The organism is Micromonospora sp. DT62 (genome assembly GCF_049847285.1).
Classification (GTDB): Bacteria; Actinomycetota; Actinomycetes; order Mycobacteriales; family Micromonosporaceae; genus Micromonospora; species Micromonospora reichwaldensis.
In genome coordinates this window covers 278,169-334,608 of the sequence record NZ_JBNCOB010000001.1, presented here as the reverse complement: position 1 = coordinate 334,608, position 56,440 = coordinate 278,169, and the positions used below count along the sequence as shown (strand labels likewise).

General features: G+C 74.7%; 46 protein-coding genes and 5 tRNA genes (1 of these 51 running past the window's edge). 26 read left to right on the top strand and 25 right to left on the bottom strand.

Translation table 11 applies throughout. The features are described from left to right. From ACPXCB_RS01480 to ACPXCB_RS01470, 3 genes are all read right to left on the bottom strand, one after another. Nucleotides 1–790, bottom strand: the 5' portion of a protein-coding gene (locus ACPXCB_RS01480; protein WP_425871441.1) for an exonuclease SbcCD subunit D. 359 nt of this gene lie to the left of the window's left edge; the window shows 790 of its 1,149 coding nt (coding positions 1–790); it begins with the start codon at nt 788–790; its stop codon lies off the left edge, out of view. A 12-nt stretch (nt 791–802) separates the two neighbouring features. Continuing rightward, on the bottom strand, nt 803–2,557 hold the full coding sequence (locus ACPXCB_RS01475) for an ATP-binding protein (protein ID WP_425871439.1): 1,755 nt from the start codon (nt 2,555–2,557) through the stop codon (nt 803–805). 154 nt (nt 2,558–2,711) lie between these two features. After that, the gene (locus ACPXCB_RS01470; RefSeq protein WP_425871437.1) at nt 2,712–3,458 is read right to left on the bottom strand and encodes a pyrimidine reductase family protein; all 747 of its coding nucleotides are present in this window, start codon (nt 3,456–3,458) and stop codon (nt 2,712–2,714) included. Nucleotides 3,459–3,608: 150 nt separating this feature from the next. Between ACPXCB_RS01470 and ACPXCB_RS01465 the strand changes: the two genes are divergently transcribed. The 6 genes from ACPXCB_RS01465 (at nt 3,609) to ACPXCB_RS01440 (ending at nt 10,401) form a co-directional block, all read left to right on the top strand. Next, nucleotides 3,609–4,154: a plasmid pRiA4b ORF-3 family protein gene (locus ACPXCB_RS01465; RefSeq protein ID WP_425871435.1), complete on the top strand. Its 546-nt coding sequence runs from the start codon at nt 3,609–3,611 to the stop codon at nt 4,152–4,154. A 410-nt stretch (nt 4,155–4,564) separates the two neighbouring features. After that, complete coding sequence (locus ACPXCB_RS01460) at nt 4,565–5,857, top strand: ABC transporter substrate-binding protein (protein WP_425871434.1); 1,293 nt, start codon at nt 4,565–4,567, stop codon at nt 5,855–5,857. A 156-nt stretch (nt 5,858–6,013) separates the two neighbouring features. Then, entirely contained in the window at nt 6,014–6,985 is a 972-nt protein-coding gene (locus ACPXCB_RS01455) for a carbohydrate ABC transporter permease (RefSeq protein WP_425871432.1), read from the top strand. A gap of 11 nt (nt 6,986–6,996) precedes the next feature. Beyond that, on the top strand, nt 6,997–7,839 hold the full coding sequence (locus ACPXCB_RS01450) for a carbohydrate ABC transporter permease (protein ID WP_425871430.1): 843 nt from the start codon (nt 6,997–6,999) through the stop codon (nt 7,837–7,839). Continuing rightward, nucleotides 7,836–9,269 carry a GH1 family beta-glucosidase gene (locus tag ACPXCB_RS01445; RefSeq protein ID WP_425871428.1) on the top strand — a complete coding sequence of 478 codons (1,434 nt, stop codon included), beginning with the start codon at nt 7,836–7,838 and terminating at the stop codon, nt 9,267–9,269. Before ACPXCB_RS01450 ends, ACPXCB_RS01445 begins: the two co-directional genes overlap by 4 nt. Before the next feature lie 85 nt (nt 9,270–9,354). Beyond that, complete coding sequence (locus ACPXCB_RS01440) at nt 9,355–10,401, top strand: LacI family DNA-binding transcriptional regulator (RefSeq protein WP_425871426.1); 1,047 nt, start codon at nt 9,355–9,357, stop codon at nt 10,399–10,401. Nucleotides 10,402–10,589: 188 nt separating this feature from the next. Here the strand turns inward: ACPXCB_RS01440 and ACPXCB_RS01435 are convergent, their stop codons facing one another. Both ACPXCB_RS01435 and ACPXCB_RS01430 read right to left on the bottom strand, forming a co-directional pair. Then, nucleotides 10,590–11,804 (bottom strand): acyl-CoA dehydrogenase family protein, encoded by a 1,215-nt coding sequence (locus ACPXCB_RS01435; RefSeq protein ID WP_425871424.1) that lies wholly within the window; start codon nt 11,802–11,804, stop codon nt 10,590–10,592. After that, nucleotides 11,804–12,886, bottom strand: a complete 1,083-nt coding sequence (locus ACPXCB_RS01430; protein WP_425871422.1) for a phosphotransferase family protein — start codon at nt 12,884–12,886, stop codon at nt 11,804–11,806. Before ACPXCB_RS01430 ends, ACPXCB_RS01435 begins: the two co-directional genes overlap by 1 nt. A 151-nt stretch (nt 12,887–13,037) precedes the next feature. Between ACPXCB_RS01430 and ACPXCB_RS01425 the strand changes: the two genes are divergently transcribed. Both ACPXCB_RS01425 and ACPXCB_RS01420 read left to right on the top strand, forming a co-directional pair. Then, on the top strand, nt 13,038–13,742 hold the full coding sequence (locus ACPXCB_RS01425; RefSeq protein ID WP_425871420.1) for an amino acid-binding protein: 705 nt from the start codon (nt 13,038–13,040) through the stop codon (nt 13,740–13,742). A gap of 123 nt (nt 13,743–13,865) precedes the next feature. After that, complete coding sequence (locus tag ACPXCB_RS01420; protein WP_425871418.1) at nt 13,866–14,939, top strand: GNAT family N-acetyltransferase; 1,074 nt, start codon at nt 13,866–13,868, stop codon at nt 14,937–14,939. A 68-nt stretch (nt 14,940–15,007) separates the two neighbouring features. Here ACPXCB_RS01420 and ACPXCB_RS01415 read toward each other — a convergent pair whose 3' ends face one another. Further along, complete coding sequence (locus ACPXCB_RS01415; protein WP_425872112.1) at nt 15,008–15,328, bottom strand: VOC family protein; 321 nt, start codon at nt 15,326–15,328, stop codon at nt 15,008–15,010. A 34-nt stretch (nt 15,329–15,362) separates the two neighbouring features. Next, nucleotides 15,363–16,928 carry an aldehyde dehydrogenase family protein gene (locus ACPXCB_RS01410; protein WP_425871416.1) on the bottom strand — a complete coding sequence of 522 codons (1,566 nt, stop codon included), beginning with the start codon at nt 16,926–16,928 and terminating at the stop codon, nt 15,363–15,365. A gap of 440 nt (nt 16,929–17,368) precedes the next feature. Here ACPXCB_RS01410 and ACPXCB_RS01405 point away from each other — a divergent pair, with 440 nt between their 5' ends. Beyond that, nucleotides 17,369–20,299 carry a glycoside hydrolase family 9 protein gene (locus tag ACPXCB_RS01405; protein WP_425871414.1) on the top strand — a complete coding sequence of 977 codons (2,931 nt, stop codon included), beginning with the start codon at nt 17,369–17,371 and terminating at the stop codon, nt 20,297–20,299. A 114-nt stretch (nt 20,300–20,413) separates the two neighbouring features. Here the strand turns inward: ACPXCB_RS01405 and ACPXCB_RS01400 are convergent, their stop codons facing one another. Beyond that, nucleotides 20,414–21,373, bottom strand: a complete 960-nt coding sequence (locus tag ACPXCB_RS01400) for a hypothetical protein (RefSeq protein ID WP_425871412.1) — start codon at nt 21,371–21,373, stop codon at nt 20,414–20,416. Nucleotides 21,374–21,464: 91 nt separating this feature from the next. Between ACPXCB_RS01400 and ACPXCB_RS01395 the strand changes: the two genes are divergently transcribed. From ACPXCB_RS01395 to ACPXCB_RS01385, 3 genes are all read left to right on the top strand, one after another. Further along, nucleotides 21,465–21,989 (top strand): DUF488 family protein, encoded by a 525-nt coding sequence (locus ACPXCB_RS01395; RefSeq protein WP_425871411.1) that lies wholly within the window; start codon nt 21,465–21,467, stop codon nt 21,987–21,989. A gap of 64 nt (nt 21,990–22,053) precedes the next feature. Then, nucleotides 22,054–22,572 carry a SigE family RNA polymerase sigma factor gene (locus ACPXCB_RS01390; RefSeq protein WP_425871409.1) on the top strand — a complete coding sequence of 173 codons (519 nt, stop codon included), beginning with the start codon at nt 22,054–22,056 and terminating at the stop codon, nt 22,570–22,572. Then, complete coding sequence (locus tag ACPXCB_RS01385; protein WP_425871407.1) at nt 22,569–24,020, top strand: hypothetical protein; 1,452 nt, start codon at nt 22,569–22,571, stop codon at nt 24,018–24,020. The genes ACPXCB_RS01390 and ACPXCB_RS01385 overlap by 4 nt, the downstream gene beginning before the upstream one ends. A gap of 20 nt (nt 24,021–24,040) precedes the next feature. Here the strand turns inward: ACPXCB_RS01385 and ACPXCB_RS01380 are convergent, their stop codons facing one another. From ACPXCB_RS01380 to bioB, 3 genes are read right to left on the bottom strand one after another with little or no spacing between them, the layout of a single operon-like run. Continuing rightward, nucleotides 24,041–24,547 (bottom strand): GNAT family N-acetyltransferase, encoded by a 507-nt coding sequence (locus ACPXCB_RS01380; protein WP_425871406.1) that lies wholly within the window; start codon nt 24,545–24,547, stop codon nt 24,041–24,043. Between the two features lie 5 nt (nt 24,548–24,552). Beyond that, on the bottom strand, nt 24,553–24,786 hold the full coding sequence (locus ACPXCB_RS01375; protein WP_425871405.1) for a hypothetical protein: 234 nt from the start codon (nt 24,784–24,786) through the stop codon (nt 24,553–24,555). Then, nucleotides 24,783–25,778: a biotin synthase BioB gene (gene bioB / locus ACPXCB_RS01370; protein ID WP_425871403.1), complete on the bottom strand. Its 996-nt coding sequence runs from the start codon at nt 25,776–25,778 to the stop codon at nt 24,783–24,785. Before bioB ends, ACPXCB_RS01375 begins: the two co-directional genes overlap by 4 nt. 154 nt (nt 25,779–25,932) lie before the next feature. Here bioB and ACPXCB_RS01365 point away from each other — a divergent pair, with 154 nt between their 5' ends. The 4 genes from ACPXCB_RS01365 to ACPXCB_RS01350 are packed head-to-tail and all read left to right on the top strand — an operon-like array spanning nt 25,933 to nt 30,226. Continuing rightward, nucleotides 25,933–27,069 (top strand): 8-amino-7-oxononanoate synthase, encoded by a 1,137-nt coding sequence (locus ACPXCB_RS01365; protein WP_425871401.1) that lies wholly within the window; start codon nt 25,933–25,935, stop codon nt 27,067–27,069. Beyond that, on the top strand, nt 27,066–27,794 hold the full coding sequence (gene bioD / locus ACPXCB_RS01360; protein WP_425871399.1) for a dethiobiotin synthase: 729 nt from the start codon (nt 27,066–27,068) through the stop codon (nt 27,792–27,794). The genes ACPXCB_RS01365 and bioD overlap by 4 nt, the downstream gene beginning before the upstream one ends. Before the next feature lie 54 nt (nt 27,795–27,848). Further along, on the top strand, nt 27,849–29,543 hold the full coding sequence (locus tag ACPXCB_RS01355) for a sensor histidine kinase (RefSeq protein ID WP_425871398.1): 1,695 nt from the start codon (nt 27,849–27,851) through the stop codon (nt 29,541–29,543). Next, nucleotides 29,540–30,226, top strand: a complete 687-nt coding sequence (locus tag ACPXCB_RS01350) for a response regulator (protein ID WP_425871397.1) — start codon at nt 29,540–29,542, stop codon at nt 30,224–30,226. The genes ACPXCB_RS01355 and ACPXCB_RS01350 overlap by 4 nt, the downstream gene beginning before the upstream one ends. Before the next feature lie 139 nt (nt 30,227–30,365). Here the strand turns inward: ACPXCB_RS01350 and ACPXCB_RS01345 are convergent, their stop codons facing one another. The 4 genes from ACPXCB_RS01345 to ACPXCB_RS01330 form a co-directional block, all read right to left on the bottom strand. Beyond that, on the bottom strand, nt 30,366–31,118 hold the full coding sequence (locus ACPXCB_RS01345) for an ABC transporter permease subunit (protein ID WP_425871395.1): 753 nt from the start codon (nt 31,116–31,118) through the stop codon (nt 30,366–30,368). Then, nucleotides 31,115–32,047 (bottom strand): ATP-binding cassette domain-containing protein, encoded by a 933-nt coding sequence (locus ACPXCB_RS01340; RefSeq protein WP_425871393.1) that lies wholly within the window; start codon nt 32,045–32,047, stop codon nt 31,115–31,117. Before ACPXCB_RS01340 ends, ACPXCB_RS01345 begins: the two co-directional genes overlap by 4 nt. Before the next feature lie 388 nt (nt 32,048–32,435). Then, entirely contained in the window at nt 32,436–33,599 is a 1,164-nt protein-coding gene (locus ACPXCB_RS01335; protein ID WP_425871391.1) for a cytochrome P450, read from the bottom strand. Nucleotides 33,600–33,608: 9 nt separating this feature from the next. Then, nucleotides 33,609–34,277 carry a class I SAM-dependent methyltransferase gene (locus ACPXCB_RS01330; protein WP_425871389.1) on the bottom strand — a complete coding sequence of 223 codons (669 nt, stop codon included), beginning with the start codon at nt 34,275–34,277 and terminating at the stop codon, nt 33,609–33,611. 352 nt (nt 34,278–34,629) lie between these two features. Here ACPXCB_RS01330 and ACPXCB_RS01325 point away from each other — a divergent pair, with 352 nt between their 5' ends. Next, nucleotides 34,630–35,511 carry a hypothetical protein gene (locus tag ACPXCB_RS01325; protein WP_425871387.1) on the top strand — a complete coding sequence of 294 codons (882 nt, stop codon included), beginning with the start codon at nt 34,630–34,632 and terminating at the stop codon, nt 35,509–35,511. Nucleotides 35,512–35,639: 128 nt separating this feature from the next. Here the strand turns inward: ACPXCB_RS01325 and ACPXCB_RS01320 are convergent, their stop codons facing one another. Next, a complete protein-coding gene (locus ACPXCB_RS01320) occupies nt 35,640–38,543 on the bottom strand; it encodes a M36 family metallopeptidase (RefSeq protein ID WP_425871385.1) in 2,904 nt (967 codons plus the stop codon). A 287-nt stretch (nt 38,544–38,830) separates the two neighbouring features. Here ACPXCB_RS01320 and ACPXCB_RS01315 point away from each other — a divergent pair, with 287 nt between their 5' ends. Beyond that, nucleotides 38,831–40,009: an alkane 1-monooxygenase gene (locus ACPXCB_RS01315; protein ID WP_425871383.1), complete on the top strand. Its 1,179-nt coding sequence runs from the start codon at nt 38,831–38,833 to the stop codon at nt 40,007–40,009. A 57-nt stretch (nt 40,010–40,066) separates the two neighbouring features. Here ACPXCB_RS01315 and ACPXCB_RS01310 read toward each other — a convergent pair whose 3' ends face one another. Then, on the bottom strand, nt 40,067–40,642 hold the full coding sequence (locus ACPXCB_RS01310) for a TIGR03086 family metal-binding protein (protein WP_425871381.1): 576 nt from the start codon (nt 40,640–40,642) through the stop codon (nt 40,067–40,069). Between the two features lie 170 nt (nt 40,643–40,812). After that, the gene (locus tag ACPXCB_RS01305; RefSeq protein ID WP_132233198.1) at nt 40,813–41,415 is read right to left on the bottom strand and encodes a TetR/AcrR family transcriptional regulator; all 603 of its coding nucleotides are present in this window, start codon (nt 41,413–41,415) and stop codon (nt 40,813–40,815) included. 304 nt (nt 41,416–41,719) lie between these two features. On the opposite strand from ACPXCB_RS01305, the gene ACPXCB_RS01300 reads away from it, so the two are divergent. The 3 genes from ACPXCB_RS01300 (at nt 41,720) to ACPXCB_RS01290 (ending at nt 41,985) form a co-directional block, all read left to right on the top strand. Then, nucleotides 41,720–41,792, top strand: a tRNA-Gly gene (locus ACPXCB_RS01300). A 34-nt stretch (nt 41,793–41,826) separates the two neighbouring features. Then, nucleotides 41,827–41,897 (top strand) — tRNA-Cys (locus ACPXCB_RS01295). A 13-nt stretch (nt 41,898–41,910) separates the two neighbouring features. Continuing rightward, nucleotides 41,911–41,985, top strand: a tRNA-Val gene (locus ACPXCB_RS01290). Between the two features lie 652 nt (nt 41,986–42,637). Here the strand turns inward: ACPXCB_RS01290 and ACPXCB_RS01285 are convergent. Beyond that, the gene (locus tag ACPXCB_RS01285) at nt 42,638–42,877 is read right to left on the bottom strand and encodes a DUF6458 family protein (RefSeq protein WP_091620076.1); all 240 of its coding nucleotides are present in this window, start codon (nt 42,875–42,877) and stop codon (nt 42,638–42,640) included. A 162-nt stretch (nt 42,878–43,039) separates the two neighbouring features. On the opposite strand from ACPXCB_RS01285, the gene ACPXCB_RS01280 reads away from it, so the two are divergent. From ACPXCB_RS01280 to ACPXCB_RS01270, 3 genes are all read left to right on the top strand, one after another. Continuing rightward, nucleotides 43,040–43,112 (top strand) — tRNA-Gly (locus tag ACPXCB_RS01280). A 49-nt stretch (nt 43,113–43,161) separates the two neighbouring features. Then, a tRNA-Val gene (locus ACPXCB_RS01275) sits at nt 43,162–43,236 on the top strand. Between the two features lie 209 nt (nt 43,237–43,445). Beyond that, on the top strand, nt 43,446–44,447 hold the full coding sequence (locus tag ACPXCB_RS01270; protein WP_425871379.1) for an NAD-dependent epimerase/dehydratase family protein: 1,002 nt from the start codon (nt 43,446–43,448) through the stop codon (nt 44,445–44,447). 36 nt (nt 44,448–44,483) lie between these two features. Here ACPXCB_RS01270 and ACPXCB_RS01265 read toward each other — a convergent pair whose 3' ends face one another. Then, a complete protein-coding gene (locus ACPXCB_RS01265) occupies nt 44,484–45,458 on the bottom strand; it encodes an Acg family FMN-binding oxidoreductase (protein WP_425871377.1) in 975 nt (324 codons plus the stop codon). A 232-nt stretch (nt 45,459–45,690) separates the two neighbouring features. Here ACPXCB_RS01265 and ACPXCB_RS01260 point away from each other — a divergent pair, with 232 nt between their 5' ends. Continuing rightward, on the top strand, nt 45,691–46,329 hold the full coding sequence (locus ACPXCB_RS01260; RefSeq protein WP_132233210.1) for a response regulator: 639 nt from the start codon (nt 45,691–45,693) through the stop codon (nt 46,327–46,329). 11 nt (nt 46,330–46,340) lie between these two features. Here ACPXCB_RS01260 and ACPXCB_RS01255 read toward each other — a convergent pair whose 3' ends face one another. Then, nucleotides 46,341–47,972, bottom strand: coding sequence for a GAF domain-containing protein (locus ACPXCB_RS01255; RefSeq protein ID WP_425872111.1), 1,632 nt, complete (start codon nt 47,970–47,972; stop codon nt 46,341–46,343). A 143-nt stretch (nt 47,973–48,115) separates the two neighbouring features. Beyond that, on the bottom strand, nt 48,116–49,126 hold the full coding sequence (locus ACPXCB_RS01250) for an Acg family FMN-binding oxidoreductase (RefSeq protein WP_425871375.1): 1,011 nt from the start codon (nt 49,124–49,126) through the stop codon (nt 48,116–48,118). Between the two features lie 191 nt (nt 49,127–49,317). Between ACPXCB_RS01250 and ACPXCB_RS01245 the strand changes: the two genes are divergently transcribed. Continuing rightward, nucleotides 49,318–51,660: a heavy metal translocating P-type ATPase gene (locus ACPXCB_RS01245; protein WP_425871373.1), complete on the top strand. Its 2,343-nt coding sequence runs from the start codon at nt 49,318–49,320 to the stop codon at nt 51,658–51,660. 85 nt (nt 51,661–51,745) lie between these two features. Here ACPXCB_RS01245 and ACPXCB_RS01240 read toward each other — a convergent pair whose 3' ends face one another. The 3 genes from ACPXCB_RS01240 to ACPXCB_RS01230 all read right to left on the bottom strand — a co-directional run bounded on the left by ACPXCB_RS01240 (nt 51,746) and on the right by ACPXCB_RS01230 (nt 56,085). Beyond that, the gene (locus ACPXCB_RS01240; RefSeq protein WP_425871372.1) at nt 51,746–52,618 is read right to left on the bottom strand and encodes a universal stress protein; all 873 of its coding nucleotides are present in this window, start codon (nt 52,616–52,618) and stop codon (nt 51,746–51,748) included. Between the two features lie 95 nt (nt 52,619–52,713). Next, nucleotides 52,714–55,131: a phosphoketolase family protein gene (locus ACPXCB_RS01235; protein ID WP_425871370.1), complete on the bottom strand. Its 2,418-nt coding sequence runs from the start codon at nt 55,129–55,131 to the stop codon at nt 52,714–52,716. 96 nt (nt 55,132–55,227) lie between these two features. Further along, nucleotides 55,228–56,085, bottom strand: coding sequence for a universal stress protein (locus ACPXCB_RS01230; RefSeq protein ID WP_425871368.1), 858 nt, complete (start codon nt 56,083–56,085; stop codon nt 55,228–55,230). Nucleotides 56,086–56,440 lie beyond the last annotated feature (355 nt).

Here is a 56,440-nt window from a genome sequence, read left to right as displayed (position 1 = left end):
CGGTGACCTCGACGACGGTCACCGACGGCACGTTCTCCTGCTCGCCGAAGTCGACCGCCAGCGGGCTGCCGCTGTAGCGGATCGGGCAGGGCCCCTGCACCCGCTGCGAGCGGTGCAGGTGGCCCAGCGCCACGTAGTGCGCCGTCCCCGGGAACACGGTCGCCGGCACCGCGTAGCCCAGCACGGTGTGCGCGTCGCGCTCCCCGCCGCCGGTGGTCGCGCCCACCACGGTCAGGTGGGCGGTGACCAGGTGCACCCGGTCCGGTTCGGTGAAGCTCTCGGTCAGCCGGCCCAGCACCCGGCCCAGGTGGTCGGCGTACGTCTGGGTGGTCTCGGCGGCGGTCAGCTCGTACATCTCCACGGCGCGGATGGCGTAGCGCTGGGAGAGGAACGGCAGCGCGGCCAGCCGCCAGCGCTCGCCGCCGGCGGTGGTGCCGTCGATGACGTGCTCGTCCGGATTCTCCCGGACCCCGCCGCGCAGGGTGATGCCGGCGGCCTCGGCCCAGGGCCGCAGCGCGTCGAGGGCCTGGCCGTTGTCGTGGTTGCCGCCGATGGCCACCACGTCGGCGCCGGTGCGGCGCAGCGCCGTCAGGGCCCGGGTGACCAGCCGGGTGGCCTCGGGCGTCGGGGCGGCGGTGTCGTAGAGGTCACCGGCGACGATGACCAGGTCGGGCGCCTCGGCGCGGGCGACGTCGATCACGCCGGCCAGGACCCGCTTGTGCTCCTCGGCCCGCGACTGCCCCTTGAGGACCTTGCCGACGTGCCAGTCGGAGGTGTGCAGGATCTTCACGGGTGTGTCCCCCTAGAACGGGATGTCGTCGTCGGAGGTGCCGCCACCGGAGCCGACGACGGCGAACGGGTCGACGGACTGGGTGATCGACCGGAGCGTCTCGGACGGGGCGCGGCCGGCCTCGGAGACCCGGGTGGCCCAGGCCGGGAACGGGAACTCCAGGCAGAGCGGCACCGGGATGTCGGGCTGGTTGACGAACATCGTGCCCGGCTTGGCCAGCAGCGCGCGCTGGCGCTGGGCGGGCGGCAGGAAGCCGTACTCCGGGCGGGACGCCTCGGCCGGGTCGAGCCGGCCCACCACCCGGATCGCCGAGTTGGTGACGATCCGCCGCTCCACCTCGCTCGCCGTCTGCTGGGCGCCGACCAGGATCACCCCGAGCGAGCGACCCCGCTCGGCGATGTCGAGCAGCACCTCCTTGATGGGGGAGGAGCCTTCGCGGGGGGCGTACTTGTTGAGCTCGTCGAGCACCACGAAGAGCAGCGGCTTGGCGGTGCCGGCCTTCTCCTTGCGCTCGAACTCGCTCTTGAGCGTCACGCCGACCACGAACCGCTGCGCGCGGTCCGGGAGGTTGTGCAGGTCGACGACGGTGACCTGGGCGCTCTCGGCGGTGTTGATCGAGTGCGGGCGGCGGGTGGTCAGGTCGCCCCGGATCAGCCGGGACAGGTCCTTCTTGCTGCCGATCAACCGCCGGGCGAACGCGTTGACCGTGCCCAGCCCGACGGCGCTGCCGGCCCAGTCGGAGCGGGTCTCGTCGTCGTTGAGCTGCTCGACCACGTGGTCGACCAGGTCGGCGTACGAGCCGAGCCGTACCCCGTCGATGCTGATGCCGCCGTCGGCGGGCTGCGCGTGCCGGGCCAGGTGGGCGGTGACCGAGTGCACCACCATCGTGTACTGCTGGCGTTCGTCGTCGGCGTCGGCGAACACGTAGGGCAGCAGGCGGTCGGCGCAGAACTCGCTCAGCGTCCAGTAGAAGCTGTCCACCCCGGTGAGGCGGCTGCTCACGTCGGGCGTGCCGGAGGAGTCGCCCACCCGGGGCGGGGCGTAGACCCGCACGTCCGGGAACGCGCCGGCGGCCAGGCCGAGCTTCGCGTACGCGGCGCGGGTGGGGTCGTCCAGCCGGGTGTTGGGATGGTCGAGGAAGAGCAGGTCCTCGCCCTTGACGTTGAAGATGAGCGCCTTGGCGTTGACGGCGTCGCCGCCCAGCACCCCGGAGCGGAAGACCGAGTAGAGCAGGAAGGTGGCGAAGCTCGTCTTCGTGGCGACCCCGGAGATGCCGGAGATCGACACGTGCGCGCCCCGGCTGCCGTCGAGGAAGTCGGCGTTGAGGTAGACCGGCACCCCGTCGCGGCCCATGCCCATCGGGATGCGCCGCTCCATCCGGTCGAAGTGCAGCGCCCGGGCCCGGGCGTCACCCTCGGCGCGGTGCACCACCGCACCGGGCGACGGCGGCACGTAGAGCTCCGGGTCGACGCGGGTCGTGGTGATCTCGGCGGCCTCCTGCACCTGCGCGGGCAGCGTGCCGTCGGCGATGGCGAAGACGTCGGAGTCGAACTGGGCGCCCTCGTGCCGGGCGCGGACCTGCGTGACCACCCCGGCGATCGTCACCGGCTCGCGGTCGGGCAGCTCCCGCCGAGTCACCACGACGTCGTCGAGCTGGAGGTAGCTGTCGGGGGAGACCGCGGTCCAGAACTGCAGGGGGGTGGCGTCGGCGGTGCCCAGCACCCGGCCGACCACCTCGCCCGGGCCGTCGAACCCGTCGTCAGTCATCGGGCAACTCCGGTCGGCTGGTCGTCGCGGTCGGGGCACACGCCCTGCATCCTGCCCGAGGAGTACGACACGTTGCCACGCGACGCGGCGGACGCCACGCCGCCGCCGGCGGTCCCCGGCCGCAGCGTGCCCGGCCGGCCACGGTCAGTCGCGGTCAGTCGCGGGCGTAGCGGAGCATGAGCACCCCGTCGGCGGCGGCGAGCACGTGTCGCAGCGGCAGGTGGCGTACGTCGCTGGCGTCGCCGGCGGTGATCCGCCCCGGGCCCGCCCCGGCCAGCAGCGGGGCGACGGTGAGGCAGACCTCGTCCACGAGGTCGGCGGCGGTGAGCGCGCCGAACAGGTGCGGGCCGCCCTCGCAGAGCACCTGGCCGAGGCCGCGGCGGCGCAGCTCGGCCAGGCCCGCCGCGAGGTCGACCCGGTCGTCGCCGCAGCGCATCACGTCGGCGACCCCGGTCAGGCCGGGCGGCGCCACGGCGTCGGCCCGCGTGAGCACCACGGGCCGCACCGGCGCGTCGGCGAACGCGGCCTGCGCCGGGTCGAGGTCGAGCGAGCCGGAGACGACGACCAGCGTCGGGTACTCGGGCAGGCCGTGCTCGCGGCGCCACGCCCGGCGCCGCTCGTTGAGGCGTACCGCCCCGTAGCCCTCGTGCCGCAGCGTGCCGGCGGCCACGAGCAGGGCGTCGCAGAGCATGCGCAGCAGCCCGAAGACGCGCTTGTCCGGCTCGCCGGAGAGCCCGGCGGAGTAGCCGTCGACGGAGACGCCGCCGTCCACGCTGGTCACGAAGTTCATCCGCAGGTGGGGGCGGTCGGGCCGGCCGTAGAGCGCGGTGAGCGCGGCGTCGTCCAGCGGTCGCGCCGACGCCTGCGGCCAGAGCGCCGAAATCGGGATTCCGACGTTCATTCGCCGGCCGGACCGGTGACCGGAGGGGTGGGTCGGGGGGTACGGTGCTGGCAGTCGCACCAGTTCCGCCCCGGACAGTCGTCGTGCCGCCTGGCCCGGCACGCTCGGCAGATCATGCCCGCAGCCTATGCCGAGGAAGGATGGGACAGCATGCCGCGTCAGATCTTCCAGCTGAAGATTTCCCTGGCCGGGGTCCGGCCGCCCGTCTGGCGCAGGGTGCTCGTCCCGGGCGGCTACACCCTCGACCGGCTGCACCGGGTGGTGCAGCACGCCATGGGCTGGCGGGACTGCCACCTGCACTCGTTCGAGATCGAGGGTCGCCAGTACGGCGCGCCCGATCCCGACGGCGAGCTGGCCCTGCGCGACGAGTTGGACGTCCGCCTCGACGCGGCGCTCGGCAAGGGCAGCCGCTTCCACTACACGTACGACTTCGGCGACTGGTGGGAGCACGACCTGGTGGTGGAGGACGCCTGCACGGCCGATCCAAACGAGCGGTACCCGTCCTGCCTGGACGGCGAGCGGGCGTGCCCGCCCGAGGACGTCGGCGGTCCGGCCGGCTACCAGGCGCTGCTGGCCGCGCTGGCGGACCCGGCTCACCCCGGGCACCGGGAGGCGCGGGACCGGGTGGGCGACCGGTTCGACCCGGCCGCCTTCGACGCGGGCCGGGCCGGCACCCTGCTGCGCCGCTTCTGCTGAACCGCCACGCCGCCTCCGCCGCGCGGCCCCGCTGAACCGCTTCGGCTGTGGCGCGTCCCGGCCGCACACAGGGTGCGCGACGGGCCGCTCAGCGTGTCCGTCGCCCGCGTCCGGGCCTGCTGAACCGCTTCAACTTCGCGGGTGCCCAGGTGGCGCCGCCCGGCGGGTCGGCCCGCGACGTGCGGCAGTCGGGGTGTACGCACACGCGGTAACGATCTGGGAACGCTCCCATAGGCCTATTGACACCTCCCGCACCCGCCGGCAATCTCATGGGAGCGCTCCCGCGAACGTGGCACGACTCACCCGCGCCCCGCTCCGGACGTCGACCACCGGCCCCGACCGGTGCCGACGGCGCGCACGGCACCCCCCACCACACCCAGTCAGCCTCACCACCGAAAGAGGGGTCCCCGATGAGCCTCACCACGCGGCGCACCCGCATGGCGGCTGCCGCCCTGGCCGCGATAACCGCCATCGGCGGTCTCGCGGCCTGCGGCAAGGACGACGACGCGCCGGCAGCCGGCGAGAAGCCCGCCAAGCTGGTCGTCGACACGTTCGGCGAGTTCGGTTACGACGAGATCATCAAGCAGTACGAGAAGGACACCGGCATCAAGGTCGAGCTGCGCAAGACCGCCCAGCTCAACGAGTACCGGCCGAAGATCGTGCGGGCGCTCGCCACCGGCAAGGGCGCGGCCGACGTGGTCGCCCTGGAAGAGGGCATCCTCAACGAGTTCAAGGCCAACCCGGCCAACTGGGCCGACCTCGCTCCGCTGGTCTCGGACCACAGCAAGGACTACCTGCCCTGGAAGTGGGAGCTGGGCAAGGCGCCCGACGGCCGGCTGATCGGCCTGCCGACCGACGTCGGCAGCCTCGCCGTCTGCTACCGCCGGGACCTCTTCCAGGCGGCCAAGCTGCCGGTCGAGCGGGACCAGGTCGCGGCCCTCTGGCCGGACTGGAACGCCTTCATCGAGACCGGCAAGAAGTACCGCACCGCCACCGGCAAGGGCCTGCTCGACTCGGTCACCACCGCCGCCAGCGCGGTGATGTTCCAGCAGGGCGGCGAGCTGTTCTACGACAAGGACGACAACGTCGTCGCGGACAAGAGCGCGGCGGTGAAGACCTCCTGGGACACCGCGGTCGCGATGGCCGACGCCAACATCACCGCCGAGACGGCCACCTGGTCGCCGGAGTGGTCGGCCGGCTTCAAGCAGGGCACCTTCGCGGCGACCTTCTGCCCGTCGTGGATGCTCGGCATCGTCGCGGACAACTCCGGCCCGCAGAACAAGGGCAAGTGGGACGTCGCCCCGGTGCCCGGCGGTGCCGGCAACTGGGGTGGCTCCTGGCTCGGCGTGCCGACCCAGAGCAAGTACCCCAAGGAGGCGGCGAAGCTCGCCGAGTACCTGACCAACGCGCAGAGCCAGGTGGCGGCGTTCAAGCTCAAGGGCCCGCTGCCGACCAACCTGGAGGCGCTGAAGAACCAGGAGTTCCTCGCCTACACCAACGAGTACTTCAACAACGCGCCGACCGGCAAGATCTTCGGTGAGAGCGTCGCCAAGATCCAGCCGCTGCACCTCGGCCCGAAGCACCAGGCGGTGAAGGAGAACGCGTTCGAGCCGGCGCTGCGCTCGTACGAACAGGGACAGGCCACGAAGGACAAGGCCTGGGAGCAGTTCGCGAAGGACGCCAAGACGCAGGGCGCCTTCTGACCCACCTCGTCGCCAGGTGGCGTCCGGGTCCACACACCCGGACGCCACCGGCGCCGTCCCCGTTCCGCCCCGGACGCCATCGGCGCCGTCCCGTTTTCGCGTAAGAGCGCCTGGGCGTCGGCGCGCGCCCGTGCCGACGCCGGGAAAGGACCCCGCATGAGCCTCTCGGCCACGACGGCGCCGCCGTCTCCCGCCGCACCGCCACCCCGCCCGCCCGCGCGGCGCCGGTCCCGGTCGCACTCGCTGACCCGGCTGGACCTCAAGTACTCGCCGTACCTCTACATCGCGCCGTTCTTCGTGGTCTTCGGCATCTTCGGGCTCTACCCGATGCTGCGGACCGCCTGGATGTCCCTGCACGACTGGAACCTGATCGGCGACCACAGCTTCATCGGGTTCGACAACTACGTCGCCCTGGTCAAGGACGAGTACTTCTGGAACGCCACGCTCAACACCTTCGGCATCTTCCTGCTGTCGACCATCCCGCAGCTGCTGCTCGCCCTGTTCCTGGCGAACCTGCTCAACCGCACCTTCCTGCGCGCGCGCACGCTGTTCCGGATGGCGATCTTCATGCCGAACGTGGTCTCGGTGGCCGCCGTGGCGATCGTCTTCGGCATGCTCTTCCAGCGCGACTTCGGCGTCATCAACTGGCTGCTGAGCTTCGTCGGGATCGACGCGATCGACTGGGACGCCGAGCGCTGGAGCTCCTGGACCGCCATCGCCTCGATGGTCAACTGGCGGTGGACCGGCTACAACACCCTGATCCTGCTCGCGGGCATGCAGGCCATCCCGCGCGACCTGTACGAGGCGGCGGCGCTCGACGGCGCCAGCCAGTGGAAGCAGTTCTGGCGGATCACCCTGCCGATGCTCACGCCGACCTTCGTCTTCGTGGTGATCCTCTCCACGATCGGTGGGCTCCAGCTCTTCACCGAGCCGCTCGTCTTCGCCAACGGCAACATCATCGGCGGCGACCAGCGCGAGTTCCAGACCCTGGCCATGTACATGTACGAGCTGGGCATCGAGAACCTCAACACCGCCGGCTACGGCGCTGCGGTCGCCTGGGCGATGTTCCTGATGATCGCCCTCGTCTCGGGGATCAACTTCCTGCTCGTCCGCCGCACGGTGAAGTGAGGAACGCCCAGATGAACTCGGCATCCCGGCGCCTGTGGCGCACCAGCCCGCTGACCTACGTCGCGCTCGTCCTGGCGACGCTGTTCTCGATCTATCCGTTCTACTACATGGTGGTCATCGCCACCCGCAGCCTGGACTCGATCAACGACGTCCCGCCGCCGGTCACGCCGTCGGGGTCGTTCGGCGACAACTTCGGCCGCGTGCTCGACAACGACGCGGCGAACTTCCTCACCGGCCTGCTCAACTCGGTGATCGTCTCCGGCATCGTGACGGTCTCCGTGGTGATCACCGGCTCGCTGGCCGGCTTCGCCTTCGCCAAGCTGCGCTTCCGGGGTCGCAACGCCCTGCTGCTGACGATCATCGTCACCATGATGATCCCGACGCAGCTCGGCCTCATCCCGCTCTGGGGCATGATCCAGGACCTCAACTGGTTCGACACCCTCTACGCGGTGACCGTGCCGTTCCTGGTCAGCGCGTTCGGCGTGTTCATGATGCGGCAGTACGCCACCCAGGCCATCTCCGACGAGCTGATCGAGGCGGGCCGGGTGGACGGGGCGAGCACCTTCCGCATCTACTGGAGCATCGTGCTGCCCGCGTTGCGGCCGGCCGCCGCCGTGCTCGGCCTGCTGACGTTCATGGAGACCTGGAACTCGTTCCTGTGGCCGTACGCGGTGCTCACCTCCGAGAACCCGACGCTCCAGGTCTCGCTGGCCTTCCTGTCGTACGCCTACTACACCGACTACTCGCAGGTGTTCGCCGCCACGGCGGTCGGCACTCTACCGTTGGTGATCGTGTTCATCGTGTTCGGCCGCCAGATCGTGGGCGGCATCATGGAAGGTGCCGTCAAGTCGTGAGCAACCCCGCCAGCCCGCCCGCCGTCGGCGTCGTCGACGACCGCCCGCCGTTGACCTTCCCGCCCGGCTTCCTCTGGGGCGCGGCCACCGCGGCGTACCAGATCGAGGGCGCGGCGGCCGAGGGCGGCCGGACCCCGTCGATCTGGGACACCTTCAGCCACACCCCGGGACGGGTCGTCGAGGGGCACACCGGTGACGTGGCCTGCGACCACTACCACCGGCTGGGCTCCGACGTCGCGCTGATGGCCGAGCTGGGGCTGAGGTCGTACCGGTTCTCGGTCTCCTGGCCGCGGGTGCAGCCGGGCGGCACCGGCCCGGCCAACGCCGAGGGGCTCGACTTCTACCGGCGGCTCGTCGACGAACTGCTGGGGCACGGGATCGAGCCGTGGCTGACCCTCTACCACTGGGACCTGCCGCAGTCGCTGGAGGACGTCGGCGGCTGGCCGGCCCGGGACACCGCCGCGCGGTTCGCCGACTACGCCACGCTGGTCGCCGACGCGCTCGGCGACCGGGTGCGCTACTGGACCACGCTGAACGAGCCGTGGTGCTCGGCGTTCCTCGGCTACGGCTCCGGGGTGCACGCGCCGGGCCGCTCGGACGGCGCGGACGCCGTACGGGCCGGACACCACCTGATGCTCGGCCACGGCCTCGCGGTGCAGGCGCTGCGCGCGGCCCGGCCGACCGCCGAGGTCGGGGTGACGGTCAACCTCTACCCGGTCACCCCGGCCAGCGCGGCGCCCGCCGACGTCGACGCCGCGCGGCGCATCGACGGGCTGGCCAACCGCTTCTTCCTGGACCCGCTGCTGCGCGGGTCCTACCCGGCGGACCTGATGGCCGACCTCGCCAAGGTCACCGACTTCGGGCACGTGCGCGACGGGGACCTGGCGACCATCTCCACCCCGCTGGACGTGGTCGGCGTCAACTACTACAGCCGCCACGTCGTCGCCGCGCCGGACCCCGACGCCGAGCCGGAGCCGTACTGGCGGGCGCCGTCGTGCTGGCCGGGCAGCGAGGACGTCCGGTTCGTCACCCGGGGCGTCCCGGTGACCGACATGAACTGGGAGATCGACGCCCCCGGCCTGGTGGAGACGCTGCGCCGGGTGCACGAGGAGTACACCGACCTGCCGCTCTACGTCACCGAGAACGGCTCGGCCTTCGTGGACGAGGTGGTCGACGGGCGGGTCGACGACACCGACCGGCTGGCGTACTTCGACGCCCACCTGCGCGCCGCGCACGAGGCGATCGAGGCCGGGGTGCCCCTGCGCGGGTACTTCGCCTGGTCGCTGATGGATAATTTCGAGTGGGCCTGGGGCTACACCAAGCGGTTCGGGATGGTCCACGTCGACTACGACAGCCAGGTCCGCATTCCCAAGTCCAGCGCCAGGTGGTACGCCGAGGTGATCCGACGCAACGGTCTGGCCGCACAATAGGCCAGGGCCAGCCATCAACGGGCGGCCCCGGCGCCACCCCGCACGGGGTGGCGCCGGGGCCGGTCCGCCGTCGGAGGAGCAGACAATGACAACGCAGCGCACCCGGTCGCTCGGGCGCCCGACCCTCGACGCCGTCGCCGCCCGCGCCGGCGTCGGTCGCGGGACGGTCTCCCGGGTGGTCAACGGCTCACCCCAGGTGAGCCCCGAGGCGCGCGCCGCGGTGCAGCAGGCCATCGCCGAGCTGGGGTACGTGCCGAACCGGGCCGCCCGTGCCCTGGTGACCCAACGCACCGACTCGATCGCCCTGGTGGTGTCGGAATCCGGCGACCGGGTCTTCACCGAGCCGTTCTTCGCCGGCATCGTCCGGGGCGTCAGCTCGGGGCTGCTGGAGACCCCGTTGCAGCTCTGGCTGGCCATGGTGCAGTCGCCGATCGAGCGGGAGCGGGTCGAGCACCACCTGACCAACCAGCACGTCGACGGGGTCCTGCTGCTGTCGCTGCACGACTCCGACCCGCTGCCCACCCTGCTGGAGGAGCGCGGCCTGCCCACCGTGCTCGGCGGTCGCCCGGCCCGGATGCTGCAACCCGGCGCGCAGCCCGCGTACTACGTCGACGTGGACAACGTGGGCGGCGCCCGACGGGCGGTGGAACACCTGGCCGGTCGGGGGCGGCGGCGCATCGCCACCATCGCCGGCCCGCAGGACATGGGCGCCGGCCTGGGCCGGCTGACCGGCTACAAGGAGGCGGTCAGGGCCGCCGGGGGCGGGGTCGACCCCGCCCTGATCGCGTACGGCGACTTCAGCGAGGGCAGCGGGGCCGCCGGCATGCGTCGGCTGCTGGAGGACTGCCCCGACCTCGACGCCGTCTTCGTCGCCTCCGACCTGATGGCGTTCGGGGCGCTGCGCGCGCTGCGCGAGGCGGGCCGACGGGTGCCGGAGGACGTCGCGGTGATCGGCTTCGACGACGCCCCGATCGCCCGGCAGGCCGAGCCGCCGCTGACCACGGTCTTCCAGCCGGTGGAGGAGATGGGCCGGCAGATGGCCCGCCTGCTGGTCAGCCGCATCCGCGGCGACGAGCTCCCGTCCCCCCACATCCTCCTGGACACCCAGCTCATCGAACGCGCCTCCGCCTAACCCACCCCACCCCACCCCACGCACCCCACCCACCCCACCTGCGGGTTGATCATGAAGTTGTTGCCCTCGACGTCGGCGTGTCGCGACAATAACTTCATGATCAACGGGCTGGGCTGGGCTGGGCTGGGCTGGGCTGGGCTGGGCTGGGCCGGGGGCGCGGGCGGGGGCGCGGTGTGGGTGTCTTGGGGTCAGTTGGACCAGCGGCGCAGTTCGCGCTTCGCCAGCGAGGAACGGTGGACCTCGTCGGGGCCGTCCGCCAGGCGCAACGTCCGCGACTGGGCCCAGAGGGCGGCGAGCGGGGTGTCCTGGCTGACGCCGGCTCCGCCGTACGCCTGGATGGCCTTGTCGATCACCCACTCGGCCATGGCGGGAGTAGCGATCTTGATGGCCTGGATCTCGGTGTGCGCGCCCTTGTTGCCGACCGTGTCCATCAACCAGGCGGTCTTGAGCACCAGCAGCCGGGCCTGCTCGATGCGCACCCGGGACTCGGCGATCCACTCGCGTACCACGCCCTGCTCGGCGAGCGGCCGGCCGAACGCGACCCGCTCGAGCGCCCGCCGGCAGAGCAGCTCCAGGGCCCGCTCCGCCATGCCGATGAGCCGCATGCAGTGGTGGATCCGGCCGGGACCGAGCCGGGCCTGGGCGATCGCGAAGCCGGTGCCCTCCGCCCCGACCAGGTTCTCCACGGGTACGCGGACGTCGGTGAAGTCGACCTCGGCGTGGCCGCCGTGCGAGGCGTCGCTGTAGCCGAACACCGTCATGCCCCGCCGCACGGTGACGCCCGGGGTGTCCCGGGGCACCAGGATCATGCTCTGCTGGCGGTGCCGGTCGGCCTCCGGGTCGGTCTTGCCCATCACGATGAAGATCTCGCAGCGCGGGTCCATCGCCCCCGACGACCACCACTTGCGCCCGTCGACCACGTAGTGGTCGCCGTCGCGGGTGATCCGGGTCGCGATGTTGGTCGCGTCCGAGGACGCCACCTCCGGCTCGGTCATGCAGAACGCGGAGCGGATCTCGCCCTCCAGCAGGGGCCGCAGCCAGCGCTCCTGCTGCTCCGGCGAGCCGAACTCGGCGAGCAGTTCCATGTTGCCCGTGTCGGGCGCGGCGCAGTTGAGCGCCTCCGGGGCCAGGTGCGGGCTGCGCCCGGTCAGCTCGGCCAGCGGGGCGTACTGGAGGTTGGTCAGGCCGGCGCCGTGGCGTGGGTCGGGGAGGAAGAGGTTCCACAGGCCGCGCTTGCGCGCCTCGGCCTTCAGCTCGGCCATCACCGGGGGCCGGGCCCACGGGTCGCCGGCGGCGGCCACCTGCGCGGCGTGCACCGGCTCGGCCGGGTACACGTGCTCGTCCAGGAACGCGGTCAGCTCGGCCCGCAGCTGCTCGGTGCGGGTGTCGTAGGCGAAGTCCATCAACGCTCCCTGGCGGCGGTCAGCCCGTGTTCGACCAGCGGTGCCACCATGTCGCCGATCCGGTCGAAGCCCTCGCCGAGCGTCTGCCCGAGCGTGTGCCGGTAGTGGATGCCCTCGCAGATGACCGCGAGCTTGAAGCAGCCGAGCGCGACGTGCCAGTGCAGCGGCCCGACGTCGACGTCGCCGCGCCCGGCGTACCGCTCGATCAGCTCCGTCCCGGTGGGGAACCCGGCGCGCGGGCCGAGCCCGTCGGCGACCGGGTTGCCGGCGGCCGATTCGCTGTCGCCGAGCACGTCCCAGTAGGTCAGCAGCAGCCCGAGGTCGGCCAGCGGGTCGCCGAGGGTGGCCATCTCCCAGTCGAGCACGGCCCGTACGGCCACCGGGTCGACGGTGGCGAGCAGGTTGTCCAGCCGGTAGTCGCCGTGCACGATCCGGCCGGCGTTGGCGCCCTCCGGCACGGTGCCGGCGAGCAGCTCCCGCAGCTCCTCGATGCCGGGCAGCGGCCGGCTGCGGGACCGGTCGAGCTGGCCGGCCCACCGGCGGACCTGCCGCGCGAGGTAGCCCTCCGGGCGGCCGAAGTCGCCCAGCCCGACCGAGGCGGGCTCGACCGCGTGCAGCGCGGCGAGGGTGTCCATCATCGCCAGCGCCAGCTCCCGCCGCTGGTCGGCGGTGAGCGGGTCGGTCTGGGCGCGGGTGCGCAACACCTCGCCGTGCACGCGTTCCATCAGGTAGAAGGGCGCGCCGATGACCTCGGCGTCCTCGCAGAGCAGCAGCGCGGCGGGCACCGGCACGTCGGTCGGCGCCAGCGCGGAGATCACCCGGTACTCCCGGGCCATGTCGTGCGCGGTGGCCAGCACGTGCCCGAGCGGCGGGCGGCGCAGCACGACCTCGTGCCCGCCGGCGTGCAGCAGGTAGGTCAGGTTGGACTTGCCGCCGGCGATCAGCCGGGCCCGCAGCGGACCGCCGGCCAGCTCGGGCCGGTGCCGGGCCAGGTGGGCGGCGAGTCGGTCGAGATCCAGCCCGCGGGGGGCGGCGGCGGGGCTGCTGCCCGGCCCGTGCGCGTCGACGGCCGGCTCGGTCATCCGATTAGTTGATGGCAGGTCCGCCATGTTGTCAAGGTCGGGAGTTGACCCTCGGGACATGCCACGGCAACAGGGGCGAAACGGCCACCGGCCAGGCTGGGGCCCAGCCTGCCGGCCAGCGGTGCCGGCCCGCCGAGCGGAGGGTTCAGACATGTTGCTGCGAGTTCGGGTCACCCTGCCGGACCGTCCGGGCACGCTCGGTCAGGTCGCGCGCACCATGGGCGTGTCCGGTGCGGACATCGTCCAGGTGGTCGTCCTGGAGCGGCTCGGCGGGCGGGCGGTGGACGACTTCACCGTCGTCTGGCCGGGCGCGGCGCGGGTCGAGCGGCTGCTCGCCGGGCTGGCGGCGATCCCCGGCGTCCGGGTGGACGGGGTGTGGCGGGCGATCGGCGCGCCCACCACCTCCGGGCAGGACGCCGAGCTGCTGGCCCAGGTCGCGGCCAACCCGGTCGACGGCGTCGCCACCCTGGTCGACGCCGTTCCCGGGCTGCTCGCCGCCGACTGGGCGGTCGCCGCGGTGGTGCCGGTGGACTGGGCCGCCCGGACCGGCGCCGCCGGGGAGGCGACCGTCGGGTACGCGAGCTGGCGGGCGCCCGTACCGCCGCCGCTGCCGGAGGTGACCCCGCTGCGGGCCCGGGCGATCAGCACGCCCGGCGGCGCGCACGTCGCGGTCGCGCCGTTCGGCCGGGCCGGCCTGGTGCTGGTGGTGGCCCGGGAGTGCGCCGGGACGCCGGCCGCGGCGGCGTTCCACGCCACGGAGGTGGACCGGCTGGCGCAGCTCGTCCGGGCCGCCGCGGTGATCCTCGGCGACCGGCTCGACCTGGTCGGGGCGCCGCCGGTGGCCGCCAAGCCCTGAGCCCGGCCGGCCGGGCGTCGGTCGGTGTGGCGCAGGTCGCGCGACGGAACCGGAGCCGTCACCCGGGGGCAACCGGCCCGCAACAGCGACGGGCGAGCCTCGTACGGGGGAAGGGAGCGGACCATGACGCTGTGGCGGATCCGGGCGACCGTGGACGACCGGCCGGGCTACCTGTCGGTGCTCACGGCCAGCCTGGCGTTGCGGGGGGTCAACATCCTCGCCGTGCAGGTGCACACCACCGAGCGGGGTGCCGTCGACGACTTCCTGGTCGACGCGCCGGACACGCTCGACGAGGCCGGCCTCGTCGCCGCCGTGCGGCGGGGGCGGGGCCGGGACTGCTGGGTGGCGCGCAGCGAGGCGCGCGGGCTCGCCGACCAGCCGACCCGGGCACTCGGCCTGGCCACCCGGCTGGTGCGGGACCCGGACGCGACCGGGGAGGCGCTGCGCGCCCTGCTCGGCGCGGACGCGGTCACCTGGCGACCCGCGTCGGCAGGCTGCGGCGGCGGGCTGGCCGACACCACCATGCTGCTGGACGACCCGGCCGGCGGGTCGTACGCGCTGCGCCGCGCCGTGCCGGGCTTCACCCCGGCCGAGTACGCCCGCGCCCAGGCCCTGGTCGAGCTGTCGGCCGCCGTCGCGCGCCGGGCCGCCGAGCAGGTCACCCTGGTGCTGCCCGACGGCGCCGAGGCGACCGTACGGCCCGCGACCGTCGACGACCTGCCCGGCGTGGTCGAGCTGCACGAGGGCTGCTCGCCGCACAGCCGGCACCGGCGTTACCTCGGCGGCGCGGGGACGCCGACCCCGGCCCGGCTGCGCCGGCTGCTGGAGCCGGCCCGGGGCGTGACCCTGCTCGCCACGGCCGGCGACGCCGGGGCGACGCAGCCGGCCGGCGGCACCGGGGCGGAGTCGGTGGTGGCGATGGCGAACCTGCTCGCCGAGGGCGACGAGGCCGAGGTGGCGCTGCTGGTCCGCGACGACTGGCAGCGTCGGGGCCTCGGCTCGGCCCTGCTGCGCCGGCTGGTCCGGCACGCCGAGCAGGCCGGCTACGCGGCCCTGGTGCTGCACGTCCACGCGGAGAACGCCCCGATGCTGCGCACCGTGCGGCGGCTCGGCCGGCCGACCCCGACCGAGCGGGACGGCGCCCTGGTGACCCTCACCGTCGCGCTCGTCGAGGGCGCGTCCGCGCGGCAGGGCTGAGTCGTCAGCCGTCGCCCGGACGGGACGGGTGAGCTGTCAGCCGTCGCCCGTGCGGCACGGGTGAGCTGTCAGCCGTCGCCCGTGCGGCGGCCCTGCACGCAGAACCGGTTGCCCTCCGGGTCGGCGAGCACCACGTACGGCGGCTCGGCGGGGTGCGGGTCGGCGGGATAGCGCGGCCAGTCGACCCGGCGGGCACCGAGCGCGACCAGCCGGGAGACCTCGTCGTCGAGGTCCACGTCGCCGGCGTCGAGGTCGAAGTGGATCCGGGGAAACTCCTCGGCCGGGCTCTCGCTGAGGTCCATGGCGAGGGCGGCGCCGGGCTGGCCGGGCGGATGGACGGCGGCCTGACGTGTCTCCGCCGCCGGGTGTCGGGAAGGGCACCCTGCGATCGCTGTGCGTCAACAGGGTGCCCTTCCTTGCACATCAGGTCGTCGGGTAGCTGTTGTAGTCGGGGAAGTTGCCGTAGAGGCGGCCGTCGCCGCCCTGGGTCACCGCGTGCACCAGCAGGTCGCCGCCGACGAAGGCGCCCTTCCAGGACGCGCCCCGGCCGCCGAACGGCTCGTCCCGGTCGCCCCGGGAACGCGGCTTGTTGATGCCGACCTTGAACGCCTGGAGGTCGACCGCGAGCTTGCCGGCCAGTTCCTCGTCGTCGCAGGCCAGCGAGGCGACCAGCGCGCCGTTCGAGGCGTTCATCGCGGCCAGCAGCTCGTCGGTGGTGTCCACCACGACGATGGTGTCGACCGGGCCGAACGGCTCGGCGTGCATGAGCCGGGACCGGCCGGGCGGGGCCAGCAGCACCGACGGGGCCACGTACGCGGAGGTGTCCTGCCCGTCGAGGAACGGCGCGCCGTGCAGCTTGCCCCGGTGCAGCGGCACGGCGCCGCCGCGTACGGCCTCGTCGACCTTGCGGCGCAGCTCGTCGGCCTTGGCGGCGCTGATCAGCGGGCCGAAGTCCAGCTCGGGCAGCGGGTCACCGGCGGTCCAGTCGTCGCCGACGGCGAGCGGGTGCCCGAACCGGACGGAGCGTACGACCGGCAGGTACATGTCGAGGAACTCGTCGACGAGGTCCCGCTGGACCACGAAGCGCGGGTACGCGGTGCAGCGCTGCTTGCCGTACTCGAAGCCCTTCTTCAGGTGCCCGGCGAGCAGGTCCCACTGGGAGAAGTTCCAGATGCCCCAGGCGTTGAGGCCCTCCTGCTCGATGAAGTGCCGCTTGTCGGAGTCGAGCAGCGCGGCGGCGACCTTGCCGCCGTTGGAGCGCCCGCCGACGAACGCCACCGCGCCGATCTCCGGCGCCCGGACCAGCACCTCGGACAGCTCCTCGCCGCCGCCGGAGACCAGGGTGGCGGGCAGCCCGGCCCGGCGCATCAGCGCGTGCGCGACGGTGAGGCAGACCGCCCCGCCCTGCGACGGGGTCTTGGCGATCACCGCGTTGCCGGCGAGCAGCTGCACCAGCTCGGCGTGCACGAGCACGCTCATCGGGTAGTTCCACGACGCGATGTTGCTGACCGGTCCCGGCAGCGGCTCCCGGCCGTCGGCGAGCATCCGGTCGATCTCGTCGACGTACCACCGGACGCCGTCGAGCGCCCGGTCCACGTCGGCGCAGGCCAGCCGCCACGGCTTGCCGATCTCCCAGACCAGCAGCAGGGCGAGCAGGTCGCGGTGGGCGGTGAGCGCGTCCAGGGCGTCGGTGACCCGGGCCTTGCGGTCGGCGAGCGGGGTGTCGGCCCAGGCCCGGTGCGCGGCGGCGGCGTGGGCGACCGCGGCGCGGGCGGACTCCGCGTCGAGGCGGGCCAGGTTGACGAGCACGGTGTTGTCCACCGGCGTGCGTACCGGGCTGGGGGTGCCCACCGCGTGCCAGTCGCCGCGGACGAGGTTGTGCAGGGTGGTGACACCGTCGACCGGGGAGCCGAACGCCTCGGGCGCGGCGGCCACCGCGCGGGCGAGGGTGTCGGACCAGGCGGTGCCGTCGGCGAGTCGTAGAGCCATCGCGATCTCCTCAGGTTGGCCGGGGGAGCGGCAACGTCGATGGCACCGCTGGTGTGGGCGTACTGTCGCGCGCCGGAAAGGGGCGGGCAACAGTACGTTCGTATGCCGGAACGCCAGGCCCGCCGCCCGCCCGGCCGGGACGCGCGTCTTCGCCCGACCATCCCGGCGGTGACCTGCCCGTACGCGGTAACTTGATCCATGTATCTCGATGGTGTGACGTGCGTCCGGTGTGCAGGTAAGGGCTTTCCTGTCGCCGCCCCCGCGCGGGCGCCCCGAGGTGGGCGTCTTCACAAACCGACAGCCGCCGCATTACATTGTCGGTCATCCATGGGAGCGCTCCCGGGCCCGTGGCACCCCCACCACCCTCGCCGGCACGCCCCGACCACGATCCCGCGCGCCGTCCCCGGTGCCGCCGGCGACGCCATCGACAGGAGCCCGTCATGCGTCACCCGAGACGTCCGCGCCGGCCGGGCGAGCAGCCCTGGCTGCCCCGCCTGCTGGCCGCCGGCAGCGCCCTCGCCGCCGGCCTCGCCCTCGCCGTCACCGCCCCGGCGCCCGCCTCCGCCGCGACGCCCGCCGCCGGGGGCGCCACGCGGACCGCGCCCCTTGCCGCCGCGGCGCCCGCCGCCGCCTTCAACTACGCCGAGGCGTTGCAGAAGTCGCTCTACTTCTACGAGGCGCAGCAGTCCGGCCCGCTGCCGGACTGGAACCGGGTCTCCTGGCGCGGCGACTCCGCGCTCACCGACGGCGCCGACGCCGGGCTCGACCTCACCGGCGGCTGGTACGACGCCGGCGACCACGTCAAGTTCGGCTTCCCCATGGCGTTCAGCGCCACCATGCTCGCCTGGGGCGCCGTCGAGTATCGCGCCGGCTACGTGGCCTCCGGCCAATTGCCGCACCTGCTCAACAACCTGCGCTTCGTCAACGACTACTTCATCAAGGCGCACCCGGCGCCCAACGTCCTCTACGGGCAGGTCGGCAAGGGCGACGACGACCACAAGTGGTGGGGCCCGGCCGAGGTGATGCCGATGGCGCGGCCCGCGTACAAGATCGACGCGAGCTGCGGCGGTGCGGACCTGGCCGGTGAGACGGCGGCGGCGATGGCCGCGTCGTCGATGGTCTTCCGGCCCACCGACGCCGCCTACGCCGACAAGCTGCTCGGCCCCGCCAGGCAGCTCCACACGTTCGCCGACACGGTGCGCAAGAGCTACCACGAGTGCATCACCGACGCGACCAGCTTCTACCGCTCCTGGAGCGGCTGGCAGGACGAGCTGGTCTGGTCCGCGATCTGGCTGCACCGGGCCACCGGCGAGGCCGCCTACCTCGCCAAGGCCGAGAGCGAGTACGACAAGCTCGGCACCGAGAACCAGAGCACCACGCGGTCCTACAAGTGGACCATCGCCTGGGACAACAAGCAGTTCGGGGCGTACGTGCTGCTGGCCAACCTGACCGGCAAGCAGAAGTACGTCGACGACGCCAACCGCTGGCTGGACTACTGGACCGTCGGCGTCAACGGGCAGCGGGTGCCGTACTCGCCCGGCGGAATGGCGGTGCTCGACTCGTGGGGCGCGCTGCGCTACGCGGCGAACACGTCCTTCGCGGCCCTCGTCTACAGCGACAAGACCACCGACGCCACCCGCAAGGCCCGCTACAAGGACTTCGCCGTCCGGCAGATCAACTACGCCCTCGGTGACAACCCGCGCGCCTCCAGCTACGTCATCGGCTTCGGCGCCAACTCCCCGAAGAACCCCCACCACCGCACCGCGCACGGCTCCTGGTGGGACAGCCAGACCGTGCCCGTCGAGACCCGGCACACCCTCTACGGCGCGCTGGTCGGCGGCCCGTCGGCGGCCAACGACGCGTACACCGACAGCCGGTCGGACTACGTGATGAACGAGGTCGCGACCGACTACAACGCCGGCTTCAGCTCCGCGCTGGCCCGGCTCGCCCAGGAGTACGGCGGCACCCCGCTCGCCGGCTTCCCCCGCGCCGAGACGCCGGACATCGACGAGCTGACCGTGGAGACCACGGTGATGCAGGCCGAGCCGCGCGCCACCGGCCTCAAGGCCATCGTCTACAACAAGTCCGCCTTCCCGGCCCGCGCCCTGACCGACGGCAAGTTCCGCTACTACTTCCGCCCCGACGGCACCGGCCCGGTCACGGTCACCCCCGGCTACACCCAGGGCTGCCCGTCGCCGTCCACGGCCAGGCAGTTCTCCGGCGACATCTGGTACGTCGAGGTGGACTGCACCGGGCACACCATCGCGCCCGCCGGTCAGTCGCAGCACCGGATGGAGGTGCAGTTCAAGATCGGCGTGCCCGAGGGCGGCACCTGGGACCCGACGAACGACCCGTCGTACCAGGCGGCGGCCGGACCGAACCGGAAGGTCACCCTCCACTCCGGCGCCACCCGGGTCTGGGGCGAGGAGCCCGGCCCGGCCACCCCGGACACCACCGCGCCGACCGTGCCCGGCACCCCCGTCGCCTCGGCCGTCACCGCGACCGGGCTGACCCTGACCTGGCCCGCGTCCACCGACGCCGGCGGCAGCGGGCTGGCCGGCTACGAGGTCACCCAGGCGCAGGTCGGCAGCGACGCGCTCGTCCTGCTCAACTCGGCCACCAACACCCTGGCCGTGACCCGGCTGCTGCCCGAGCGGACGTACCGGTTCACGGTGCGGGCCCGCGACGGGGCCGGCAACCGCTCGGCCGCCTCGCCCGCGGCCGAGGTGACCACCCCCGCCGCGCCGGCCCCCGACACCGTCGCGCCGACCCGTCCCGGCACCCCGACCGCCTCGGCGGTCACCGCCACCGGGCTCACCCTGAGCTGGGCCGCGTCGACCGACAACGTCGGCGTCACCGGCTATCGCGTCTACCGGTCGGCCGCCGGCGGGGACACGCTGGTCGGCTCGCCCACCGGCACCACGCTGGCGGTGACCGGGCTGACCGCCGCGACCGCGTACCAGTTCCACGTGCTGGCCGTGGACGCGGCCGGCAACGCCTCGGCGGCGTCCGCGCCGGTCGCCGTCACCACCGCCGACCCGCCCGCGTCCGGCGGCTGCGCCCTGACCTGGACGACCAGCGGCTGGGACAGCGGCTTCACCGCGAACGTCACCCTCACCAACACGGGCACCACCGCGATCGACGGCTGGACGCTCGCCTTCACCTTCCCCCACGCCGGCCAGAAGGTCGGCCAGGGCTGGTCGGCGACGTGGACCCAGACCGGCGCCGCCGTCACCGCCACCAACCTCTCCTACAACGGCCGGCTCGCGCCGGGCGCGTCGACCAGCTTCGGCTTCAACGGCACCCACACCGGATCGAACCCGAAGCCCGCCGCATTCACCCTCAACGGCACCCCCTGCACCGTCTCCTAGCCTGACCCCCGGTGGCGCTGTCCGCGCCACCGGCGGGCTGGCGCGGACGTCACCGTCCGGGCCCGGGCGATCTTGGACAGTTGCCGTTCCGCGAGAACGGCAACTGTCCAAGATTCACCTCTCGGGGCGCCAGCCAGCCGCGAGCAAAGCGCGGCGGAGGGAGTCGGCTACCTCGTCGGGGCGGGCGCGGACCAGCCACGCCGGGAAGCGGAGGATGCGGTCCCCCGAGGTCCAGACATCGTTCTGGCGCCTCATGTCGGCCGCCCAGTGCCGGACGTCCATGTGGTGCGCGCCGTCGATCTCGACGTGCAACCCCCACTCCCGCCAGTACGCGTCGAGCCACCGCGTCCGCCCGGAGGCGTCGGCGCGCCGCTGCTGAAGGCGGGGCGCGGGCAGGCCGTGGCGGCGGCAGAGCCGGACGAAGTCGATCTCCGAGAGCGCCTCCGCGCCACCGGCGATGTCGGCCACGGTCTGCCGGATCAGCGCCCGCCGACGGGCCCGGGGCAACGCGTCCAGCACCGCCGACAACTCCTCCGGCGTGACCCGTCGCTGCTGACAGCCGGCCGCCAGCGCCGCCTGCGCCTGGTCGACGGTACGGGCCCAGCCGGCCGCGTCCACCAGTGCCCGGGCGGTGGTGGTGCGCGGCGGTCGGGCGAGCTGGAGATGCGCCGGTGGCAGCACCGACGCGCGGTGCACGACGACCGCCGGCATGTCGATCGGCAGCCGGCGCAGCACGGTGCGCCCCGCCCGCCGGTGCGCCGGCACGAGCACGTGCAGCGGCTCGCGCCGCAGTCCGCGTACGCCCGCCTCGGCGGCAGCCGTTGGGCCGGCCAGGACAGCACCGGAGCCCGCGGCGAGCACGGCCACCCACAGCTGCTGGTCCCGGGTCAGCCGGCCGTTGCCCAGCAGCACGACGCCCCGGCAGATCGCGCGCCACCGCCCGGAGCGCACGCGTCCGCGTACGGTGCCCTCGGTCAGCGACCGGGTCACCTGGGCGGTGGTCACGACGCCGGCCTGCGCGAACGCCAGCCAGTCGAGCCCGTTGGCCTCGTCGGCCGGGAGGTCGGGGTACACCCGTCGCAGCCTCGCCGCCGGCCGCCCCGCCCGCTGCCCCGCGCGAGGATCCCGGGCGGTAGCCGCCCGCGATTCGGGGCATTCCCTCCTGATGGAGTTGCTGACGGTGGGGCACGGGGCGGCGGACCGGGAGCGGCTGGGCGAGCTGCTGACGGGGGCCGGGGTCGCGCTCGTCGTGGACGTGCGGCGGTTCCCGGCGAGCCGGACCAACCCCGACGTACGCCGGGAGGAACTGGCCCGCTGGCTGCCGGCGGCCGGCGTGGACTACCGCTGGGAACAGCGCCTCGGCGGCCGGCGGCACACCCCGGCCGGCACCGACGAGCCGGACACCTGGTGGACTGTGGCCGCCTTCCGGGCGTACGCGGCGTACACCCGTACCGCCGACTTCCGGGCGGCGCTGGACGCGGTGCTGGCCGACGCGGCGGCCCGGACCACGGCGGTGATGTGCAGCGAGAGCGTCTGGTGGCGCTGCCACCGGCGGCTGATCGCCGACGTCGCCGTGCTGGGGCGCGGCGTGCCGGTGTCCCACCTGATGCCCGACGGCCGGCTCACCCCGCACCGCCCCGCCGAGGGCGCCCGCCGGCTGCCGGACAGCGACCTGATCTGGGACGCCTGAGAAACTCCCCGCCGGACCCACCCGCGCGGCCACCGCCGGGCGTGCTCCGTGTCAGGAGGTGGGCGTGGACCCTGAGGAGTCGTTCCGGGCGTACGTGTCCGGGCGGATCGCGGCGCTGTCCCGGGCGGCGTGGCTGCTGACCGGTGACCAGCACCAGGCCGAGGATCTCGTGCAGCTCACGTTGGTCCGGGTGGCTCGGCACTGGGAACGGGTGAGCGCGGCCGGCGACCCCGAACCGTACGTCCGGCGGACCATGTACACCCAGCACGTCTCGCTCTGGCGGCGTCGCTGGCGGGACGTGGACCTGCGCGCGGACCCGCCGGAGCGGGCGATGCCCGACGGGACCGCCGGCGTCGCCCGCGCGATGGTCGTCCGTGCCGCACTGGCCCGGCTCGCCCCACGCCAACGGGCCGTGCTGGTGCTGCGCTTCTTTGAGGACCTCACCGAGGCGGAGACCGCTGATGCGCTCGGCTGCTCGGTCTCGACCGTCAAGAGCCAGACGCGGGACGCCCTGGCGCGGCTGCGGGCACACGCCCCCGAGCTGGCCGACCTGGTCGGCGTCACCACCCGGGAGGACCGATGAGCGACGAGTTGCGTACCGCGCTGCGTGAGCTGGGCGAGCGGATGCCGCCGGCCCGGCTGCCCGGCGACCCGTGGGCCACCGGGCGGCGGCAGCGGCGGCGGGCTCGCTGGCGTACCGCCGGGGCGGTGCTGGTGGCGGTGCTGGCCTGCGCGCTCGGCGTGCCGGCCGGGCTCACGGCCCCGGGCCCGTGGGCGACGCCGGCGGCGGCCCCGGACGGTGTGCCGGAGCGGATCGGCCTGCCGTACATGTGGCAGGCCACCGTGCAGCAGGACCCGCCCGGGCCGGCCTCGCTGCTGTTCAGCGGCGGCGGCCTCGGCCTGCGCGGTGTCGACGGCCTCGACCACGAGGGCAAGGTCGCGGTCCTCGGCCGCGACGGCCGGTACCGGATGTTGCTCTACGGCGGCCGGGAGACTGTCGCGGGGGAGGAGGTGCTGCTCTCCCCGGACGGCCGCTACGTCGCCGACAGTTTCACCGACGGCTGGGTGGGCGTCACCGACCTCACCGACGGCAGCCGCCGGGTCTTCACCGGCTGGGCCGGTAGCACCTGCTGCGGCACACCGGTGGCCTGGGCGCCCGACGGCAGCGCGCTGCTCGTCCTGCACCACTCGGCGGAACCCGCGGACCACGACGCCGAGGACGACCGCCGGCCCAGCCGGCTGGTGCTGTTGGAGCTGGCCAGCGGTGCCACCAGGGAACTCGGGCCGGAGCTCGGCGACCGGTGGAGCGTGCGGACCGGCTCGCTGGCCGCCTTCTCCCCGGACGGTTCACGGATCGTGGTCAGCGTGGGCGAGGAACTGGTCATGCTCGACCGCAACGGGGAGTCGTCCTGGTCCAGGCGGCTGGGGCCGGACCGTCGGCTCGCCGGGATCGGCGCGTTCACCCCCGACGGCTCGGCCGTCGCCGTGCTCCACCTGGACGGCTGCCTGGCCCCGTGCGACGCGGACCAGCGGGCCGCGCGCACCTGGCGGGTCGAGTACGTCGACGCCGCCACCGGACGCGACGGCGCCGGCCCCGCGCTCCCGCCGGTACGCGGGCAGGCACTGCGAGCGCTCGGCTGGCAGGGTGGGACCGACCTGGTGGCGTTGCGCTACGAGCCGGAGCCGGGCACCAGCACGACCGAACTCCCGGACTGGAACGACACCGGCTACTGGGAGACCGGGCACGTCCAGCTGGTGGCCCTGCGCCCCGACGGTCACGTCGAGACGCTGCTCGACCCGCCCGGCCAGGTGTGGGCGATGGACGTGGCACGTGACCTGCTGGTGGCCGGCCGGTTCGGTGCCCCGGCGACCGACCCTCGTCCGTTCCCGGCCCGGCCGGTCATTCTGCTCGTGGCCATGCCGCCGGCCCTGGTGGTCGCGACCGTGGTGGGACTGGTGCTGCTCTGGCGGCGACACCGGCGGCACCGGCGGTGGCCGCGGACGCACCGCCCCGCCCCGCCGGGCCGCTGACGGGGCTCGACCCGGGTGGGTCAGTCGGCCAGTTCGTCGGCGAGCAGGTCCATCAGCAGCCCGTCGTGCCAGCGCCCGTCCTCGCCGCGTTCGTAGCGGCGCAGCACCCCGACGGGGCGGAAGCCGACCTTCGCGTACGCCCGGACGGCCGCCGTGTTCGCCGCCGCCGGGTCGATGGTGAACCGGTGGTGGCCGTGCTCGTCGATCAGGTGCCGGACCAGGGTGCGGATCGCGTCCCCGCCGAGCCCGGCGCCGCGTACCGCCGGGTCGAGGAAGACGTCCATGCTGGCGTGCCGGTAGTCGGGGTCGTCCTCGGCGTACCACTGGATCGCGCCGACCACCCGGCCGTCGTGCTCGATCGCGTACACCGACAGGGCCTCGTCGGCGAGGTCGGCCCGGACGGCCGCGACCAGGTCGTCGCCGCCGCGCCACCAGCGCCGGACCTCCGGGATGGCCCGGATCGCGGCGAGCGCCGGCACGTCCCCGGCGCCCGCCGGCCGCAGGGTCACCGCCCGGCCGCGCAGCATCCCCCTCAGCCCCGGATCTCGCCGTGCTCGACGCAGACCGCCGCCCAGCCGACCGGCAGCACCTGCACCTTCATCCGGCGGCGGCAGTGCGCGCAGAAGCGCGGCGGCTCCAGCACCCGGGCCGCCGCGCACCCGTCGTGCGAGCCGGCCGCCACGGCCTCGCCGCAGCGGTCGCACCAGGCGGCCGACGCCCCGCCGGCCGCTGTCGCCGCGTCACTCGTCGTCACCGGGGCGCTCACAGCGTCGCGGAGAGCGCCTTGACCGGCATCTTCAGGTCGTCGAGCAGCTCCAGGTCGGACGTCGCCGGCCGGCCCAGCGTGGTCAGGTAGTTGCCGACGATGACCGCGTTGATGCCGCCGAGCAGGCCGTCGCGGGTGCCCAGGTCACCGAGGGTGATCTCCCGGCCGCCCGCGTACCGCAGGATGGTGCGCGGCATGGCCAGCCGGAAGGCGGCGATGGCGCGCAGCGCGTCCTTGCCCTCCACCACCGGCCGGTCGCCCAGCGGGGTGCCGGGGCGGGGGTTGAGGAAGTTCAGCGGCACCTCGTGCGGGTCCAGCTCGGCGAGCTGCGCGGCGAACTCGGCCCGCTGCTCCACCGTCTCGCCGAGGCCGAGGATGCCGCCGCAGCAGACCTCCATGCCGGACTCGCGGACCATCCGCAGGGTCTCCCAGCGCTCCTCCCAGGAGTGCGTGGTGACCACGTTGGGGAAGTAGGAGCGGCAGGTCTCCAGGTTGTGGTTGTAGCGGTGCACGCCCATGTCGACCAGCTCGTCGACCTGCTCCTTGCTGAGCATGCCCAGCGACGCGGCCACCTGGATGTCGACCTCGGCCTTGATCGCGGCGACGCCCTCGCGCATCTGCTTCATCAGCCGGGCGTCCGGGCCGCGTACGGCCGCCACGATGCAGAACTCCGTCGCCCCGGTCGCCGCGGTCTGCTTCGCCGCCTCGACCAGCGAGGGGATGTCCAGCCAGACCGACCGGACCGGGGAGGTGAACAGGCCGGACTGCGAGCAGAAGTGGCAGTCCTCCGGGCACCCGCCGGTCTTCAGCGAGACGATCCCCTCGACCTCCACCTCGGGCCCGCACCAGCGCATCCGCACCTCGTGGGCGAGCTGGAGGGCGGCGGGCAGCTGCTCGTCGGGCAGGTTCAGCACGGCGAGGACGCCGGCCTCGTCGAGACCGACGCCGTTCTCCAGCACCTGGGTTCGGGCCTGGTCGAGGATCTCTGGCATGGCTCGTACCCTACAAGGCCACCTGGCCGGGACGAACGGCCCGCGTGTCGGCACCCGGACGCAGGGGTGGACACGCCGGGCGCTGGCCGGCGGGTGGTAATTTCGCCCGGCGGAAGCGGCCGACGGCGGCCGGCCGGGCGGCGTGGGGGTGACGGTGGCGGACTGGCTGGCGGCGCTCGACCGCCGTGCCGAACTGCGCGCGAAGGCGGGGCTGACGCGCCGGCTGCGGCCGCGGGCCGCCGGCGACGCCGTGGTCGACCTGGCCGGCAACGACTACCTCGGCCTGGCCACCCACCCCGAGGTCACCGCCGCGGCGGCGCGGGCGCTGTCGGCGTACGGGCTGGGGGCCACCGGGTCGCGGCTGGTGCGCGGCTCCACCGATGCCCACCACGCGCTCGAGGACGCCCTCGCCGACTGGCTCGGCGCTGAACGGGCCCTCGTCTTCTCCTCCGGGTACCTGGCGAACCTCGGGGCGGTCCGGGCGCTGGTGCGGCCCCGTACGCTGCTCGTCTCCGACGCCCACAACCACGCCTCCCTGATCGACGGCTGCCGGATCTCGGGCGCGGAGACCGTGGTGACCCCGCACGCCGACGTCGCGGCGGTGGCCGCCGCGCTCGCCGCCGCGCCCGGCCGGCCGGCGGTGGTCGTCACCGAGTCGGTCTTCTCCGTCGACGGCGACCTCGCCCCGCTGGCCCGGCTGCACGCCGTCGCCCGGGAGCACGGCGCGCTGCTGCTGGTCGACGACGCGCACGCCCTCGGGGTGACCGGCCCGGCCGGCGCCGGGGGTGTGGCCGCCGCCGGCCTCGCCGGCCAGCCCGACGTGGTCGTCACCGCCACCCTCTCCAAGGCCCTCGGCGGCGCGGGTGGGGTGGTCGCCGGGCCGGCGGAGTTCGTCCGGCACGTGATCGAGACCGGCCGGACCTTCATCTTCGACACCGCGCTGCCCCCGGCCGTGGCCGCGGGCGTACACGCCGCCGTCGGGCTGGCCCGCGCCGGCGACGACCTGCGCGCGGAGCTGGCCGAGCGGGCCGCCCTGGTCGTCCGCCGGCTGGGCGCTGCCGGGCTGGCGGTCTCCGCCCCCGACGGCGCGGTCGTCTCGGTCACCGCCCCCGGCCCCGAGGCGGCGAGCGCCTGGGCGGCCGACTGCCGCGACCGGGGGGTCGCCGTCGGCTGTTTCCGGCCCCCGTCCACGCCGGACGGCCGGTCCCGGCTGCGGCTGACCATCGGCGCCGGCATCCCCCGGGCGGACTTCGATCGGGCCCTGGAGACCATCGTGGAGGCAGCACCATGACCGGGCCGTGGCGCGGGCCGGTGCTGGTGACCGGCACCGACACCGACGTCGGCAAGACGGTGGTCACCGCGGCGATCGCGGCCGCCGCGCAGGCGGCCGGCCTGCGGGTCGCGGTGGTCAAGCCCGCCCAGACGGGTACGGCCGGCGGCGAGCCGGGCGACGTCGACGCGGTCAACCGGCTGGCCGCCCCGCTGACCGGCCGGACCCTGGCCAGCTTCCCCGACCCGCTCGCCCCGCTGGCGGCGGCCCGGGTCGCCCAGTTGGAGCCGCTGGAGCTGGACACCGCCGTCGACGCGGTCCGCGAGGAGGCCGACAAGCACGACCTGGTGCTCGTCGAGGGCGCGGGTGGCCTGCTCGTGCCGATGGGGCTGTGGCCGGAGGGGAAGCCCTGGACGGTGGCGGACCTGGCGGTGGCGCTGGGCTGCCCGGCCGTGGTGGTGACGCGGGCCGGTCTGGGCACCCTGAACCACACGGCGCTGACGCTGGAGGCGCTGGAGCGCCGGGCGGTGCCGGCCGGCGTGGTGGTCGGCGCGTGGCCGGCCGCGCCGGAGCTGGTGCACTGGGCCAACCTGACCGACCTGGTGCCGAACCTGCTGGGCGCCCTGCCGGCCGGGACCGGGGCGATGGATCCGGGGGTCTTCCGCCGGTCCGCGTCCGGCTGGCTCACCCCCGCCCTGTACGGGGTGCTCGACGACTGGCGCGCGTGGGCCGAGGAGATCAGCTGAGCACCTGACTTTCGTCGGTGCCGGCGCAGGTCGGGCGTGGGTAGCCTGACCGCCGTGGGGAACTGGTGGTCCGGCCGGGTGGGCGGCGCGGTGCGGTCCCGGGAGGTCGTCCGGCGGCGGCTCGGCGACCTGCTCCTGTGGGCGACGACCGCTGCCCCGATCGCGTACGCGCTTGTCACCCCGCCGCACTCGGGGCAGGCCACCGCCCGGCTGGCCGGCGCGCTGCTGCTGCTCACGGTGGCGGTCGCGGTGAGCCGGCGATGGCCGGTGGCCGCCCTGGTCGTCGTGGTGCTCGGGTCGCTGCTGGACGGCAACTTCCTCTTCGCGATCCCGGTGTTCAGTTATCTGACCGGTCGCCGCAGCGCCACCGCCCGCACGGCCGCCGTCGCCTTCGCCGTGCTCGCGGCCGGCGGCACCGTGCTCAACCTGGGGCTGCTCGGCACCGGCGCGGCCACCTGGTTCCTGCTCGCCTCCGTGCTGCTCTTCGCCGGGGTGTTCCCATGGCTCGTCGGGCGGTACCGGCGCCAGCAGGCCGTGCTGGCCGACGCCGGCCGCCGGCACGCCGAGGCGCGGGACCGGGAGCGGCGGGGTGCCGCCGAGCGGATCCGGCTGCGGGAGCGGGCGCGCATCGCCCAGGAGATGCACGACTCGCTCGGGCACGACTTGAGCCTGATCGCCCTGCGCGCCGCCGCGCTGGAGGTCGCGGGTGACCTCACGCCCCGGCACCGGGCCGCCGCCGGAGAGCTGCGGGCCAGCGTCGCCGCCGCCACCGAGCGGCTGCACGGGATCATCGGGGTGCTCCGGGAGCCGGACGGCGCGGCGACCACCCGGCCGGCCGACGAGAGCGTCATCGAGCTGGTCGACGGGGCCCGGGAGGCGGGCATGGCGGTGCGCCTGGACGGCGCGGACGCCCTGGCGCAGCTGCCACCGATGGCCGCGCACGCCGCGCACCGGGTGGTCCGCGAGGCGCTGACCAACGCCGCCCGGTACGCCCCCGGCGCGGCGGTCACCGTCGTCCTGCGCGGCGACGGCGACCAGGTCGAGGTGGCCGTCGTCAACGCGCCGCCACCGGCCGGGCCGCTGCCGGGCCCGCCGTCCACCGGTTCCGGCCTGCTCGCCCTCGCCGAGCGGGTCCGGCTCGCCGGCGGCGTCCTGACGACCGGTCACCAGGACGGTGGCGGCTTCGCCGTCCGTGCCCGCCTGCCGGCGGCGGCCCGGGCGGGCGCCGACGCCCTCCCGTCGGGTGGAGGCGACTCCGACTCCGGCCCCGGCAGCGGCCGGTGGTCGGCGGGCGGCTGGTCGGCGGATGGCTGGTCGGCGGGCGAGGCGGACGAACCGGGGTTTCCGGTCGCCCCGGGTGCGGGCGCCGACGCGTCGGACGGCGGGTCGCCGGGGGAGCGGTCGGGCGAGGCCGAGCGGCGGCTGCGCGACGCCCGCCGGCGGGTCCGGCTCAGCCTGCTGACGGCCCTCGGCGCCCCGGCGGGCCTCGCGCTGGTCCTCTCCCTCGTCTACTACCCGGTCGCCACCGCCGGTACGGTCCTCGACGACGGGGCCTTCGCGCGGATGCCCGTGGGCGCGCAGCGCGCCGAGCTGACCGGGCTGCCCCGACGGCAGTCGGCCCCGCCCGCCGGGACGGCGCGTCCCGGCTGCGAGCACTACACCGACGGCAACTTCCCCCTGGCCCAGCCGACGTGGCGGCTCTGCTTCGTCGAGGGCCGGCTGGTCAGCAAGGAGCGGATCGACGGATGAACGCCGACACGGCCGACACGGCCGGCCCGGTGCGGGTCGTCCTCGCCGACGACGAGGCGATGATCCGGGCCGGTGTCCGCGCCATCCTGGCCACCGATCCGGGCATCGAGGTGGTGGCCGAGGCCGGGGACGGCCGGGCCGCGGTGGAACTCGTCCGGGCGCACCGGCCCCGGGTGGCACTGCTGGACATCCGGATGCCGAGGCTGGACGGGCTCTCCGCCGCCGCCGAGATCCGCCGGCTCGTGCCGGAGACGGCGACGCTCATGCTGACCACGTTCGGCGAGGACGACCACGTCGCCCGGGCGCTCGGGCACGGGGCGAGCGGATTCCTGCTCAAGGCCGGCGACCCACGCGAATTGATCGCAGGGGTACATGCCGTCGCCGACGGCGGCGCGTACCTGTCACCGCAGGTGGCCCGCCGCGTCATCGAGCTGGGCGGTGAGCGGCTGGCTCGCCGGCCGGTGGCCCGGGACCGGCTGGCGGGGCTGACCGAGCGAGAGCGGGAGGTGCTCGCGCTGGTCGGGGCGGGCCTGTCCAACGCCGAGATCGCCCGCCGGCTGCACCTGGTCGAGGGGACCGTGAAGAGCTACCTGACGAGCGTCTTCACCCGGCTCGAAGTGCGCAACCGGGTGCAGGCGGCGATCCTCGCGTACGAGGCGGGGCTGGTCGAGCCCACCGGCTGACCCGCCCCGCCCCGACGTCCTCGCACGTCCTGGCGTCTCGCGTCCTGGGCGCCTTACGTGTCTTGGGCGTCTCACGCGTTCGGGCGTCTCACGCGTTCGGGCGTCTCACGCGTTCGGGCGGCTTACGCGTTCGCCCGGCTTACGCGTCGCGGCGGCGCAGCGCGGCGCGGCCCAGCAGCAGCGCCGCGCCGGCCCAGCCGGCGAGCAGGAGCAACCCGACCTGCGCCGGGTACGGGTCGGTGTCCCCGGCCAGGAAGTGCCCGCCAGCGACCCCCGGGAAGGCGTCCGCGATCCGGTTGAGCACGGCGATGTCCGGTTCCTGCAACGACAGCGGGACGATCATCAGCGTGGCGACGAGCACGATCAGGGTGAGCACCGCGCTGCGCAGGGCCGCGCCGAGCCCGAGGGCCAGCACGCCGACCAGCGCCAGGTAGGTCGCCACCGCCAGCACGTCGCCGACGGTGCCGCCCGCCGGCGCGGCGCCCCAACGGCCGAGCACCGGCCGCGCCACCAGCGCGCCGACCGCGCCGAGCAGCAGCCCGAGCGCGAACGTCACCGCCCCGGTCACCACGGCCTTGGCCAGCAGCACCCGGCCGCGCGACGGCGTGCACTGCAAGGTGGTACGGATCGTGCCGCTGGTGAACTCGCTGGTGATCACGAGCAGGCCCAGCGCCAGCACGGCGTACTGGGTCAGCTCGACCGAGCCGATCACGACGCTGCCGACGGTGACGATTCCGGCGTCGTCGGCCGGGTCGTCGTTGGTGTTCGCGTTGGCGGCGTAGATGGCCAGCTGACCGGCGGTGGCGGCCATCAGCAGCACCCCGGCCAGCAAGGACCACCAGGTGGAACGCACGGACCACACCTTGGTCCACTCGGCGGAGATCGTGTTCATCGTGCCTCGCTCACGGTCGGGGTGCCGGCGTACTCGACGCTGTCGGCGGTCAGTTCCATGAAGGCCTGTTCCAGTGACGCCCCGTGCGGGCTGAGCTCGTGCAGCCGCACTCCCAGCTCGTACGCCAGGTCGCCGATCCGCTCGACGGTGGCGCCGGTGACGGTCAGCCCGTCCGGACCGGCCGGCTCGACGGCGGCCCCGGCGGCGGTGAGGCGCCCGGCGAGGGCGGCGAGGCCGGCCGGCTGCGGGCTGCGTACGCGCACCGCCACCGCGCTGCCGGCGATGACCTCGTCGATCGGGGCGTCGGCGAGCAGGCGACCCCGGCCGATCACCACGAGGCGGTCGGCGGTGAGCTGCATCTCGGTCATCAGGTGGCTGGAGACGAAGACCGTCCGGCCCTCGTCGGCCAGGGACCGCATCAGCTGCCGGACCCAGCGCACCCCGTCCGGGTCGAGGCCGTTGACCGGCTCGTCGAACATCAGCACCGGCGGGTCGCCGAGCAGCGCCCCGGCGATGCCGAGCCGCTGGCCCATGCCGAGGGAGAGGGTGCGGCCGGGCTTGGCGGCGGCACGGGCGTCCAGCCCCACCGTGGCGAGCACCTCGTCCACCCGGCGGTCCGGTATCCCGTTGCTGCGGGCCATCGCGAGCAGGTGCGCCCGACCCGAGCGGGCGGGATGCACGGCCCGGGCGTCGAGCAGCGCGCCGACCTCACGCAGCGGGCGCCGCAGTTCCCGGTACGCCCGCCCGCGCACGAGCGCCTGCCCGGCGGTGGGCCGGTCCAGCCCGAGGATCATCCGCATGGTGGTGGACTTGCCCGCGCCGTTCGGGCCGAGGAAGCCGGTGACCCGTCCCGGCCCGATGTCGACGGTCAGGGCGTCGACAGCGGTCGTGCTCCCGAACCGCTTGGTCAACCCACGTAATGTGATCATGCGCCGACGCTAGGTCCGGAACCCCCGCCCCGACCGCGCCCGAACGGCACCACCCTCCACTGACTTTCGTCGAGTCCCGCCGCCACCTCTCCACACGGGGCCGCCGCCTCTCCCACGCGGCCGCCACCTCGCCCACGAGGGCCGGCGCCTCGCCCACCCGGGCCGCCGCCGCGACCTGCTCACCGCCCGCCGACGCAGCCCCCGCCACCGCCTCGCCGATGGTGATCAGGACGCCATGGACCTTAAAACCGCCGGCAAAGGTCCATGGCGTCCTGATCACCGAGCCGCGTGCCGCTCACCGAGCGGGGTGTGTCCGTTGGCGGGCCACCGGGGCCACCCCGGAGAGCACGTCACCCCGGGCCGGTGCGGTACGGCGTCCGTGGGCCGGTCAGCGGCGGCGGACGACGAAGGCGTCGGGCATCCGGAAGGTCAGGTTGTCCGGGCACCACGGCTCGCGGACGACGCTGACCCCGTCCAGCAGCGCGGCGGTCTCCGCGACCACCACCGCCGCCTCCATCCGGGCCAACTGGTCGCCGACGCAGCGGTGCGCGCCCGCCCCGAAGGCCAGGTGCCGGCGGGAGCCGCGTTGCCCGGGCCGTAACTCGTCCGGCGCGTCGACGGTGGCCGGGTCGCGGCCGGCGCGGGCCAACCAGAGCACGATGCTGGTGCCCGCCCGCACCGCCGTCCCGCCCAGCGTGGTGTCCACCGTCGCCACCCGTCGCCAGGTCACGATCGGCGGCTCCAGCCGCAGCCCCTCCTCGACGACGTCGGCGACCGCGACGGTGCCGTCGCGCAGGCCGGCCAGCACGGCTGGCTCGCCGGTCAGCCGGTGCAGCAGCAGGGTGAGGAACTGCGAGGTGGTCTCCTGACCGGCCACCAGCAGGAAGAACAGCGCGCCGACCACCACGTCGGGCGGGTGCCCGGCGGCCCGCAGCGACCCGGCCAGCCCGCCCCCGGTCGCGGCGAACTCCCGCAGCACCCGGTGGAAGCGGCCCACCTCGGCGGCGAGGGCCTGCTGCCGTTCGGCGTCCAGCGGCGCCCAGAACAGTTCCAGCGCGGCGCGGGCGAACTCCTTGACCGCGCTGACCGGCGCGTCCGGCAGCTCGACCAGCCGGGCCAGCACCAGCAGCGGCAGGTCGGCGGCGAGCCGGGCGTGCAGGTCCACCGCCCCGCCGGCGTCCAGGGTCGCGGCGATCCCGCGGACGCGCTCCCGGACCAGGTCGGTCAGCCAGGGCCGCTGCGCGGCGACCCGCGTCGGGTGCAGGGCGTCGGCGACGATCGCCCGGATCGCCGGGTGGCTGGCGCCGCCGTTGTTCGCCAGGGTGGGCGGCAGTCGGAACCGGTGCCCGGCCAGCACCCGCAGCGCGGCCACCGGGATCGGGGTCACCGCGTCCAGCGCGTTGTCCGGCCGGTACGTCGCCGGATCGGTGAGCACCTCACGGACCAGGGCGTGCCGGGTCACGACCAGGTGCGCGACCCCCACGTGGTCGCGTACCCGGGCCACGTCCGGCCAGTGCGCGTCGGCGGTCTGCGCCCAGCTCCGGAACAGCACGCCGACACGCTAGCGGCCCGCCCCCGGCAGCCCCGCCCGCAACTGCCACACCGTGGTGCGCTTCACCCGTACGCTCTCCAGCGTCTCGGGCACCGGCACGTCGTAGACGGCCAGCTCGTCGAAGCGCTCGTGGGGCAGGAAGGCCCGGCCGGGGTCGCCGACCAGCACCCGGGCCCCGGCGCGGGTGGCCCGGAGCAGGAAGCGCAGCACCCGGTTGGCCATCGCCTGGCTGTAGAACACGTCCCCGGCGAGCACCACCTCGGCCCCACCGGCGTCGCCGTCGAGGACGTCGCCGAGTTCGGCGTCGACGCGTACCCCGTTGGCCTCGGCGTTGACCGCGACGGCCGCGACGGCCAGCTCGTCGATCTCCACAGCGCGCACGGCGGCGGCGCCGGCCCGCGCGGCGGCGATGGCGACCAGGCCGGAGCCCGCGGCGAGGTCCAGCACCCGGCGGCCGGCGACCAGTTCCGGGTGGTCGGTGACGTACCGGGCCAGCGCCTGCCCGCCGGCCCAGGCGAAGGCCCAGAACGGCGGCGGCTGCGCGCTGCGGAACTCGCCCTCCGTCAGCTCCCACAGCCCGATGGCGTCGTCCGCCTGGTGCAGCCGCACCTCGGGAACGAAGGCGACCGGGCAGAGACTGGCGTGCAGGCGGACGAAGGCGGCGGAGAGGTCGGACACGCCAGCGATTGTCTCCCGCCGCCCGAACCCGCCGCCCGGCGCCACCCCGGATCGCCCCCGATCGGCGGCCCGTCGAGGGCCGCCCCGACCGGCCGCCGCAAGCCGGTCGCCGTCACGCGCTCGGCCCCGACCGGCCGCCGCAAGCCGGACATCGTCGCGCGTCGCCCTCCGGCCGGTCGCCGTCGCGCGGTCGTCGGGGCCGGGCGTGTCGCGGGGATGGGGTGACCGGTTCACCACCGTCGGTGAAATCGGCCCCCGCGCTTGGCGATCGGTGCGAACACGCCCGTCTACCGGCCGGGCGGCGGCGCTGGCAGCGTTGCGGGTTGGCGGCGAGCGACGGGAGGTGGGAACGGTGGCGACCGTGTGGCGGTACGCGCTACGGGCCGGGGTGGTACTCGGCTGCCTGACCGGGGCGGGTCTGCCCGCGCCCGCGCAGGCGGCCTTCGCCACCGAACTGAGCGGCCTGCCGGACGAGTTCACCGCCGGGGGCCGGGTGGAGACCGTCTCCGCCGTGGTCTCCCGTGACGACGGCGGCTGCGTCAAGGTCCGCTGGTCAATGGTGCTGCGGGTACGCGGGATGCGGCTCGACCAGGTCAGGATGGACCGGGTCGAGGAGACCGGCTCGTTCCCGCTGGACATCCGCGCCGACGGGGACGTGGCCCGGCTGACCGACCGCCGGCTCGACCCGGGCACGCTCTGCCCCGGGCGGACGGTCACCGCCCGCTACCGGTTGGCCTTCGCCGGGGACGTCACCCGGGGGCGGATCACCCTCGCGGCGGAGGCGTACGACGCGAACCTGCGGCTGCTGTCCCGGCAGACGGCGACGCGGTCGGTGATCGGGTCGACGGCCCGGACGGCCGCGCCCGAGGAGCCGGAGCCGCGCGCCACCACGGCGGAGACGACCGGACCGGCCGCGGAGACCGGGGGAGCGGCGGAGCCGGGGGCGGCGCCCGCCACCGACGAGCCGGTGACTGACGAGCCGGCGACCGACGAGCCGGTGGCCGCCGGGGCGCTGCCAGCGGCCGGCGCGGGGCGGCCGGTTTCGGGGGCCGGCGGTTTCGGGGCTGTGCAGGCCGCGTTCCTGCTCGGTGGACTGCTGCTCTCGCTCGGCCTCGGCCTGCTGCTGCGGCTGCGTCACCTGACCCGGGCGGCCGGCGCGGCCGACGACGTCGGGCCGGACCGGCGCCGGGAACGGCCCGTCGCGCCCGGACGGTGGCGGGCGGCGCGCCGCTGACCGAGGGCCACAGGTACGACCGTCCGGCGGAGTCACGGAGACGCGTGCCCAGCGGCGGTCCGCCCGGGTCGACGGCCGGAGGTGGTCCGTCGGGGCCGGCCGGCGCGCCGACCGGCCCCGACGGGCGGTCACTTCGAGAACGCCTGGAACTCGGCGACGCGCACCTGCGTACGCGCCGGGCTGGCCGTCGCGCAGTCGGTGGTGGTCGCCGGGTCGTCGTCCTGCTCACCGGCGTAGGCCGGGCCGCCGGTGCACTGGCTGGCCAGCACCTCCAACCGCAGGTGCGTGGCCAGCGTGGTCGGCACCGCGAACTCGCGCAGGTTGATGTCCGGCACGTACGCCCGGTACGCCCCGCCCGGGAACGCGTCGGGCACGCTGGTGTGGATCCGCCGCCAGTTCGCCGGATCCGCGCAGTCGGTCGTCTTCGCGTTGCACGCCGACACCGCGAACGAGCGCAGCGCGCTGAGCGCGTTCTGGCCGCCCGCGTCGGCGTCGCCGGCGATCGCCGGGCGCAGCATGGCGCTGACGTTCACCCGCTTCACGACCTGCGGCGCGTCCCCGGGCAGCGCCACGGTCACCTGCCGTCCGGCGACCCCGTCCAGGGAGGCCCAGTTGGTGGCCTCGGTGTCGTCGGCGATGCGGTCCAGGTTGACCCCGTCACCGGTGACCGTAGCGCCGGACGCCGTGGACGCCAGGTTCCGGCTCATCCGCAGGTCGACGTACCCCTCCTTGCCGGCCTTGGCGACCACGGTCAGCCGCTGGTGGCCGAAGCCGGGCGCGACGGCGAGCAGCTGGTGGGTGCCGGGCACCAGCTCGACGGTGTCCGGCAGGGCGGTGGCCGGGTCGGTGTCGGCCACCGGCACCGCCCGCGCCTCGTACGCCCCGACGTACACGCGGATCGGCGCGTCGGCGCTGTCGCCCTTCGGCCGCAGGGTGAGCACGGCGTTGTCGGCGCCCGGAGCGGCGAAGCTCGGCGTCGGGTCCGTGTCGGCGGCGCCGTTGGTGGCGGCGTCGCGGCCCATCCCGGAGCGGGCGAACTCCGCCCAGAGCAGGTCCTGGTTGGCGCCGCCGAAGCGCAACAGGTCGGCGGTGAGCATGTTGTCCCGCATGTCGAGCATGCTCACCTGGCTGGCGGCCTGGAGCAGGAACGAGTCGAAGACCAGCTGCGACCAGCGCCGGTTGCCCGGGCACTGCTCCACCGCCACCGTGCCGCGCGCGCAGTCGAGCTGCCGCTGCGGGGTGCCGACGCCGTAGCGCTTCATCAGCGCGGCGCGCACCCGGAAGTTGGTGGCGCTCCAGATCTCGCCGTCGGCGTGCACGGCGGGCCCGCCGGTGTTGTAGCCGACGTCGGAGTAGTTCAGCGGGCTGCGGCTGAAGTCGTGGTTGCGGATGCCGCTGACCAGGTTGCCGGTGACGTAGCCGCCGGTGACGTAGGGCGTCTCGCCGGGGGCGCGCAGCCCGTGCTGGAACAGGTACTCGGCGGCGAGCAGGTCGCTCCACGACTCGCCCATCGAGCCGCCCTGGTGCCCGCTGATGCCGCTGTCCGGGCCGGCGATCATGCGGTTGGTGATGGCGTGGGTGTACTCGTGCCCGATCACCGTCATGTCGTAGTCGCCGTCCACGCAGGGCGGGTACGGCCCGCCGGCCTGCGGCTGCCACAGGTACATGTTGGTGGTCGGCGGCAGGCCGTCGCGCGGCGTGCCCTGGTTGGCGTTGTTCCGGTTGCCGCTGAGCGCACCCTGCTGGGCGCGGCCCTGCTCGGCGTCGCCGCCCAGGCCCTGCGGGGTCAGGTTCACCGCCTGGAGGTTCCAGGTCGCCTCGGTGAAGCCCAGGTGCCAGGCCCAGTCGTGCATCCGGTTGTGCATGGCGAAGAGGTTGGCGATCGCGGCGTCGCCGTCGTTGCGCTGCGCCGAGGTGAACACCTCCGGGTTGCAGCGGGCCTGGTGCCACTGGTCGGTGAACGGGTACTCGTAGCGGCGCTCCGGGCTGGGCGTGGCCGGTACGGCCGGCGTGCCGCCGCCCCAGGACAGCACGGTGTTGGCGGAGTTGCCGCGGGCGGTGCCGGTCGGCGTGCCGGTGGCCGCGTCGACGTCCCAGGGCTGGCCGGTCGCCGGGTCGCGGAAGGTCGCCTGGCAGCCCGGCGCGGGGTCCCCGCACCAGCGCACCCGGGGGTCCTGCCCGGGGCCGAGGTCGCGCGGCGGGGTGGCCGGGAAGACCGCCCAGCTCGGGTTGTCCGAGTCGAAGTCGACGAGGTCCTCGCGGACCAGCACCTGCCCGGTGATCCCGTCGACGTAGCTGGTGAACGCCGCCGGGTGGTCGGTGTCGGCGCCGATCAGGGTCACCTCGTAGGCGGCCCGGGGCCCGTCGAGCGGGGTGGGCACGGCGACGGCGCGGACGCTGTGGCTGCGTACCGCCCCGGCGGTCAGGCCGGCGTCGGCGCGCGCCGCGGCGTACGCCTGCTCGTCGGTGAGGGTGGCCGGCGACGGCGCGGCGGTGTCCCGGGACAGCGAGGAGCTGACCGCGAGGACCTTGCCGCCGGCGACCGCGACGGTGACCAGGCCGTCGTGCCCGGCCGGCAGGCCGCCGAAGCGCTGCCGGAGGGTGACGACCGCGCCGGCGCCGACCGGGCGGACCAGCACCCGGTCCATCGCGTCGACCGCCGCGGCGTCCAGCCCGAAGAGGTCCTGGTGCCCGGTGAGGTACGCGCGGGCGGCCGCCTCCGGCTCGGCGGGCAGGCCGGTGGCGAGGGGCGCGCTGCCGGGGCCGAGCGCGTGCGGGGTGCCGAGCCGGTTCCAGCGGGCGTCCGGGTCGGCCCTGCGCGCCAGGCCCCGCTGCCGCGCGTCGGGGGCGGCGGTACCGGGGCGGTTGTCGACGTCGGCGTGCTGGTGCTGCCCCTCGGCGAACGGGCCGGAGCGCCGCTCGGCGGAGGCGCCGCCGGTGGGGGCGGCTGCGGTGGGTCCGGTGGGCAGCAGCGCGGCCGCCACCGCGGTCGCCGCCAGGACGGGGATGAGCCGGCGTCGACGCCGACTCATCCAGGGTGTCCACTCCGGTTGTGCCACGGGACCTCCTCGTGGGAGCGGGTGGCCGGCCCTCCGCCGGCCCGCGCAGCGCGGTAACGCATGCGCATCTGTGGATATCAGCCCGCCTGGGTGGGGACAAGGGTCGCGCCTACTCAAGGCGGCCCGGCGCGTCGCGGGAGTCCTCGCGGATGCCGGAACGGCGCCCCTCCCTGCGCTGCTTTCGACAAAAACGGTCCCTTGTACACGGACGTGACGGCTGTCACAGTCGAGGGAGGACCGCGACAGAGCGGAGGCCGGCCATGGCCCTCGACCCCACAGCGCCCGCCACCGCCGCCGGCTGGCGGGACAGCCGCCGGCCCTGGTGGCCGCTGGCGTTGCTCGTCCCGACGCTGCCGTTCGTCGGCTGGGCGACCTGGCGGGCCACCGGCGACGCCTGGGCCTGGTGGCTCACCCCGGCCGCCGTGTTCGTCCTGATCCCGGTGGTCGACCTGCTGGTCGGCGAGGACCGGCGCAACCCGCCCGACGAGGCGGTGCCCCGGCTGGCCGCCGACGGCTACTACCGCTGGCTGACCTACCTCTACCTGCCCGCCCAGTACGCCGGCCTGGTGCTCTGCTGCGTGGTCTGGGCCCGGGGCGACCTGACGGTGGCCGGGGCGGCCGGCCTGGTCGCCACGATGGGTGTGGTCGACGGCATCGCCATCAACACCGCCCACGAGCTGGGCCACAAGCGGGAGACGGTGGAGCGCTGGCTGTCCAAGGTGGCCCTCGCGCCGGCCGCGTACGGGCACTTCCACGTCGAGCACAACCGGGGCCACCACACCCGCGTCGCCACACCGGAGGACCCGGCCAGCGCCCGGCTGGGGGAGAGCTTCTGGGCGTTCTGGCCGCGTACCGTCTCAGGCAGCGTGCGCTCGGCGTGGCGGCTGGAGGCCGCCCGGTTCCGCCTCCGCGGCCGCAGCCCGTGGACGTGGCGCAACGACGTGCTCAACGCGTTCGCGATGACCCTCACGCTCTACGCGGCGCTGGCCGTCGCCCTCGGCCCGGGCGTACTGCCGTTCCTGGCGCTCCAGGCGGTGGTCGGGTTCTCCCTGCTCGAGGTGGTCAACTACCTGGAGCACTACGGGTTGGCGCGGCAGCGCACCCCCGCCGGGCGTTACGAGAAGGTCGACCCCCGGCACAGCTGGAACAGCGACCGCAGCGTGACCAACATCTTCCTCTTCCAGCTCCAGCGGCACAGCGACCACCACGCCAACCCGCTGCGCCGCTACCAGGCGCTGCGCACCTTCGAGTCCTCCCCGCAACTGCCCGCCGGCTACGCCACGATGGTGTTGGCCGCGCTGGTGCCGCCGGTGTGGCGGCGGCTGATGGACCACCGGGTGCTCGCCCACTACGGCGGGGACCTGACGCTGGCCAACGTCCACCCGCCGGCCCTGCGCCGGCTGCGGGAGCGCCGTCGACGTGGCCCGGCGGCCGCCTGACGGCCGGACTCGCGTCCCGGCCCGCCGCGCGACTCCCGCCCCCTCCGGTCGGGTCCCTCACGGCGCCCAGTCGGGGTCGCGGCCGAAGGCGGCGACGAGGCGGTCCTGCTCGTCCGCCCGCGCCGGCACGTCGACCTCCGACCGGACCAGCCGGCCCCGCTGGTAGTCGCCGATCCGCCGCGCGAACCACTGCGCGCACGCGGCGACCGCGTCGGCGTCCAGCTGGGGGTCCGCGCCGATCGCCACGGCGAGGTCCCAGCCGTGGATCAGGTGCTCCGCGGTCAGTTGGTGCAGGTACTCGTCGGCGGGGGTCTCGCCGGAGGAGAGCCCGACGGTGCGCTCCAGCGCCCCCGGGTGGGTGAAGGCCAGCTCGGCCTGCCCCGCCGCCTCCCGGGCCGCGCCGGCCGGGTCCGGGCCGAGCACGTCGCCGTCGTAGCGGTCGCCGACCTGCTCGATCGTCCGCCCCGCGAGCAGCGCGACGCTCCACCGGTCCTCGCCCACCACGTGGTTGACCAGCGTCCGGACGTCCCAGTCGGGACACGGGGTCGGGTCCGACCACTGGTCGGGGCCGACCTGCGCCACCCGGTCGGTGAACTCGGCCAGGCTGCGGCGGTACGTCTCCAGCGGGTCCATGCCGACGATTGTTCCGGCTGCCTCCGGGAGCCGAGCCGTTTTGCCGGCTTCGCGGGCGGACGGAGCGCCGGTCGTGCCCGGCCGGTCCTCGTCGGGACCCTGGCCGCCGGCGCGTCCACCACGGCGCTCACCCGCACCCCGCTGCCTGGACCCGCTGGGGCGGTGCCGGCTCAGTCCAGCTGCGCCGGGTCGAGTCCCAGCTCGCGGGCGGTGAGCAGGCGCACCCACTCGGCGAACTGCCGGCGGGAGATCACCCGGTCGTGCACCGCGAGCTGCACCGCCAGCCCGTCCATCACCGCGCTGATCCGCCACGCCGCCCCGGACGGGTCGGCGCACTCGAAGGTGCCGTCGCGGACCCCGTCCGAGATGACCGTCGCCAGGTCCTCGCGCCAGCGCAGGTCGAGCCGGCGGGAGAGCTTCTCCAATTCCGGGGTACGCAGCGACTCCGCCCAGCCGTCGATCCACATGGCCCAGGAGGTCGCCCGCCCCGCCGGCGTGTAGAGCCGGACGATCCGGCGGAGCTTGGTCAGGGGCGGGGCGCTGGAGCGCATCACCGCGTCCAGGCGGGCCAGATCCTGCTCCACCGCGTACGCGAACGCCTGCGCGAGCAGCCGGTCCTTCGTGGCGAAGTGGTAGAAGACCAGCGCCTGGCTCACCCCGGCGGCCTGTGCCACGTCGGCCGTGCGGGTGTTGGCCAGACCGCGTTCCACGATCACGTCACAGGCCGTGCGCAGCAGGGCATCCAGGCGGATTTCCGCCGCACGTCTCGTCACGCCGTTACCGTAGCCCATCCAACCGAACACGGGCAGTTACGGATCACGGTCTGTTTGGCCCGCCAGAGTCGGAAGCCGGACAGTTCCCGGGGTCGATCCCGGCCGTGGGCCGCCCCGGCTGCGGGCGGCGAGACGAGTCCGGCCCATCCTCCTAGGAAGCCTAGGCGGCGGGCGGGACGTCACCCTTCCGCCGCAGGTGGTGGCGCGCGCGTCCCACCCGACTCGCCGGGAGCCACCCCGATTTGGCAACGACTCGCCTGCTCGGCTAAAGTTCTCATCCGTCACCGGTTAACGCCGGAGACGTGCGGACGTAGCGCAGCTGGTAGCGCATCACCTTGCCAAGGTGAGGGTCGCGGGTTCGAATCCCGTCGTCCGCTCGGAGCTGCCGCCACGCACGACGGGGGCAACCTCGGTGGGGTGGCCGAGAGGCGAGGCAACGGCCTGCAAAGCCGTGTACGCGGGTTCAAATCCCGTCCCCACCTCGGTAACAAGCGAGGGCGATTGGCGCAGTGGGAGCGCGCTTCCTTGACACGGAAGAGGTCACTGGTTCAAACCCAGTATCGCCCACCAATACGAAGGCCCGTCACCGAATGGTGACGGGCCTTCGTCGTTTCCCGCCTGCGCCGAGCTCTCGTGACTGCGACCAACGCCGATGGCCGCGGCGGCGTGGACCGGCAGTCACCGGCGGCGGACCGGCGGGCCAGTTCGCCGAGGACGGGCGGTGCCTCGTGGCCTTGGCTCGAGATGGGCCGGGCGATGCCTCGCGCGTGTGCGTGTCGAGGTGAGTCGGCTACGACATCATCGTCCGGGCGATCACGGCGGCAAGCAGGTTCGGTGCGCACCACCTGCGACATCACCCGCCAGCGCTGGCAGGCGACTGCTTCGGCCAGGGGACGGGGGCGGCTCCGCGGAGGTGACCCGTGATGCCGATGCGGCGGCGCGACCGGACCGGGTCGCCGAACTGCTGACCGACGCGGGGCTGGACGTCCGCGTCGCGGTTGAGTCGTCTGTGACATCAGCTCGACAGCGTCGATATGGCAGCATGTCCCGCCGCCCGCCGCCCGCCGCCCGCCGCCCGCCGCCCGCCGTTCGTCTCGTCGGGCGCCGGGGCTGGTCGTACGGCTGGCGCACCGTCGACGTGCCGGCCACCCTGCTCCGGGTGACCGGCACGTCGACGGTGCGTTGCGCGACCGTTCAGCTCCGGCGGCCGCGTGGACCGGCGTCAGAGCGGCGGGGCGACGTCCCGGCGCTCCTCGACCCGCCGGTACTCGACCGGCTCGGTCGTGCTGACCACCTGGCGGCGACGTCCCCAGATGAGCGTGGTCATGATGAGGCCGAGCACGCCGGCGGCCATCAGGATCCACCCGACGACGTCGAGGTTGATGCCGCCGAGGCTCGCGTCGAGCGCGAAGGTGAGGATCGCGCCGAGCGCGATCAGGAAGATGCTGGTGCCGATACCCACGACAGCCTCCTTGGTCAGGGGATGTGGTGTGCTGTCGATGGACCCAGTACCCCATGGCTGACCAGCGCAATCATCGCCTGGCCGGCCGTCGGCGGGGCGGCGTGCCAGGCGATCTTGCCGTCGGGTAGAGTTTCCCCCGTCGCCGACGAACACCGGCGGCACGCGGACGTAGCGCAGCTGGTAGCGCATCACCTTGCCAAGGTGAGGGTCGCGGGTTCGAATCCCGTCGTCCGCTCGCGATCCGCCCCTCGTGATCCGGCCTGCCGGGTCGGGCGGTCACCCCCGGGCGATTGGCGCAGTGGGAGCGCGCTTCCTTGACACGGAAGAGGTCACTGGTTCAAACCCAGTATCGCCCACCACGTCTTCGGGCCGCCCCGCCCTCTCTGCGGGCAGGGACATCCCCCGCGGCAGACTGACCGGCGGGCGAACGGCACCGGTTTCCAGGGGCCCAGTGGCTTCACCATGAGCATGCGGAAGATCCATCCCGTCGGCGGTTTCTGCCGTGGGCAGATCCGCTGACCGTGAACACGGGACCAGGGCGCCGCCCGGAGCGGGCACAGTGGAGCACATGAGGCTGCTGGTGCTGGGCGGAACGGGATTCGTGGGCGGCGCGACGGTCGCCGAGGGCGTACGGCGGGGCTGGACGGTGACCGTGTTCAACCGGGGGCTGCACGGCGCGACGCCGGAGGGCGTACACCGGTTGCGGGGTGACCGGACCGCGCCCGGCGGCCTGGCGGCGCTCGCGGACGGCGAGTGGGACCTGGTGGTCGACACCTGGGACGGCGCGCCCCGCGCGGCGCGCGACGCCGCCCGCGCGCTGGTCGACCGGGTCGGCCGGTACGTCTACGTCTCCAGCGGATCCGTCTACGCGCGGCCCGTCGCGGCCGGGGTGGACGAGGACGCTCCGGTGGTGGACGCGGAGCCGGACGCCGACGAGGGCGGCTACCCGGCCAACAAGGCCGGCGCCGAGCGGGCCGTGCGGGAGACGTTCGGCGAGCGGGCGCTGATCGCCCGGGCCGGGCTGATCCTCGGGCCGGGGGAGGACATCGGCCGGCTGCCCTGGTGGCTGACGCGCATCGCGAAGGGCGGGGACGTGCTGGCGCCCGGCCCGGTCGACCTGCCGGTGCAGTACGTCGACGTGCGGGACCTGGCGGGCTGGATGCTGGACCTGGGCGCGGCGGGCCCGGGCGGAACGTTCAACGCGGTGAGCCGCCCAGGGCACGCGACGATGGGGGAGCTGCTCGACGCCTGCGTCGCGGCCACCGGCGCCGACGCCCGGCTGCGCTGGACCGACCCGGGGCCGATCCTGGCCGCCGGCGTGGAGCCGTGGAACGACCTGCCGATCTGGGTCCCGGCCGGGCACGAGTACCGCTGGGTGCAGGAGCGCGGCGTCGAGCGCGCGTACGCGTCCGGGCTGACCTGCCGCCCGGGGGCCGAGACGGTCGCCGACACCTGGGCTTGGCTGCGGGAGGTGGGCACCGTCCCGCCCCGGGCGGGCCGACCGCAGCGCGCCCCCGTCGGGCTCGACCCCGACCGGGAGGCGGCGCTGCTCTCCGCAGCGGGCGCCTGACCCGGTCGGACGGAATGTGCCGCCTCGACCTGCCGGTCAGGACCGGGTGACCGGCAGGTCGAGCACCTCGTCCACGTCGCGGCGCGGGGTCGGCCAGCCCGGCTGGCCGTAGCCGACGCGCAGCACCATCTGCGGCGTGCCGAACCGCCCCAGCGACAGCCGCAGCTGCTCGCGTGCCGACGGCACCTCGATCGGCTGGGACAGCATCGACGCCGCCAGCCCCGAGTCCGTAGCGGTCAGCAGTACCCGCTGCAACGCCTGCCCGGCGACGACCTGGTCGACGGCCGTGTTGCCGGGCGAGCCGAGCACCGCCACCAGCGGCTCGGGTTCGAAGTCCCGCCCGGGCGCCCGGTCGAGGCCGCCGAAGCCCCGCGACGGCAGCAGGTCCTGCGGCTCGCCCTGCGGGCCGCCGGACGTGGCCGGAATGCCGTCCGGGGCGGGCGTGGAGCGGACCCACTCCTGGCGTTCGGCCTGGTACTGCGGGCTCTGCTCCAGCACCCGGTGGGAACTGCGGGCGAGTTCGCCGAACGCGTTCACCGCGCTGACGCCGACCACCAGTTCCAGCCAGCACTGCTCGGCGCGGGCCGCCTCCGCGAGGCGCCAGCGGGCGTCGGCGGGCACCGCGTCGGGCCAGAACGGCGCGCGGTTGCTGAACCGGCGGGGGATGGCGGCGTGCAGGGCCTGCTCGGCGGGGGTGGGGCGGCGCGGCACGTCCGGCACCAGCCGGGCCACCACGTCCGGCTCGGCCGGGTAGGGGCGCAGCCGCACCGTCGCCGGGGTGCCGGCAACGGCCAGGGCGAGCCGCAGGTTGAACAGCGCCGCCCCGCAGGCGATCCGCACGCCCCAGCCGGTGGGGTCGGTGGCCGGCAGCCGCCGGTCCGGGTCGACCAGCACCTCGATGCCGCCGTCGCGCAGCCGGAACCGCCACGGCTGGGTGTTGTGCAGCGACGGCGCGCGTACGGCGTCGGTGGCGGCGGCCCGTAGCTGCTCGACGGTGAAGCCGGTGTCCATGGTCGTGCTCCTTCCGTGGCAGATCGTGCGCCGGCGGGTGGTACGTCTCCACCGTGCGTCACCGGGGCGTCGCCCGGGCAGGGCCGGACGTCCCGTCCCGTCGGGCCCGACCGGCCCCGTCACCGGTCAGGGACTTCGGCCCCGACCTGCACTGCCGCCGGCCGGGGACCTGTTGCCGGTTCGGGACCTTCGACCCGTGCGGGAAGCGGTGGGAAGCGGGTAGAAACGAGGGATGATCCGCGTGTTCCTGCTCGACGACCACGAGGTCGTCCGCCGTGGCCTGGCCGACCTGCTGGAAAGCAGCGGGGACATCGAGGTGGTCGGCGAGTCCGGCCTCGCCCAGGAGGCGGCCCGGCGTATCCCGGCGCTGCGGCCGGACGTGGCGATCCTCGACGCGCGGCTGCCCGACGGCAACGGCATCGACGTGTGCCGGGACGTCCGGGCGGTGGACTCCTCGATCAAGGGCCTGATCCTCACCTCGTACGAGGACGACGAGGCGCTCTTCGCGGCGATCATGGCCGGCGCGTCCGGCTACGTGCTGAAGCAGATCCGCGGCACCGACCTCGTCGACGCGGTGCGGCGGGTGGCGGCCGGGCAGTCGCTGCTCGACCCGGCGATCACCACCCGGGTGCTGGAGCGCATCCGCAGCGGCGTCGAGCAGCCGCGCGAGCTGAAGTCGCTCACCGAGCAGGAGCGGCGGATCCTGGAGTACGTGGCCGAGGGCCTCACCAACCGGGAGATCGCCGGGAAGATGTTCCTGGCCGAGAAGACCGTGAAGAACTACGTCTCCAGCGTGCTGGCCAAGCTGGGCCTGGAGCGCCGCACCCAGGCGGCCGTCCTCGCCACCCGCCTCCTCGGCAAGTCCCACTGACGCCTGCGGGCTCAGTCGCGCAGCGGCACCGACCAGCACACCTCGGTGCCCCGAGGCACCGCCCGGCGTACCACGAACTCGCCGTCGTGGCGCTCGGCGCGCTCGCGCAGGTTGACCAGGCCGCCCCGCGCGGCGGCCGGGTCGCAGCCCACCCCGTCGTCGGTGACAGTGACGGTCACCCGGCCGGCGTCGACCCGCACCGTCACCGCCACGCGGTCGGCCTGCGCGTGCCGTACGGCGTTGGAGAGCGCCTCCCGCAGCACGGCGGTGAGGTCGGGGCGGACCGCGTCGGGGACGGCGCTGTCGATGGGCCCGCTCAGCTCCAGGCGGGGCCGGTGGCCCAGCGCCTCGGCGGCCACCTCGATCGCCTCCCGGATCTCGGTGCGCAGCGCCGCGCTCATCGGGGTGCGCAGCTCGAAGATGGTACGGCGGATGTCCTTGATCGTGGCGTCCAGGTCGTCGACCGCCGCGTTGATCCGCCGGGCGACCTCCGGCTTCGTCGTCATCGGGGCGGCGCTCTGCAACTGCAGGCCGGTGGCGAAGAGGCGCTGGATGACCACGTCGTGCAGGTCGCGGGCGATGCGCTCGCGGTCCTCCAGGACCACCAGCAGCTCCCGTTCCTCCTGCCCGCGGGCCCGCTCCATGGCCAGCGCGGCCTGCCCGGCGAAGCTGCCCAGCAGGGCCATGTCGTCGTCGTTGGCGACGGGCGCCCGGTCGGCCCGGTGCGCGATCACCAGCACCCCGTGCAGGGTGTCGGCGGTGGCCAGCGGCGCGACCATCGCCGGGCCGGTGCGCAGCAGCGCCGGCCAGGGCGCGGCGTGGGCCAGGTCCGCCACCTGGTCGTGCCGGCCCTCGATGACGGCGGCGGCGAAGCTGGTCTCGGCCGCCGGCAGCGCGGTGCCCACCAGGGCGTCGGCCTGCTCGTCGGCCCCGTCGACCACCTCGACGGTGAACTTCTCGCCGTCGGGGTCGTAGAGCAGCACGAGGGCGACCTCCGCCTCGGCGACCTCGCGGGCGCGCCGCGCCACCAGCGTCAACGCGTCGGTGCGGCGGACCTCGCCCAGCAGCACGGTGGTGATCTCGGCGGTCGCCGCGAGCCAGCGTTCCCGGCGGTGGGCCAGCGCGTAGAGGCGGGCGTTCTCGATCGCCACGCCGGCGGCGGCGGCGAGCGCGACGACGATCTCCTCGTCGTCCTCGGTGAACTCCGCGCCGCCCTGCTTCTCGGCCAGATAGAGGTTGCCGAAGAGATGGTCGCGGATGCGCACGGGAACGCCGAGGAAGCTGTGCATCGGCGGGTGGTGCGGCGGGAACCCGTAGGACTTCGGGTGCCGGGTGATGTCGGGCATCCGCAGCGGGCGGGGGTCGTCGATGAGCAGGCCGAGCACGCCCCGTCCGTGGGGCAGGTCACCGATCCTGGCGTGCAGTTCCGCGTCGATGCCGTAGGTGATGAAGTCGTGCAGCAGGCGGTCGTGGCCGATCACGCCGAGCGCGCCGTAGCGGGCGCCGACCAGCTCGCAGGCCGACTCCACGATCCGTTGCAGGGTGCTGCGCAGGTCCAGGTCGGTGCCGATGCCGACCACCGCGTCGAGCAGGGCACGCAGCCGCTCCCGGCTGGTCACCACCTCGCCGACCCGGTCCAGCATCTCCTGGAGCAGCTCGTCGAGCCGTACCCGGGACAGCGGGCTGAGCCCCAGCGAGGGGGTCACGTGCGGTTCGGGGCGGGGACTCGGTTCGCTGGCGGCCACCGGGCTATGGTAGCCGCCCGGTGGCCGTGGTCCCGGCCGCGCTACGCGTCGGGGGAGCGGACCGCCGAGGTGTCGACCACCTGCGCGGCCTCCAGGCGCGGGGTGCGCGGCGGGCCCGCGTGCGCCGGGTCCGCGAGCCCCAGCCGGATCACGAGGTACGGGTAGCCGAGGCCGGCCAGCAGCCCGCGCAGCGTCTGCCGGGTGCCCGCGACCTCCACCACCCCGCTCAGCGGCACCACGGAGATCCCGAGCCGGGTCGCGGTCAGCCAGGCGGCCGAGAGCGCCTCGCCGGCGCGCAGCCAGCTGTCCGGCTCGTCCTCGTCGCCGTAGAGCAGCCCGTACACGGCGGCCCGGTCGTGCCCGGGACCGACCGGCAGGGTGCCGGGGCGGCCGAAGTCGCGCGCCGGCACGGTGGTCTGCGGCGCCTCCGCGGGCAGCACCTCCGGCGGCAGGCCGGTGCCGGTGCCGGCCCTGCTGGTCCAGTACTCCAACTCCTCGCGCAGCTGCGAGTCCTCCGCCTCGACCGAGGCGGCGCGGCTGGCGACAGCGGCCAGCTCCAGGACGTTGTCGCGGTCGAGGAACTGGAGCTGGCAGCCCTCGGCGGCGACCGCCGCGGCGATCTCCCCGAGCGCGGCGGTCGGCACCGGTTCCTCGCTGACCGGGCGCCGGTCGGTGTGCCGCACCTGCATGCACTGCACCAGGCGCATGGCCTCCGGGTCGGCCTCCGCGCGTGCCATCCCGGTCAGCCGGGCCAGCAGGTCCTCGTCGGTCGGGTCGGGCATCCGCTCCACGACGGCGGTCCAGCCCTCCGCGGTCAGCGCGACCCGCGCGTGGTGCAGCGCCGCCCCGCAGCTGTACGCCAGCAGGCGACCCTCCGGGTCGGTCGCCGTCAGCTTCGGATCGCGGACCACCCGCAGCTCCAGCGCGTCCGGCAGCACCCGCCACCGCCACGGTTGGCTGTTGTGCACCGACGGGGCATGCCCGGCCGTCGCGGCGGCCTCCGCGAGTGCGGTGGTCAGCGGACGCTCCGCCGCCGGTGTCTCGTGGCTCATGGTCACGACCTTTCCGTATTCTTCCCATCGTGCCCCAGCCCGACGGTGCCCCGGGCGGGGATGCCGCTCCATCCTGCGCCATCCCCTTTGCCGACGCACGGTACGCAGGTCCCCGCGTGGCAGGGCAGCTCGCCCCTGCCGGTTCGCGCGGAAGCCCTCCCTGGCGCGGTGGGCGCTGAGACGATCCGCAGGTGGGAACGGAACCGCGCGAGTGCGTGCCGGAGCAGCCGGTACGGCGGGACCGCTCGCGCCTGCTGCTCTGGGCGCCCCTGGCCGGGGTGCTGGTGCTGGTGCTGGCCGGGGCGGCGCTGTGGCTCGCCGGCCGCCGGGGCGCGGCCGAGGTGGTGTGGGCGTCCGCCACCGTGGCCGCCCTGGTGCCCGCCGCCTGGTCGGTGCTGCGGCAGCTGTGGCGCCGGCAGTTCGGGGTGGACGTGATCGCCGTGCTGGCCCTCGTCGGCGCGCTGATCGTGCGGGAGTACCTGGCCGGGGCGGTGATCGCGGTGATGCTGGCCACCGGGCGGGCGCTGGAGGCGTACGCCCAGGGGCGGGCGACCCGGGACCTGCGGTCGCTGCTCGCCCGCGCCCCCCGCACCGCCCGGCGGCGCGGCCCGGGCGGGGGCGTCGAGGAGGTGCCGCTGGACCGGGTGACGGCGGGAGACCGGCTGCTGGTCGGGCCGGGCGACGTGGTGCCGGTCGACGGGCAGGTCGACGAGCCGGTGACCCTCGACGAGTCGGTGGTGACGGGCGAGTCGCGGCTGGTGCGGCGCGCGGCCGGCGAGCAGGTCGCCAGCGGCGTGGTCAACGCCGGCGCCGGCTTCGGCATGCGCGCGACGCGCGACGCGGCGGGAAGCACGTACGCGGGGATCGTCCGGCTCGCCGAGGAGGCGACCGCCCACAAGGCGCCGATGGTGCGCCTCGCCGACCGGTACGCCGCCGCGTTCGTGCCGTTCACCCTGGTCCTGGCGGGGCTGGGCTGGCTGCTCTCCGGGGAGTTCGTCCGGGCGGTGGCCGTGCTGGTGGTCGCCACCCCGTGCCCGCTGCTGCTGGCCACCCCCATCGCGATCGTGTCCGGGCTGTCGCGTACCGCCCGGCGCGGGGTGCTGGTCCGCGACGGCGGTTCGCTGGAGCTGCTCGGCCGGGCCCGCACCCTGCTGGTCGACAAGACCGGCACACTGACGGCCGGCCGTCCCCGCGCCGCCGAGGTCGTGGCCGCCCCCGGTGGGGACCGCGACGACGTGCTGCGTCTCGCCGCCTCGGTCGAGCAGCTCTCCCCGCACGTGCTGGCCCGCGCGCTGGTGGCGCAGGCGCGCGAGCGGGGCCTGTCGCTGACCGAGCCGGCGGGGGTGACCGAGGAGCCGGGCCGGGGCGTACGCGGGTCGGTCGACGGGCGGCAGGTGCGGGTCGGCCAGCTCGACGGTGACCTGCCCGACTGGGCGGAAAGCGCCCGGTCCCGAGCCGAGCTGGCCGGCCGTTCGGTGGTCTGGGTCAGCGGCGAGCGGGACCCGCTCGGGGCGATCCTGCTGGAGGACCCGGTACGCCCCGACGCGCGCCGCACCGTGCGCCGGCTGCGCGAGGCGGGGCTGCGGCGCATCGTCATGGTCACCGGGGACCGGCCCGACGTCGCCGCGCAGGTGGCGGGGGTGGTGGGCGTGGACGACGTGGTGGCCCGGTGCGCGCCCGCGGAGAAGGCGACCCGCGTACGTGAGGAGGCGCGCCAGGCCGTCACCGTGATGGTCGGCGACGGGGTGAACGACGCCCCCGCCCTCGCCGAGGCGCACGTCGGCGTGGCCATGGGCGCCACCGGGGCGACCGCCTCGGCCGACGTCGCCGACGCGGTGCTCACCGTCGACCGGCTGGACCGGCTCGCCGACGCGGTGGAGATCGCCCGGTACGCCCGCAGGATCGCGGTGCAGAGCGCCAGCGTGGGGATGGGCCTCGCGGTGCTGGCGATGCTGGCCGCGTCCCTGGGCTGGCTCCCGCCGGTCGCCGGGGCGTTCCTCCAGGAGGGCATCGACGTGCTGGTGATCCTCAACGCGCTGCGCGCCCTCGGGGGCGGGCTACGCCGCCGCGACGTGCCGCCGGGCACCCGGGAGCTGCTCGACCGGTACGCGGCCGAACACGGCGGGATCCGCGACGTGCTCGCCGCGCTGGGAGACACCGCCGACCTGGTCGCCACCGCGCCGGACGCGCCGCAGTGCCTGCCGACGCTGCGCGAGACGCACCGCCGGCTGGTCGGGGAGGTGCTGCCGCACGAGGCGGCCGAGGAGCGCCAGCTCTATCCGGCGCTGGCCGACCCGCTGGGCAGCGCCGAGGCGACCTCGACGATGAGCCGCGCCCACGTGGAGATCCGGCGGCTGGTGGACCGCATCGGCGCCCACCTCGCGCAGGCCGGCGACGGCCCGCTGCGCCGGGACCAGCTCACCGACCTGCTCGCCGCACTCTACGGCCTGGCGGCCATCCTGCGGCTGCACCTCGCCCAGGAGGAGGAGGACTACTTCTCGCTCAGCCCGGCGGAACCGGCCGAGAGCCGGTGAGCGTGCCCGCCGGCCGGGGTGTGCCGACGGGTGGGAGTGGGAGGGCGCCCGGCCGTCGGACCGCGACAGCAGGGCGCCCTTACGCTCAGCGTTCCCGGACCACCGCCACCGGGCAGTGCGCGTGCTGGATGAGCTGCTGGCTGACCGAGCCGAGCAGCATCCCCTTCAGGCCGCCCCGGCCGCGGGTGCCGACCACCACCAGGCACGCGTTGCGGCTCGCATCCACCAGCAGGGACGCCGGCCGACCCTCCGCCACCTCGACGGTCACCGGTACGTCGGGAAACGTCGTGCTCCACCGCGCCACCGACTCGTCCAGCTCGGCCCGGTCGGCCGCCGCGGCCTCCCGCGCGTCGGGGCCCGACGGCGGACGCTGGCCGGTGGGCGGCTGCCAGGCCCGCACCACGTGCAGGGGCGCCCGCCGGGCCTCGGCCTGCTCGAACGCGAAGCCCAGCGCCAGCAGCGAAGACTCGGACCCGTCGACGCCGACCGCCACGTGCCCGGTGCGCCCACCGGCGGCCGACCCGCCGCGGATCACCACGACCGGGCAGCGCGCGTGGGCGGTGACGGCCACCGCGGTCGAGCCGACGAGCAGCCCGCCGAAGCCACCGTGTCCCCGGGTGCCCAGCACCAGCAGGTCCGCCTGCGCCGAGCGTTCCTGGAGCACCAGCGCGGGCGGCCCGTCGAACACGTCACCCGTGACGGTCAGTTCCGGGTGCGCGGCCGACGCGTCCGCCGCCGCCTTGCGGACCAGTTCCTCGACCTGCCGGCGGGCCGTCTCGTCCGGCCAGACGCCGGGAGCGACGCCGGGACCGATCCACCCGGCCACGGTGAGCCACTCGAAGACGTACGCCAACCGCACCGGCCGTCCGCTGCGGCCGGCCTCCTCCAGCGCCCACTCCAGCGCGGCGGAGGCGTCGGCGGAGCCGTCGTAGCCGACCAGGATCTCGTTGCCGCTCATCGGGTCCACCTCTCGTTCGCGACTGCGGGGCTCGCAAGCTCACTCCTCGCGCTCACTGGGCTTGCCTTTCGTTCGCGACTGCGGGGCTCGCAAGCTCACTCCTCGCGCTCACTGGTCCCCCCCCGGAGTCCCGGGTCCGTCTCGCGCACCCAGCGCCACTCCGCGACCCGGGGGTCGTCCTCGCCGTGTTCGCGGGTGTAGTCCCGGCAGGCCTGGCGCGCGTCGACCATCTCCTGCCGCAGGTGGGCGGCCCGGTCGGCCAGCCCCGGCACCCGGTCGATGACGTCGATGACCAGGTGGAAGCGGTCCAGGTCGTTGAGCATCACCATGTCGAACGGCGTGGTGGTGGTGCCCTCCTCCTTGTAGCCGCGTACGTGCAGGTTCTCGTGGTTGGTCCGCCGGTAGGTCAGCCGGTGGATGAGCCACGGATAGCCGTGGTACGCGAAGATGACCTGCCTGTCCCGCGTGAAGATCGTGTCGAACTCCTTGTCCGACAGCCCGTGCGGGTGCTCCGTCGGCGGTTGCAGGCGCATCAGGTCGACCACGTTGACGACCCGTACCTTCAGCTCCGGCAGGTGCCGGTGCAGCAGGTCCGCGGCGGCCAGCGTCTCCAGCGTCGGCACGTCCCCGGCGCAGGCGAGCACCACGTCCGGCTCGCTGCCGGCGTCCGTGCTGGCCCAGTCCCAGATCCCGATGCCGCGCCGGCAGTGCTGGACGGCCTCGTCCATCGACAGCCAGTTCGGGGCGGGCTGCTTGCCGGCCACCACCACGTTGATGTAGTGCCGGCTGCGCAGGCAGTGGTCCATCGTGGAGAGCAGGGTGTTGGCGTCCGGCGGCAGGTAGACGCGTACCACCTCGGCCTTCTTGTTCATCACGTGGTCGATGAAGCCCGGGTCCTGGTGGGAGAAGCCGTTGTGGTCCTGGCGCCACACGTGGCTGGAGAGCAGGTAGTTCAGCGAGGCCACCGGACTGCGCCACGGGATGCCCCGGGTCACCTTCAACCACTTGGCGTGCTGGTTGACCATGGAGTCGACGATGTGGATGAACGCCTCGTAGCTGGTGAAGATGCCGTGCCGGCCGGTCAGCAGGTAGCCCTCCAGCCAGCCCTGGCAGAGGTGCTCGGAGAGGACCTCCATCACCCGCCCGTCGGCGGAGAGGTGCTCGTCGCCGGGCACGGTGTCGGCCATCCAGGCCCGGCCGGTGACCTCGAACGCCGCGCCGAGCCGGTTCGAGGCCACCTCGTCCGGGCCGAAGAGGCGGAACGTCTGCGGGTTGGCGGTGATCACGTCGCGTACCCACGGGCCGAGGGTCCCGGTCGCGCCGGCCACGGTCTCGCCCGGCCGCTGCACGTCGACGCCGTACTCGCGGAAGTCCGGCAACGCCAGGTCACGCAGCACCATCCCGCCGTTGGTGACCGGGTTGGCGCTCATCCGCCGCTCGCCCCTCGGCGGCAGCGCGGCCAACTCGGCGACCGGTGCGCCGGTGGCGTCGAAGAGCTCCTCCGGCCGGTAGCTGCGCAGCCAGCGCTCCAGCGCGGCCAGGTGCTCCGGGTTCTTGCGCACCTCGGACAGCGGCACCTGGTGCGCGCGGTAGGTGCCCTCGACCTGCTTGCCGTCGACGTCCCGCGGACCGGTCCAGCCCTTCGGCGTACGCAGGACGATCATCGGCCAGCGGGGACGCTCGACGGCGCCGCCCGAGCGGGCCCGCCGCTGGATGGCGGCGATCTCGTCCAGCGCCCGGTCCAGCGTGCCGGCGAGCGCCTGGTGCACCGTCGCCGGGTCGTCGCCGGCGACCACGTACGGCTGGTAGCCGAAGCCGCGCATCATGGCGAGGAGGTCGTCCTCGCCGATCCGGTCCAGCACCGTCGGGTTGGCGATCTTGTAGCCGTTGAGGTGCAGGATGGGCAGCACCGCGCCGTCGCGGGCCGGGTTGAGGAAGACGTTGGAGAGCCAGCTTCCCGCCAGCGGGCCGGTCTCCGCCTCCCCGTCGCCGATGACGCAGGCCACCAGCAGATCCGGGTTGTCGAACGCCGCGCCGTAGGCGTGGCTGAGCGCGTACCCCAGCTCGCCGCCCTCGTGGATCGAACCCGGCACCTCCGCCGCCACATGGCTGGGGATGCCGCCGGGGAAGGAGAACTGACGGAACAGCCGCGCCATACCCGCCTCGTCGCGGCCGATGTGGTGGTACAGCTCGCTGTAGGTGCCCTCCAGCCAGGTGTTCGCGACGATTGCCGGACCACCGTGACCCGGGCCGGTGACGAACAGGGCGGACAGGTCACGGGCGACGATGACCCGGTTGAGGTGGGCGTAGAGCAGGTTCAGGCCGGGGCTGGTGCCCCAGTGCCCGAGCAGGCGCGGCTTGACGTGCTCGGGGGCCAGCGGCTCGCGCAGCAGCGCATTGTCCAGCAGGTAGATCTGCCCGACGGTCAGGTAGTTCGCCGCCCGCCAGTACGCGTCCAGCCGGCGCAGCTCGTCGTCGGTCAGGGGGCTGTGCAGGTCGAGAGCGGTGTCCATACTGCATGAGCCTCTCGCGGGTAGGGGAATCCTGCATCCTCGGAGCGCGGATTCGTCCGGGCCGGCCCCAGCATCGCCGGTCGACGCCGGTGTGGATCAGGGCCGTTGGTCCCGTGGGCGCTGGGCGTCGTGCCCGTCCCCCGGAATCCCCGTCAGCCCGCGCACGACGATCAGCGGCGCGGGGGAGTGATAGAGCAGCGCCTGACTCACCGCGCCGAGCATGCCCCGCCACGGCTCGTCGCCCCGGGCGGCGACCAGCACCACCTGCGCCGAACGGGACTGCTCCACCAGGACATTGCCGGGGTCGCCGCGGATCGTGTGGCACTCCACGGCCACCGACGGGAACCGGCGCGCCGACCGCGCCACCAACCCGACCAGCAGCTCGGCATCCTCCGCGCCCTGCTCCGGCTCGACGACGCGGACCGCCGACAGCCGCGCCTTCCGCCGGGCCGCGCACTCGAACGCCCACTCCAATGCGGCCTGCGAGCTGTCGGAGCCGTCCACCCCGACCAGCACCGGCCCCTGCGGGGGCGGCTCCCGGCGGACCACCAGCACCGGGCAGCCGGCGCGGGCGGCGACCTGCACCGTGGGCGTTTCCACCGACACGCACTCGCCGCTGGTCGCCATGCCGCCGTCCCCGACGGCGAGCAGAAACGCCGTCTCCGACCGGCGGACCAGGGTGTCGACGAGGGCACCTTCGACGATCTCGCCGCCCACCGGCAGCCCCGGCTCGACCTCGGCGGCGATCTCCGAGGCCCGGGACATCAGCTCCTCGGCGTCCGCGCGTGGCCCCGCGACCGACGGCGCTTGCAGCGCGGCCGTCCAGTTGAACGCGTGCAGCAGGCACAGCGGGCGGTTGTGCGCGGCGGCCTCCTGCGCGGCCAGCCTGACCACGGGCAGGTTGCGCTCCGTGCCGAGCCCGACCAGCACCGCCGCGTCGGTGGGTGCGGCCATCCGAATCACCTCCGCAGGCGTCGCGCCCGGCCCTCCTGTCGAGGCTAGTCGCGCCGGTAGCACGGTGGGGCGGGATCGCGGGCGACGGTGGGGTGGGGGTTCGGGCTGGGGTCTCCGGCGGGGTCGGGCGGTGCTCTTGGCGTGGGGTGGTTGCGGTGCGTCCGGTCTTTTGCGGTGCGTGGCGTGATTGGGGTGTGTCGGGTGGTGGGGGTGCGTCGGGTGGTTGTGGTGCGTCGTGGTGGGGTGTGGCCCGCCGTGCCCGGCTCCGGGCGGTCAGGCTTGATCCCTGCGCCCGGCCCCGCGCGGTGTCGTATAAACAACAAGCCCGGGATATTAAAATTAAGCGGCCGCCGAA

Bases quoted from the DNA above. Each gene is read 5' to 3' on its own strand.
- ACPXCB_RS01475 (WP_425871439.1), bottom strand. From the start codon at position 2,557: ATGACTGACGACGGGTTCGACGGCCCGGGCGAGGTGGTCGGCCGGGTG.
- ACPXCB_RS01470 (WP_425871437.1), bottom strand. From the start codon at position 3,458: ATGAACGTCGGAATCCCGATTTCGGCGCTCTGGCCGCAGGCGTCGGCG.
- ACPXCB_RS01465 (WP_425871435.1), top strand. From the start codon at position 3,609: ATGCCGCGTCAGATCTTCCAGCTGAAGATTTCCCTGGCCGGGGTCCGG.
- ACPXCB_RS01460 (WP_425871434.1), top strand. From the start codon at position 4,565: ATGAGCCTCACCACGCGGCGCACCCGCATGGCGGCTGCCGCCCTGGCC.
- ACPXCB_RS01455 (WP_425871432.1), top strand. From the start codon at position 6,014: ATGAGCCTCTCGGCCACGACGGCGCCGCCGTCTCCCGCCGCACCGCCA.
- ACPXCB_RS01450 (WP_425871430.1), top strand. From the start codon at position 6,997: ATGAACTCGGCATCCCGGCGCCTGTGGCGCACCAGCCCGCTGACCTAC.
- ACPXCB_RS01440 (WP_425871426.1), top strand. From the start codon at position 9,355: ATGACAACGCAGCGCACCCGGTCGCTCGGGCGCCCGACCCTCGACGCC.
- ACPXCB_RS01435 (WP_425871424.1), bottom strand. From the start codon at position 11,804: ATGGACTTCGCCTACGACACCCGCACCGAGCAGCTGCGGGCCGAGCTG.
- ACPXCB_RS01430 (WP_425871422.1), bottom strand. From the start codon at position 12,886: ATGACCGAGCCGGCCGTCGACGCGCACGGGCCGGGCAGCAGCCCCGCC.
- ACPXCB_RS01425 (WP_425871420.1), top strand. From the start codon at position 13,038: ATGTTGCTGCGAGTTCGGGTCACCCTGCCGGACCGTCCGGGCACGCTC.
- ACPXCB_RS01420 (WP_425871418.1), top strand. From the start codon at position 13,866: ATGACGCTGTGGCGGATCCGGGCGACCGTGGACGACCGGCCGGGCTAC.
- ACPXCB_RS01410 (WP_425871416.1), bottom strand. From the start codon at position 16,928: ATGGCTCTACGACTCGCCGACGGCACCGCCTGGTCCGACACCCTCGCC.
- ACPXCB_RS01405 (WP_425871414.1), top strand. From the start codon at position 17,369: ATGCGTCACCCGAGACGTCCGCGCCGGCCGGGCGAGCAGCCCTGGCTG.
- ACPXCB_RS01395 (WP_425871411.1), top strand. From the start codon at position 21,465: ATGGAGTTGCTGACGGTGGGGCACGGGGCGGCGGACCGGGAGCGGCTG.
- ACPXCB_RS01385 (WP_425871407.1), top strand. From the start codon at position 22,569: ATGAGCGACGAGTTGCGTACCGCGCTGCGTGAGCTGGGCGAGCGGATG.
- ACPXCB_RS01380 (WP_425871406.1), bottom strand. From the start codon at position 24,547: ATGCTGCGCGGCCGGGCGGTGACCCTGCGGCCGGCGGGCGCCGGGGAC.
- bioB (WP_425871403.1), bottom strand. From the start codon at position 25,778: ATGCCAGAGATCCTCGACCAGGCCCGAACCCAGGTGCTGGAGAACGGC.
- bioD (WP_425871399.1), top strand. From the start codon at position 27,066: ATGACCGGGCCGTGGCGCGGGCCGGTGCTGGTGACCGGCACCGACACC.
- ACPXCB_RS01350 (WP_425871397.1), top strand. From the start codon at position 29,540: ATGAACGCCGACACGGCCGACACGGCCGGCCCGGTGCGGGTCGTCCTC.
- ACPXCB_RS01345 (WP_425871395.1), bottom strand. From the start codon at position 31,118: ATGAACACGATCTCCGCCGAGTGGACCAAGGTGTGGTCCGTGCGTTCC.
- ACPXCB_RS01340 (WP_425871393.1), bottom strand. From the start codon at position 32,047: ATGATCACATTACGTGGGTTGACCAAGCGGTTCGGGAGCACGACCGCT.
- ACPXCB_RS01320 (WP_425871385.1), bottom strand. From the start codon at position 38,543: ATGAGTCGGCGTCGACGCCGGCTCATCCCCGTCCTGGCGGCGACCGCG.
- ACPXCB_RS01315 (WP_425871383.1), top strand. From the start codon at position 38,831: ATGGCCCTCGACCCCACAGCGCCCGCCACCGCCGCCGGCTGGCGGGAC.
- ACPXCB_RS01310 (WP_425871381.1), bottom strand. From the start codon at position 40,642: ATGGACCCGCTGGAGACGTACCGCCGCAGCCTGGCCGAGTTCACCGAC.
- ACPXCB_RS01270 (WP_425871379.1), top strand. From the start codon at position 43,446: ATGAGGCTGCTGGTGCTGGGCGGAACGGGATTCGTGGGCGGCGCGACG.
- ACPXCB_RS01265 (WP_425871377.1), bottom strand. From the start codon at position 45,458: ATGGACACCGGCTTCACCGTCGAGCAGCTACGGGCCGCCGCCACCGAC.
- ACPXCB_RS01260 (WP_132233210.1), top strand. From the start codon at position 45,691: ATGATCCGCGTGTTCCTGCTCGACGACCACGAGGTCGTCCGCCGTGGC.
- ACPXCB_RS01255 (WP_425872111.1), bottom strand. From the start codon at position 47,972: ATGCTGGACCGGGTCGGCGAGGTGGTGACCAGCCGGGAGCGGCTGCGT.
- ACPXCB_RS01250 (WP_425871375.1), bottom strand. From the start codon at position 49,126: ATGAGCCACGAGACACCGGCGGCGGAGCGTCCGCTGACCACCGCACTC.
- ACPXCB_RS01240 (WP_425871372.1), bottom strand. From the start codon at position 52,618: ATGAGCGGCAACGAGATCCTGGTCGGCTACGACGGCTCCGCCGACGCC.
- ACPXCB_RS01235 (WP_425871370.1), bottom strand. From the start codon at position 55,131: ATGGACACCGCTCTCGACCTGCACAGCCCCCTGACCGACGACGAGCTG.
- ACPXCB_RS01230 (WP_425871368.1), bottom strand. From the start codon at position 56,085: ATGGCCGCACCCACCGACGCGGCGGTGCTGGTCGGGCTCGGCACGGAG.